The sequence below is a fragment of the uncultured Brachybacterium sp. genome (genome assembly GCF_947500705.1).
Taxonomy (GTDB): domain Bacteria; phylum Actinomycetota; class Actinomycetes; order Actinomycetales; family Dermabacteraceae; genus Brachybacterium.
In genome coordinates this window covers 285835-342718 of the sequence record NZ_CANMSY010000003.1, presented here as the reverse complement: position 1 = coordinate 342718, position 56884 = coordinate 285835, and the positions used below count along the sequence as shown (strand labels likewise).

The window sequence follows — 56884 nt, the reverse complement described above, 5'->3', positions numbered from 1 at the left end:
GCAGATGATCCACGCCGTGGCCGATGAGCTGCTCACCCCCGCCGAGGCCCGTCATCACCTCGCACTGCTGCGAGAGCATCTCGCCGGGCCCACCGGCCTGTACCTCTTCGACCGGCCCCTCAGCTATCACGGCGGGGAGATGCACATCTTCCAGCGCGCGGAGGCGGCGACCTTCTGGGGCCGGGAGGTGGGCCTGATGTACATGCACGCCCACCTGCGCTGGATCGAGGCGCTCACCCACCTCGGCGAGGCCGACCTCGCCTGGACCGAGCTGCTGAAGGCCGTCCCGATCGGTCTCGGCCAGCGGGTGCGCGGGGCGAGAGTGCGCCAGGCCAACTGCTACTACTCCAGCTCCGACGCAGTCTTCCCCGATCGATACACCGCTTCCGAGAACCCTGGTGCCCTGTTCGCGCAGTCCACGGGCTTCGAGGGCGGCTGGCGGGTCTACTCCTCCGGGCCGGGCCTGCTGCTGCGCATCATCGTCGAGGACCTGCTGGGCGTGCGCCGGCGCGGAGAGCGGCTGGAGATCGACCCCGTGCTCCCCGCCGCGCTGGACGGCATCGAAGCGGAGATCCCCTACGCCGGCGGCTTCCTCACCGTGCGCTTCCTCCGCGGGGTGGCCGGCTGCGGGGTGCGCGAGCTGAGCGTGGACGGGCAGGTCATCGTCGGCACACCCCTCACGGCCCGTTACCGGGAGGCCGGGATCTCGGTCCCCGTGGAGCAGGTGCGCGCCGGTGCGGTGCTGGATGTGCGGCTGGGCTGAGCCGCCCCTCCCGCCCCGCGCGGGGTCTGAACCGCATCGACCTTCTCCGGGATGCTCGACCAGCTCCGGGCATATTTCATAAAGGGGTTACATAATGCGTCTGCGCTGATAGCGTGCGGTAATGCACGCCATGACGACCGCTCGGCGGTCGCACCGTCCGGTGCTCTTCACCCCAGCGCCGACGCCCCTCTCTGAGGAAGGACCGCCCGCGCATGACCACCACCCCGCACCCCGAGGCTGATTCCGAAGTCGCTGTGCCGCCCGAGGCCCCGCGCCCCTTGCGCGTCGGCGTCGTCGGCACCGGTGGCATCTCCCGCGCCCACCTGCCGGGCTGGGTCGAGCTCGGCGTGGACCTGCACTGCTACAGCGACGCGGGAGCGCAGGAGTTCGCCACCGAGTCCGGCGCCACCGTGCACGACACTCTCGAGGAGCTGCTGGCCGCGGTGGACGTCGTGGACGTCTGCACCCCCACCCCGGCGCACCCCGAGATCGTGCGTGCGGCGTTGGACGCCGGCAAGGACGTAATCTGCGAGAAGCCGCTCGCCCTGGACCCCGCTGAGGCACGCGACCTCGTCGAGCATGCCGAGAAGGCAGGCCGCAGGCTGTTCCCGGCGCACGTGGTGCGGTACTTCCCGCAGTACGCCGCGGCGAAGCGAGCGATCGACACCGGCGCCGTAGGCACGCTCGCCGTGCTGCGCTTCGAACGCACCGGCTCCCTGCCGAGTCGTGAGTGGTACGCGGACGAGGAGCTCTCGGGCGGCATCGTGATGGACCGGATGATCCACGACATCGACCAGGCGCTCTGGATGGCCGGCCCCGTCTCGACGGTCTACGCCCAGCAAGCGGTCGCCCCCTCCTACTCCGCGGTGCGCACCGCACACGTGGTCCTGACCCACCGCTCCGGCGCGCTCAGTCACTGCCGCGGCTTCTGGGGCCCGGCCGGCACCGCCTTCCGCTACACCTTCGATCTCGCCGGTGACGCGGGCCGCCTGCAGTACGACAGCGCCGGCGATTCCGGGATCGTCTTCGATGCCGTTGCCTCCTCCCGTCAGTCCAGCGGCGACGGCTTCCTCCCCGACGTCTCGGTCCTGGCCGACCCCTACGCCGCCGAGATCGTCGAGTTCGTGACGGCGCTGAGCACCGGCGCCCCCACCCGGGTGGAGGCGGCCGACGGCGCGCTCGCCGTGGAGGTCTCCCACGCCGCCCTCGAGTCCCTGCGCACCGGACGGAGCATCACATGCTGACCGCACACCCCACTGACCCTGCCGGCCACGCCGCTCCCGAGCTGAAGATCGCGCTGATGAGCTGCGCGCACACCCACGCCGTGAGCTACGCGGCGCAGCTCGGGGCGCGCGCCGACGTGGACCTCGTGGTCGCCGACCCCGACGGCTACGGCGACGTGCGCGGCGTGCGCGTGGTCCCCTCCTACGCCGCGGCGTGGGACGCCTGGCCCGAGGGCCCTGACGCGATCGTGGTGACCAGTGCGAACGCCCATCACAAGGACCTGGTGCTCGAGGCTGCTCGCCGCGGCGTGCACGTGCTGTGCGAGAAGCCGCTGGCCACGAATGTCCCCGACGCCGAAGCGATGGTCGCGGCCTGCCGTGAGGCCGGCGTGGTGCTGATGACAGCGTTCCCGGTGCACTTCGCCCCCGCGGTACAGGCCCTGCGCACCGCGGTGGCCGACGGCACCCTCGGCGAGGTCGTCGGACTCACCGGCACCAACAACGGCAAGCTGCCCTCGGCCCGCGACTGGTTCACCGATGTGGAGCTCGCCGGCGGCGGCGCGATGGTGGACCACACGGTGCACCTGGCCGAGATCCTCGACTCGATCTTCGGACCGCCCGCGACGGTTCACGCGGTCACCAACCGCATCCTCTACGCCGACCGGGCTGGCGAGGGCGCCGAGACCGGCGGCCTGGTCACCCTCACCTACGATTCGGGTGTGGTCGCGACCATCGACTGCTCCTGGTCGATGCCGCCCGACGCCGCGACCTGGGGAGGCCTGAGCCTGCAGGCCCTCGGCACCGGCGGGCAGCTCCAGATCGACGCCTTCGCCCAGCACGTGGGCGGCCCGGGGCAGTGGCTCCCCTACGGGACGAACACCGACGCCCTGCTGCTGGACGCCTTCCTGGGCGCCGTGCGCGAGGGCCGCGCGGCGGATCCCACCGGTGACGTGGGGCTGCGCACCGTCGCGGTGGTCGCCGCCGCTCAGGAGTCGGTGCGCACCGGCCAGCCGGTGACGCTCGCTCGGGGCTGAGTCGCTGTACCCGTCTCGTCGGCACACCCGCCTCCGAGGCGTCGATCCCCTCTGAGCTGTCGCCGGGAATGCCCCCGAACGACAGTCCAGAGGGGATCGACGGGGTCGTGGGCAATCTGCCCAGGGTCGCCGCCCAGGCCCACCTCTCACCGCCCCAGGTCCCGCTCGAGCACCGGGGCGAGGCGGAAGGGGATCAGCTCGCCCATCGCGAGGGAGGTGTCGGTGCGGATCACGCCCTCGCAGCCGAGGATCAGCTTGTTGACCCGGTAGAGGTCGTCGGTGTCGCGGCACACGCAGCGCACCAGGATGTCGTTCAGGCCGCTGAGCCCGTGCACCTGAACCACCTCGGGAATCTCGCGCAGCTGCGCGATGACCTGCTCCAGCCGAGGCTGATCCACCTGCGTCTCCATGAACGCAGTCAGCGGATAGCCGAGCGAGGCCGCATGCAACCGCCGGTCGTAACCCTGAAGCGTCTGCCCCGCCTCGAGCGCGGCGAGGCGTGACTGGACGGTGTTGCGGGACAGGCCCAGCCGCTCCGCGAGGGAGACGATCGTCGAGCGGGGATTCTCCGTCATGGCCAGCAGGAGCCGACGGTCGGTGTCATCCACGATGCGCATAGTGCACTATTCTACGCCTCCGTAGCCTCGAGTGTTGAGCATTGTGCTGAAGTTCTCTGGTTTCCGTTGCACGTCCTGCACCCTCGGCGTAGCGTGCACGGTGACGATGACGTCACGCGCACCCACCCGGTGCGGACGTCCCATGCGCCTACCCGGCGCGGCGGATTCTGGAGGTCCGAATGTTGACGACCACGTCAGCTCCCGACCACGACCTGGTCGCTGGACTCGTGCAGCCCCTGTACGTCCTCGCCGAGGACGGCACCCGACACCCCGACCCCACCCTCGATCCCCTCCTGCGCGACGTGGACGAGGAACTGCTGACCGGCCTCTTCCTCGACATGGCCGTGATCCGTGCGCTCGACGACGAGGCCGTGGCCCTGCAGCGGCAGGGCGAGCTGGGGCTCTGGCCGCCGCTGCGCGGCCAGGAGGCCGCCCAGATCGGCCTGGCCCGCGCCCTGCCGAGCACGGACTTCTTCTTCACCTCGTACCGGGAGAACGGCCTGGCCTGGTGCCGGGGAGTGAGCCCGGGGGAGATGCTCTCCGTCTGGCGCGGGACCACCCTGTCCGGTTGGGACCCCTTCGCCCACCACATGGCCACCCCGCAGGTGATCATCGGGGCGCAGGCCCATCACGCCGTCGGCTACGCGATGGCCACGAAGGCGCAGGGCAAGGACGACATCGCCGTCGCCTGCTTCGGGGACGGCGCCCTCAGCCAGGGCGACCTCAACGAGGCGATGGTCTTCGCCGCCTCGTTCCGCGCCCCGGTGCTCTTCTTCTGCCAGAACAACCAGTACGCGATCTCCGAGCCGGTCGCCCTGCAGGCCACGGTCCCGATCGCGTTGCGCCCCACCGGCTTCGGGATCCCCTCCCTTCGCGTGGATGGCAATGACGTACTCGCGATGCGGGCGGTGAGCCTGTTCGCGGCTCGGCACATCCGTTCCGGGAAGGGGCCGATGTTCATCGAGGCGGTCACCTACCGCCTCGGCCCCCACACCACGAGCGACGACCCCACCCGCTACCGCGACGAGGAGGAGCTGGAGAGCTGGCGACGGCGCTGCCCGATCGCGCGTCTCGAGCGTCATCTCGAACAGCTGGGCACCGACGTCGAGCAGCTCCGTGCCGAGGCGAAGCGCCGCAGCCTGGAGGCCACCACTGCGCTGCGGGAGGCGGTGACCACGCTGCCCGAGCCTGCCCCGGAGAGCCTCTTCGAGAACGTGCTGTCCACCGAGCATCCGGGCCTCGTCCGGCAGCGGGAGCAGTTCCGGGCGTTCCGCAACTCCCTTGCTCCCGAGCAGGCCGACGGCCAGCAGACGGAGGGATCTTCGGCATGACCACCACACCGAACCCTGCGGTGACCACCGCACAGGCCACCACCCAGACCACGACGATGACCATGGCCGCGGCATTGAACGCCGCCCTGCGCGACGCACTCGAGGCAGATCCGGACGTGCTGCTGATCGGTGAGGACATCGGCACCCTCGGCGGCGTCTTCCGCATCACCGACGGGCTCAAGGACCGCTTCGGCGCCGACCGGGTGATCGACTCCCCGCTCGCGGAGTCGGGGATCATCGGCACCTCCGTCGGCATGGCCTACCGGGGCATGCGCCCGGTGTGCGAGATCCAGTTCGACGGCTTCGTCTACCCGGCCTTCGACCAGATCGTCGCCCAGGTCGCCCGCCTGCACTATCGCACCGGCGGGACGGTGCAGATGCCGCTGACCATCCGGATCCCCTTCGGCGGCGGCATCGGCGCCGTCGAGCACCACTCGGAATCGCCCGAGGCCTACTTCGCCCACACTCCGGGCCTCAGGGTGGTGACCGTCGCCGATCCCCAGGATGCCTACTCCACGATGCGTGCCGCGATCGAATGCTCCGATCCGGTGATGGTGTTCGAGCCGAAGCGCCGCTATTGGTCCAAGGGCGAGGTGGACACGACCGTGACTGCTGATCTCTCCTCCGCGCGGGTGCTCCGGACGGGGACCGACGCGACCCTCGTCGCCTACGGTCCGCTCGTGGTCACCGCGCTCGAGGCAGCGGTCGCCGCGGAGGACGACGGCATCAGCCTCGAGGTGATCGACCTGCGCTCTCTCTCCCCGCTGGACCGGCAGACGGTCGCCGCCAGCGTGCGCCGCACCGGCCGCCTGGTGGTCACCCACGAGGCACCGGGGAACGTCTCGCTCTCCTCGGAGGTGATCGCCTCGGCCGTCGAGGACTGCTTCGACCATCTGGAGGCCGCCCCCGAACGGGTCACCGGCTTCGACACCCCCTACCCGCCCGCCGCGGTGGAGGACCACTACCTGCCCGGTATCGACCGGATCCTGGACGCCGTGGACCGCACCCTGGGCCGCCGCAATTCGAGGGAGGCAGCCTGATGAGCGACTTCCGACTCCCCGATCTCGGGGAAGGACTCACCGAGGCGACGATCGTGGCCTGGCAGGTTGCCGTGGGTGACGAGGTCACCCTGAACCAGCCGCTCGTCGAGGTGGAGACCGCGAAGGCCCTGGTCGAGCTGCCGAGCCCCCGCGCCGGCCGGGTCAGCGTGCTGCACGCCGCCGAGGGGGAGACCCTCGCCGTCGGCTCGCCGCTGATCGGCTTCGAGGAGGTGGGTGCGGTGGGTGCGGATCCCGCGGGTGAGTCTCCGGCCGACGCCGGAGCGGCCGACGCAGAAGCGGCCGACGACTCTGCGACCGACACCACCCGCCGAGCCTCGTCGACGAAGTCCGCCGCTCCGCAGCGTCAGCAGGTGCTGGTCGGGTACGGGCCCGTGCTGCCCGGTACCGGACGGCCTCGCCGTCGGCCCCGCTCCTTCCAGACCGAGCCGTACATCGGCCGCGCGGCGCAGGCCGTGAGCGGCAGCGCGGAGGCTGCCGCGGGCGAGACCCCCAAGGCGCTGCCGCCGGTGCGACGACGTGCCCGTGACCTGGGCGTGGACCTCACTGCGGTGCACGGCTCGGGCCCGGGCGGCCGGATCCTGCGCACCGACGTCGAGGCCTGCGCACGGAGCACGACGAGTGCCGGCACGAGGCCTGGCGCCAGCACTCGCTCCTCCACCCGCGTCCCGGTCACCGGGCTGCGCCGCGAGACGGCCCGGGCGATGACTGACTCCGCCTTCACCGCCCCGCAGGCCTCGGTGCACACCACGATCGACGTCACCGACACCCTCGAACGGCTGCGTCACCCGGCGCGGAGGGGAAGGAAGACGTCCTTCCTCGCCGCGGTGTGCCAGGCGATCCTGCCGGCCGCCGCCCGCACCCCGTCGGCCAACGCGCGTTACGACACCGAGGCCGGGGAGATCGAGCACTTCGCCCGCGTCGCGCTCGGCATCGCCGTCGCCACCGAGCGCGGGCTGGTGGTCGCCACGGTGCCGGATGCCGAGGAGGCCGACGGCCTGACCCTCACCGAGCGGATCACCGCCCTGGTCGCCACGGCACGAGAAGGTGCGCTGACCCCGGCGGAGCTGACCGGCTCCACCCTCACCGTCACCAACGTCGGCGTGTTCGGCGTCGAGGGCGGCGTGCCGATCCTCAATCCCGGCCAGAGCACGATCCTCGCGATCGGGGCGCTGCGCACCCAGCCGTGGGAGCACCGCGGCGAGATCGCGCTGCGCACGGTCGTGACCCTCACCCTCTCCTTCGACCACCGCGTGCTCGACGGCGCGGAGGCCTCGCGCTTCCTCATGGATGTCGCCGATGTCCTGTCCGATCCCGCGATCCTGCTGACGAGGTAGTCCATGGATGTTCCGCACCGCGCCGTCGGCCCCGCCGGCTCAGCCCCCACCGGCACCGGGCCGGTGGGGAATCCCGAGCCCGTCGTCACCTCGCGCGCCCAGGCGATGGAGGCCCTGGTCGTCGAGCTGCGGGCCCGTCTCGCGAAGGCCGCGGAGGGGGGCTCCGCCGCGGCCCGGGAGAAGCATCGTGCCCGCGGCAAGCTGCTGGCCCGGGAACGGATCGATCGCCTCCTCGATGAGGGCTCGCCCTTTCTCGAGATCGCGCCGCTGGCCGCCGAGGGGATGTACGACGGGGCCGCCCCGAGCGCCGGGGTCGTCGCCGGGATCGGGATGATCCATGGCCGGCACTGCCTGATCCTCGCCAACGACGCCACCGTCAAGGGCGGCACCTACTTCCCGCTGACCGTGAAGAAGCACCTCCGCGCGCAGGAGATCGCGCAGGAGAACCGCCTGCCGTGCGTGTACCTCGTCGACTCCGGCGGCGCCTACCTGCCGATGCAGGACGAGGTGTTCCCCGACCGCGACCACTTCGGCCGGATCTTCTACCACCAGGCCCGGATGAGCGGCGAGGGCATCGCCCAGCTCTCCGCCGTGATGGGCTCCTCCACCGCGGGCGGCGCCTACGTGCCGGCGATGAGCGATCAGACCGTCATCGTGCGAGACCAGGGCACGATCTTCCTCGGCGGACCGCCGCTGGTGAAAGCAGCCACCGGCGAGGAGGTCAGCGCCGAGGACCTCGGCGGGGGGCTGATGCACACCGAGGTCTCCGGGGTCGCCGACCACCTCGCCGAGGACGACGAGCACGCCCTGTCGATCCTCCGCGACATCGTCGACACCCTCCCCGCCCCCGCACCGGTGCGGCCGCGCGGGGAACCCCGCGCGCCCGCCATCGACCCCGAGACCATGGGCGAGGTGGTGCCGGCGGACCTCTCGACCCCCTACGACGTGCACGAGGTCATCGCCCGGATCGTCGACGCCGGGGAGTTCTCCGAGTTCAAACCCACCTACGGAGCCACCCTGGTCACCGGCTTCGCGAGGATCCACGGGCACCGGGTGGGCATCGTCGCCAACAACGGGGTGCTGTTCAGCGAGTCCGCGCTCAAGGGCGCCCACTTCATCCAGCTCTGCGACCAGCGCGAGATCCCACTGGTGTTCCTGCAGAACATCGCGGGGTTCATGGTCGGCGCCGAGTACGAGCGCGGTGGCATCGCCAAGGACGGCGCGAAGATGGTCACCGCCGTCGCCTGCGCCCGGGTCCCGAAGCTCACCGTCGTGATCGGCGGGTCCTTCGGCGCCGGTACCTACTCGATGTGCGGGCGCGCATACTCCCCGCGCTTCCTCTGGCTGTGGCCGAACGCCCGTGTCTCCGTGATGGGCGGCGCCCAGGCCGCCGCGGTGCTCTCGACCGTCACGCGCGACCGCATCGAGGCCGGCGGCGGGACCTGGAGCGAGGCGGAGGAGGCCGAGTTCCGCCGGCCCATCATCGAGGACTACGACGCCCAGGGCAGCCCCTACTACTCCACCACCCGGCTCTGGGACGACGGGATCATCGAACCCGCTCAGACCCGCACCGTCCTCGGCCTCGCGCTGGACGTCGTCTCCCGTGCCCCGCTTCCCGCGCTCGCCCGCGGCGTCTTCCGGATGTGAGGCCGATGATGCTCAGAACTTCCGAGACCAGCACTTCCGTGACCAGCGGCCGGGTGGTCAGCGCCCGCCTGCTCGATACCGTTCTGATCGCCAACCGCGGCGAGATCGCGATGCGGATCCTGCGCACCGTCCACGGCCTGGGCCTCGCCGCGATCGCCGTCCACACCGACGAGGATGCGAGCGCCGCCCACGTCACCTCCGCCGACCGCGCCGTACGGATCAGCTCCTATCTCCAGGGCGAGGAGATCATCGCCGCGGCGCTGGCCACCGGTGCCCGGGCGATCCACCCGGGCTACGGCTTCCTCTCCGAACGGGCCGACTTCGCCCGCGCCTGCGAGCAGGCCGGGGTCGCGTTCGTCGGCCCGTCGGCCGCTGCGATCGAGACCATGGGCGACAAGATCTCCGCCCGCGCCGCGGTCACCGCCCGCGGGGTGCCGGTGGTGCCGGGCCTCGCCGCCCCGGGACTGGATGATGCCGCGCTGCTCGCCGGCGCTGCGGAGGTCGGCTTCCCGCTGCTGGTCAAGCCCGCCGCTGGCGGTGGTGGGAAGGGCATGCACCGGGTCGCCACCGCCCACGAGCTGCCCGCCGCGCTCGCCGCCGCCCGCCGCGAGGCCGCCGGCGCCTTCGGCGACGACACCCTCTTCCTCGAACGATGGATCACCGCACCGAAGCACATCGAGGTGCAGATCCTCGCCGACGCCCACGGGAACGTGATCCACCTGGGGGAGCGGGAATGCTCCCTGCAGCGCCGCCACCAGAAGGTCATCGAGGAGGCACCCAGCCCATCGCTGACCCCTGAGCAGCGCGATCAGTTCGGGCGGGTCGCGGTCGACGCCGCCCGCGCCGTGGACTACGTGGGCGCCGGCACCGTCGAGTTCATCGTCGACGGTACCGCCCCGGAGGTCCCGTTCTTCCTCGAGATGAACACCCGCCTCCAGGTCGAGCACGCCGTCACCGAGGCGATCACCGGGATCGACCTGGTCGCCGAGCAGCTCCGGATCGCGAGCGGTGAGCCGCTGTCGCTGTCCCAGGAGGACGTGCACCTCGAGGGCCACGCGATCGAGGCCCGGATCTACGCCGAGGACCCCGCTGCGGATTTCCTCCCCACCGGCGGGAGAGTGCTCGCGCTCGCCCTGCCGGAGGGCGCGCGGGTGGACCACGCCCTGAGCGTCGGCGCCACCATCTCCAGCAGCTACGACCCGATGCTCGCCAAGGTCATCACCCACGCCCCCACCCGCGACCGGGCGCTCGCCGCGCTCGACCGGGCGCTCGCCGACACCCACCTGCTCGGCGTCGTCACCAACACCGCCTTCCTGCGCGCGCTGCTGGCCCTGGACGAGGTGGTCAGCGGGGAGATGGACACCGGCCTCATCGAGCGCCGCCTCGCGGAGCTCACCCCGCCGCCGGCCACCGCCCGGGCGCTCGCCGTCGCGGCGCTCGTGCGCTGGGACCAGGTGGCCCGCTCCCGTCCGGGCGGCCTCTGGCATGCGCCCTCGGGATGGCGGCTCGGGGCTCCGGCGCCCTTCATAGTCCGCTTCGCGGGGGCCGGCGGGCCCGGTCACGACCCGATCGAGGTGGTGCTGACCGGCGCCCCGGCCCAGGCCCTCGCCCGGATCGGCGAGCAGGAGTTCGACCTCTCTCTGCACCAGGGAGCCATCGCCGTCGACGGCGTGCGCCTGCCGCTGCTCCACCACGTCACGGAGAGCGCGGTGTGGATCGGACTGCCGGGCGAGGATCGTGAGCTGCTCCTGCACCGTCCCACGCGCGGCACGTCAGGACGGGAGGCGGCACCGACGCTCGCCTCGCCGATGCCGGGCACGGTGACCATGGTGCTGGTGGCCGACGGGGACCACGTGGAGGCCGGCGACCCGGTGCTCGTGGTCGAGGCGATGAAGATGGAGCACACCCTCAGCGCACCGAGCGCCGGCACCGTGCGCCTGCGGGTCAGAGCCGGAGACCGGGTGGCTCGCGGCGAGAAGGTCGCGCAGGTGGACCTCGTCGCAGGGGGCTCCGGTATCGACGATCACGAGGAGGCCCGCCCATGAGCGATCCCTTGCCCGAGGGGCCGCGCATCATCCAGCGCGGTCTCTACGCCGACGAGCTGCAGATCGGCGCGATCTACGAGCACCGCCCCGGCCGCACCCTGACCGAGGCGGACAACGTCCTGTTCTCCACCATGACCATGAACCCGCAGGCCCTCCACCTCGACGCCGCCTGGAGCGAGACCACCGAATTCGGGCAGCGGCTGATCAACTCGATGCTCACCCTCGCCACCGTGGTCGGGGCATCCGTCGCCCAGCTCAGCCAGGGGACTCTGGTGGCGAACCTCGGCTTCGGCGAGATCAGCTTCCCCCGCCCCCTGCACCACGGCGACACCCTCTACAGCGAGACGCAGGTGCGCGCCGTGCGGCCCTCGACATCGCGGCCAGGCCAGGCAGTGGTCACCCTCGTCCACACCGGACGCAACCAGCACGGCGAGGCCGTGGTCCGCGCCGAGCGCACCACCCTCATGCACGCCGCCGCCTCGGAGCATCCCCCCGCATCGACGCGCCCCGCACCCCAGAAGCACGGCCAGGAGAACTCATGAGCAGGAACCACGATCACCTCTCCCCGCGCAGCCGCAGCACCTGCCGCGAACGGCACGGCGCGTCCGAGGGGCACGACGGCGACGGGCGCGAGCTGCTCCCGCTGGGACCCTCGCTGCTGTTCTGCCCCGGGGACCGGCCGGACCGCTTCCGCAAGGCCGCCGACCGCGCCGACGCCGTGATCCTCGACCTCGAGGACGCCGTCGCCCCCGAGAACAAGGCCGCGGCCCGTGCCGCCGTCGCCGCCCATGACCTGGATCCCTCCCGCACCATCATCCGGGTCAACGCTCCGGGGGAGGCGGACTTCGCGGCCGACGTCCTCGCCCTCGCACCGCTCCGTCCTCGCTGGGTCATGCTGCCCAAGGCCAGCAGCCTCGCCGAGGTGGATCGGCTCGTCGGCGCTCTGCCCGGGGCGCAGGTGCTGGTCCTGTGCGAGACCGCCCGCGGTGTGCTCGCCGCCCCCACGCTCGCCGCCCACCCGGATGTGGTCGCACTGATGTGGGGCGGGGAGGACCTGATCGCCTCTCTCGGCGGCACCTCCTCCCGCCGCCCCGACGGCGGCTACCGCGACGTGGTGCGCCACGCCCGCTCCAGCGTGCTCCTGGCAGCCCGGGCCAACGGCCGCAGCGCGATCGACGCGATCCACACCGACCTCGCCGACGAGGACGGCTGGCGCGCCGAGGCCGAGGACGCCGTGGCCAGCGGATTCACCGCGACCGCCTGCATCCACCCCGCCCAGGCCGCGATCATCCGCGAGGCCTACGCACCGACGCCCGAGCAGACCGCCTGGGCCCGCGGGGTGCTGGCCGCCGCCGAGCGCCGCGGCACCGGGGTGTTCGAGCACGAGGGTCGCATGATCGACGGCCCGATCCTGCGCCACGCCCGCTCGCTGGCCACCCGCGGCCTCGCCGGTGCCCTCGGACCGCAGGGCCCCGCCGACCCGCACGCCGCCGACCACTCATGAGCACCGCCGCTTCGCTGAAGGAGACCCCCGTGAGCACCACCCCCACACCCCCGCCCGGCACCGAGCTGCTGAGCGAGGAGCACCAGCGCCTGGCCGCTCTGGTGCGCGACTTCGCCGACGAGGTCGTCGCCCCGGCCAGCTACGAGTACGACACCCAGCGTGAGCTGCCGATGGGGATCATCGCCCAGATGGGGGAGCTGGGGCTGTTCGGCCTGCCGATCCCGCGCGAGTACGACGGGCAGGGCAGGGACTACATGTCGCTGTGTGTGGCCGTGGAGCAGCTGGCCCGCGTGGACCAGTCGATCGCGGTGACCCTCGAGGCGGGCCTCGGCCTCGGCGCGATGCCGATCCTCACCTTCGGCACCACCGCCCAGAAGGAGCGCTACCTGCCGGCGCTCGCCCGCGGCGAGGAGCTCGCCGCCTTCGGGCTCACTGAAGCGGAGGCGGGCTCCGACGCCGGCGGCACCCGCACCTCCGCGCGGCTCGAGGACGGCCAGTGGGTGATCGACGGGACCAAACAGTTCATCACCAACTCCGGCACCCCCATCACTTCGCTGGTCACCGTCACAGCCGTGACCGGACAGCGCCAGCGGGCCGATGGACGCGCCACCCCTGAGCTGACCAGCATCATTGTGCCTACCGACACCCCGGGATTCACCGCTCTGCCGGGCTACGACAAGATGGGTTGGCACACCTCTGACACGCATCCGCTGCTGCTCGAGGACGTGCGCGTGCCCGAGGAGAACCTGCTGGGGGAGCGGGGCCGCGGCTTCTCGAACTTCCTGGCGATCCTGGACCAGGGACGGGTCGCACTCGCGGCGCTGTGCGTCGGTGCCGCCCAGGGCTGTCTCGAGCAGGCGGTGGACTACGCGAAGCGGCGCGTGGTCTTCGACCGGCCGCTCGGCGACAACCAGCACATCGCCTTCACCATCGCCCGCATGCAGGCCCGGGTCGCCGGCGCCCGCGCCCTCATGCACGAGGCCGCCCGCCGCCTCGACGCCGGGATGCCCTTCAGCAAAGAGGCGTCGCTCGCGAAGCTCGTGAGCAGCGAAGCCGCAGTGGCCAACGCCCGCGACGCCTGCCAGATCTGGGGCGGCAACGGTTTCCTCAACGAGAACGTCGTGGCCCGTCACTACCGCGACTCCCGCGTGCTCGAGGTCGGCGAGGGCTCCACCGAGGTCCAGCTCGCGATCATCGCCAAGCATCTGGGGTTCTCCAAGGCGCTGACGGGCTGAGGCATCCGACGGGAACTGCCGTCCGGTGCGGCCAACTTCCTATAGGGTGACCCGGAAAGCGCGCCCGATCCTCTGACAGGACGAGGATCCGGGCCGCCGGGTAAGAGAGGGAGTGCCGAGATGGCCGTGCGACGACAGGTCCTCCGCGCCGAGGTCGAGGAGCTGATCCTCCAGCGCCTGCTCGAGTCGAGGTGGGCACCGGGCTCGCGGCTGAGCATCGACGGGCTCGCCCGCGACCTCGAGGTCTCGCCGACGCCCGTGCGAGAGGCGATGGTCTCACTCGAGCGCTCCGGTCTGGTGGAGTACGTGGCGCTGCGCGGGTACGTGGTGGCGCCGATGCTGGATGCCGCGCAGATGACCGAGCTGCTGGACGCCCGCAAAGTCGTCGAGTCCGCGGCCCTGGCCCGCGCCTTCGAGGACGTCGGCACGCTGCTGGCGGATCTTGAGGAGGCGTACGCCGAGCACGGTGACGTCATCGAGCGGATCGAGGCGGCGGGAGAGGTCACCTACGAGCTGCTGCAGGAGCACTTCCACGCCGACTGGCGCTTCCACCAGGTCCTGTTCGACCACGCCGGCAATCGGTACCTCTCGACCATGGTCGACACCGTCCGCGCACACACGCACCGCATGCGCCAGACCTGGGTGGGCGGCCCCCCCGCCCTCGACATCCACGAGGCGTACAGCGAGCACGGCCGGATCCTGGAGAAGGTGCGCCGGCACCACCACGACGGGGCGCTCCAGGCCCTGGTCGAGCATCTCGACGCCGTGCTCGAGCGCTCCACCACGCTCGCCGAGGAGTCCGCGGAGGGCGAGCGCGGGGGGTCGGAGGAACCAGCCGCCCAGAGCGTGACGGTCTGATCTCAGCGGTCGAGGAGCGGGTCGTCCGCGGAGTCGGCGAAGCGGGCTCTGAGGAACTCCGAATGGACATCCAGCGAGCGGGCGACGCCCGCGACGGTGTCGTTCTCCAGCCGGTCCAGGCGGCTCCCGAGAACGCTGAGCTGCTCATCGATGCTGTGGAGATTCGCGATCGCCCGTGAGCGGGCATCCTCCGTGGTCGTGGGGGCGAGGAAGCCGACGGAGTCCTCCAGCGCGTCCACCAGGTCCGGGACATAGCGATCCGCCATCCCCTCGAGCATCATCACGTCGGCGTCCGAGGCGCGACGGGACTGGATCGCCGGAGCGCCCAGCAGGGCGTCGATCCGCAGCAGCAGGGTCTCGGCACGCCTCAGAATCTGCGAGAGCGCCGGTCCGCGGGCCCTCCGCTGCATCTTCTGGAGACGGCGACGCTGCTGGCGGGAGTCCTTGACGATCTTCTCGAGCATCGCGCGGGTCCCGGCGGGGATCTCCACCGAGGCGCGCCCCAGCCGGACCGGCTGCGGAGAGCGGTTCCGCAGCAGGAATCCGCTGCCCCCGCCGACCAGGGCGGCGATGCCCAGCCCAGCCAGCAGCGGCGTCAGCAGACCTGCCCCGCCGATCAGGCTGCTGACACCGAGGATGACGAAGCCGCTGATCCCGAACGCGCCGGCGAGCACGACCGGCACGCCGACGGTGAGCCAGCGACCCCGCCGACGGGGTGCGGTGAGGCCCTTCGAGCGCGGGGAGTGGATCGTGCCCTCGAGCGGGCCCTGTCCGGGCGGCCACATCCCCGGCGGAGTCGTCGACCGCGGTGCCCCCGTGCCGCGGCGCACGCCGGAGCCGGGCCGCGGCGGGACGCTGCCCCGGCGGGCCGGCTGCTGGTGCCGCGGACGGTTCTGGGTGCTCATGGCTACCGCGGACCTCTCTGTGGTCGGAGCTGAGGTCAACGACGGGGAGGTCCGGACAGGGGGCCCACGGGATGCGGGGCCCCGCTCCGGGACCTCACCATCGACGGCCTCCAGGCTATCGCGACCGTCCGAGGATCGGCTGGGGGCTATCCCCCGAGCCGGCGGGGGAGCGACCGGCCCCGCCGAAGGTGAGGGTGACCCGCGCTCCCGATGGTCCGGGGTGGCCCGCGCTCCCACTGGTCCGGGGTGGTGACTGCGCGGCGACCTGGGGTCTGCTCTGACGTCGAACCGGCGCAGCAGCGCGGCCCGCTCGACGGAGAGGAACCATCATGTCCGAGAACTCTCCCGCCTCCGACCCGGCTGCCACCGACGGTGCGCAGAGCACTGCGGAGGGCGAGGCCGCGACGTCGTTCACCACCGGTCGCCCGGCGCACTTCGAGATCCAGGCCGCCGATCCGCAGCGCGCCGTCACCTTCTACTCCACAGTGTTCGGCTGGGGCTCCGAGGACTGGTCAGGGTTCGCGGGCTCACCGTACTTCGGCGTCACCACCGGCACCGGGCACGGCATCGACGGCGCCGTCATGAGCCGTCCCGGCGGAGCGAACCCTGAGGTCGGTGGCCCCGTGGCAGGCGCCGTCCTCACCATCGGAGTGGAGGACTACGACGCGACCGCGGCGATCCTCGCCGGCGGCGGCACCGAGGCGCTGCCGAAGTACGCCCTGGCCGGCATGGCCTGGCAGGGCTACTTCCACGACACCGAGAACAACGTCTTCGGCATCCACCAGCCGGATCCCGAGGCTGCCTGACGCTCCGCTCGTCCCCCGCGCGGGGTCAGTCGGCCGCGCGCGCCTACGCCACGCGCGGGATCAGCCGGCTGCGTGCGCCTCCGCGATCCGCAGCAGCTCGAGGTAGCCCCCGAGCTGCCAGGCGGTGCGCCCCACGAACAGCCCGGTCGCGTGCTCGATGCCGAGCAGATCCGCGGCGTTGTCGAGGTTCACGGAACCGCCGTAGAGCAGCCCGGTGACCCGCCCGGTGTACTCCGCGCCGAGAGCAGCGAAGGGCTCGATGAGCTCGTCGACCGTGGCGGGCCGGCCCTTCTCGCCGATCGCCCAGATCGGCTCGTAGGCGATCAGCACGCGGGAGAGCTCCTCGGCGGAGAGCCCCTCGAGGGCGCCGCGGGCCTGATCGAGGACGAACTCGCCCGAGCCGCCGGTCTCCTTCACCTCGTCGCTCTCCCCGATGCACAGCAGCGGGGTCAGCCCGTGGCGCAGGGCCGCGGCGACCTTGAGCCGGGTGGTCTCCACCGTCTCGCCGAAGTGCTCACGCCGCTCGGAGTGCCCGATCTCGACGATCCGGGCGCCGGCGTCCTTCGCCTGGGGCACGGAGACCTCCCCGGTCCAGGCGCCCGCATCCTCCCAATGGGCGTTCTGCACGCCGAGCAGGACGGGGGAGTCCTCGCCGAGGATCTCGGCCACGGTGGTGACGGCGGTGAAGGACGGGATCACGAAGGGCTGAACTCCCGCGGGGACCGTGCCGTCGGATGTGCCGCCACCGCCGAGGCTCTCGCGCAGGCCTGCGGCCCAGGCTCTTCCCTCGGCGAGGGTCTTGGTCATCTTCCAGCTGGTGCCGACCCACAGGGTGCTCATGCCGATCAGGCCTGCTCGAGCGAGCCGTCGTAGGCGCAGATCGCGTCGACCTTCGCGGCCGAGGAGGAGTTCGGGTCGAACTCGAGGTCCAGCCACACCTTGACCAGCTCCTTGGCCGCTTCCAGACCGATCACGCGCTGGCCCATGGTCAGCACCTGTGCGTTGTTCGAGAGCACGGAGCGCTGCACGGAGTAGAGGTCATGCGCAGTCACGGCGCGGACGCCGGAGACCTTGTTCGCCGCGATCGCGACGCCGAGGCCGGTGCCGCAGATCAGCAGGGCCCGGTCGGCCTCGCCCGCCGCGATCTTCTCGGCCGCGGCGACGGCGATGTTGGGGTAGTGGGTACCGTCGTCCGCGGAGCCGACGCCGACGTCGAAGACCGACTCGACGCGGTCGTCGCCCTCGAACAGGGCCTTGATCTCTTCCTTGTAGCTGAAGCCGGCGTTGTCGCCGCCGACGATGATCTTCAGTGCCATGGGGTTCTCCTTGGTGGGGGGTGTTGTGAGGGGTGTTGTCTCGAGGATTTCAGCCCGGATCGCCTGCGGGGAAGGGCGTTCGGGCGTCGACTTCCCCACGCCGTCCGGGGTCAGGACAAGTGCTGCCCGAGCTCCTTCATAAGGATCGAGAAGGAGATCGCGCCGGGATCGGGGGTGCCGATGGACTTCTCGCCGAGCACGCGTGAGCGGCCCAGCGAGGCGGTGATGTCCGCGGTGGCGTCGGCCGCCTCGCGGGCGACCTTCGCCGCCGCCAGGATCGCCTCGGCGGTGTTGTCGCCGGTGAACGTCTCCTCCAGCGTCTCCCGGAAGGGCGCGGCGGCGTCGACCATGGTCTTGTCGCCCACCTTCGCCCCGCCCAGTCGCTGGATCGCGTCGATCCCGGCCTCGACCGCGTCGACCACGGTGCGGGACTCGGCGCCGGCCTGATCGTCGAACACGCTGCCGGCGGCGATCAGCGCCGCGCCCCAGAGCGCGCCGGAGGTGCCACCGGCGGACTCCGACCAGGCCTCCCCGGCGCGGACCAGCAGGGTGCGGGCCCCGGCCCCGGCGTCGAGCGCCTCCTTCGCCGCGGCCGCGGCGCCCTTGGAGCCGTAGGCCATGCCCTGGCCGTGGTCGCCGTCCCCGGCGATCGCGTCGATCCGGCCGAGCTCGGCCTCCTCGCGCAGGCACACGGAGCCGAACAGCTCCAAGACGTCCGCGACCTTCGCGGCAGCGGCGCGGGACTCCTCGCTCGAGGCGGGGATCTCGTCGGCCCCGGCCTCCCAGAAGGAGGAGCGGCGGGGGCGGTCCACCTGCGGCATGGCGCCGCGGTGGAAGGCGGGGGTGTCGACGGGGGCGAGCCAGTGCTGCTCGAGCTCCTTGTCGAGGAAGACCAGGCTCAGGGACACCCCGGCCATGTCGAGGCTGGTGACCAGCTCGCCGACCTCGGGGCGCACCGGGGTGATGCCCGCGGCCTCGAGCAGCTCGGCGACCTTCGCGTAGACGACGAAGAGCTCCTCGTACTTCACGGTGCCGAGGCCGTTGACGAGCACCGCGGCGCGGCCCTGATAGCCGCCCTCGACGTGCTCGGGTTGCTCGGCGAGGACGCCCTCGACCAGCAGCGTCGCGATCTCGTTCGCGGTGCCGATCGGCTCGTCGCGCACGCCGGGCTCGCCGTGGATGCCGAGGCCCACGCCCATCTGGTCGTCCTCGACGTGGAACAGCGCCTCGGGCGCGCCGGGCAGTGTGGGGCCGTCGAAGGCGACGCCGAAGGAGCGGGTGGCGTCGTTCGCCTTCCAGGCGATCCGCTCGGCCTCGTCCAGACCTGCGCCGGCCTCGATCGCTGCACCCGCGATCTTGAACACGGGCAGATCCCCGGCGATGCCGCGACGGTCACGGTGGTTCTCGAGCGAGTTCGAGACGATGTCGTCGCTGACCTTGATGATCCGCACGTCGATGCCCTCGGCGCGCAGCTTCTCCGCCGCGGCGCCGAAGTGCAGCACGTCCCCGGCGTAGTTGCCGAAGCCCAGGATCACGCCGCCGCCGTTCTCGGCATTGCGAGCGACGGAGTAGACCTGCGAGGACGAGGGTGAGGAGAAGATGTTCCCGCAAGGTGCGCCATGGCCCATGCCCGGACCGACCCAGCCGGCGAAGGCGGGGTAGTGGCCGGAGCCGCCGCCGATCACCAGAGCGGGCTGTCCGGCAGGAGTCTCGGTCGCGCGGACCACACCGCCGTGGACCACTGCGACGTGGTCGGGGTGGGCCAGGGCCAGGCCTGCGACCGCCTCGGTCGCGAAGTCTGCCGGGTCATTGAAGAGATACGTCATCGTTGATTCCTCCGGAGGCTGCCGCGCTGAGGGCGCGGCGGCAAGGGTCTGAGGTGGATCGCGGCGGGTCGTTCCGCACGCTCCGGTTAGATCCTATAGGAATCGTAGGCCACAGGACAGGGGTCGGTGAGGGTCCCCATGCGGCGAACCGGGCGGGGAGGGGTCGTCGATACCTTCATCGTCGTGTCGTCCGTCCGGGCGTGTCGGAGAGGAACTCTGCTCCGTTTCGCCCGGGGCCTTCCCAATCCGTCCATCGATCCTATAGGATCAGTTCCGACGGTACCACTTTACGAAGGGACGACGATGTTCACTGCAGAGAACTGGCCGATCGGCGCCAACATGCTCTCGTTCGGCAGCACCACCTCGGACGGCACGCCCACCCTGGAGGCCTCCTCCACCGTCTGGGGTTCCCAGCTGCGCCAGGTCAAGGAGCTCGGAGTCGATCAGATCGACCCCACGGACGCGTGGCTGCCGCTGGCGAAGCTCAGCGATGAGCGCCTCGAGGAGTTCCGCACCGTGCTCGACGGCGAGGGCATGTCGCTCTCCTCGATCTCCATGACCCGCAACTCCGTCGTGGACGTCGAGAACGGGGAACGGAATCTCCGCGATGCGCACCGTTTCCTCGAGATCGCCCCGAGCTTCGGCGTGAGCGTGGTCAACACCGGCTTCATGCAGGCCACCACCGAGAAGCAGGCGAAGGCGATCTGGTTCTGGCTCGAGGACGGCCACGTCGACGATCCGGCCCTGCGCGACCTGGCCATCGAGCGGATCCGGGAGCTCGGCGACGCCGCGCAGGCCCAGGGCGTGCAGCTCAGCCTCGAGATGTACGAGGACACCTACGTCGGCACCGCCGACGAGGCCGTCGCCTTCGTCACCGATGTCGACCACGAGTCCGTCGGCCTCAACCCCGACATCGGCAACCTCGTGCGCCTGCACCGCGAGGTGGAGCCCTGGCCGGACATGTTCGAGAAGGTGCTGCCGCACTCGAACTTCTGGCATATCAAGAACTACACCCGGGACCTCGATCCGGCCACCGGAGCCTACTCGAGCGCTCCCATGCCGCTGAAGTACGGCTACATCAACTACCGCCAGGTGATCCGTCGCGCGATCGAGCTGGGCTACTCCGGACCGTTCTGCTGCGAGCACTACGGTTCCGATTCGCTCGGCGTCATCGCCGAGAACGTCCACTACATCCGCCAGGTGCTCGCCTCGGCCCTCGCCTGAGGCTCCCGGGGGCCGCACCGCCCCCATTCCTTTTCGGAGAACGAAGGAGTTCCCGTGGACCCCATACTGCTCATTGCACTCGTCGTCGGCATCGCGCTCATCGTGGTCATCGTCCTGAAGACCCGACTGGACGCCTTTGCCGGACTGCTGATCGCCTCCGTGGTGGTCGGCCTCATCGCCGGGCAGGACCTGCCGGGCATCGTCGGATCGATCAAGACCGGATTCGGTAACACGCTCGCCTCGATCGGCATCGTGATCGGACTGGGCGTCGCCATCGGCAAGATCCTCGAGGTGTCCGGCGCCGCCCAGGCCATCGCCGTGGCTTTCCTGCGCCTCTTCGGCAAGGGGCGCGAGCCCTGGGCGATGACCAGCATCGGCGCCCTGATCTCGATCCCCGTCTTCTGCGACTCGGGCTACGTGATCATGAACCCGCTGGCCCGCGCGATCGCCAGGGTCAAGAAGTACGGCTACGCCACGCTGGGCATCGCTCTGGCCGGTGGCATGGTCATCACCCATCACTTCGTCCCTCCCACACCGGGCCCGCTCGGTGTCGCCGGCATCCTCGGGGTCAGCGTCGGCTCGGTGATCATCACCGGGCTCGTGTTCACCGTCTTCATGATCCCCGTGGTCACCCTCTACGCGAAGTGGATCGGCCCCAAGGTCGAACCGCTCATCAACGCCGAGATCCAGGAGGCCGTCTACGGGGACGTCCGCAGCGATCGCCTGGCTACGGTCCGCGCTGCCGGCGGGGGTGGCGGCGTCGAGTCGGACGCCGCCACCGATCTCGAGGACCTCACCCGCGAGAGCACCGAGCTGGGCGAACGGCCCGAGGGTTCGAAGCCGCACCGGATCGGGCCTGTCGTCGGCCTGCTCCCGCTCGTGGTCCCGATCGTCCTCATCGTGATGAACACCGTGGTCTCGGCCGTCGACATGGCGGCCCAGGGAACGGCCCTCCCGGCCGAGTACGAACCCTCCACCTGGGCCGGTGTCTTCGTCTTCATCGGTGACCCCGTCATCGCGCTCCTCATCGGACTGGTGCTCGCCGTGTACCTGCTCCTGCCGCGCTGGACACCGAGGAAGAAGAGCCACAAGTGGCTGGGTGACGCCGCCGCGGACGCCGGTCTCATCCTGCTCATCACCGGGGCCGGCGGCGGCCTGGGCCAGGTCCTGCGCGACACCGGCATCGGCGATGCGCTCGCCGCCGCGATCGGAGGGCTCCCGCTGCCCTCGTTCCTGCTGCCCTTCCTCATCGCCTCGATCGTCCGCATCGCCCAGGGCTCCGGCACCGTCTCGATGATCACGGCAGCCTCCGTCACCGCCCCGGTGATGGCGACCATCGGCCTGGACCCGTTGGTCGCGGTCATGGCCTGTGTCGCGGGTGCCATGGTGTGCAGCTACTTCAACGACTCGTACTTCTGGGTCGTCACGCGCTTCATGGGCCTCGAGGGGACCGCCGCCCTGAAGGCCCACTCCGGCATGACCACCGTCATGTGGGCGGCATCCATCCCGATGCTGTTCGTGCTCAGCCTCGTGCTCGGCGCGTCCGGCTGACGCCCACCCCCGGGAGTCCGGCCGACGGAGCAGATCCCGTCGGCCGCCTCCCGCAGAATTCCGCCACCGACCACCCAGATTTCACCCCCGACGAACGGAGAACATCATGTCCCTCGAGATCAAGACCATCCAGCCCTTCCCCGCCCAGCGCACTGCGATCGTCACCGGCGCCGGAGCCGAGCGCGGTATCGGTCGCCGCGTCGTGCGCAAGCTCGTCTCCGAGGGCTGGAGCGTTGCCGCCGCCGACATCGACGGCGCCGCCACCGAGGCCTTCGCCGCCGAGATCACCGCCGAGCTGCCCGAGGGCAGCACGCAGAAGGTCGTCGGCGTCGGCGTCGACATCTCCGACCAGGCCGCGGTGGATGCCGCGTTCGCCCGCATCGATGCCGAGCTGCCCCCGGTCGTGGCGCTGGTCAACCTCGCCGGCATTCCCAGCCCTCATTCGATCTTCGAGATCACCTCGGAGATCTGGGACAAGGTCATGAACGTCAATGGCAAGGGCACGCTGCTGATGACGCAAGCCGCGGCGAAGCGCATGATCGACGGCGGCGTCGGCGGGCGCATCGTGAACACCTCCTCCATCACGGCCCTCGACGGAGGCGGCACCTTCTCCAAGACCGGCTACGCCGCGGCGAAGGCCGCCGTGCAGGGCCTGACCCGCGGCACCGCCCGCGAGCTCGGCAAGCACGGCATCACCGCGAACGTCATCCTCCCCGGCCCGATCGACACCGACATCATGGGCGGGACGCTCACCGACGAGCGCAAGGCGGGGATGTCCTCGAACATCCCGCTCGAGCGCGTGGGGCAGCCCGAGGAGGTTGCTGGCCTGATCTCCTTCCTGGTCAGCGAGGACTCGAGCTTCGTCAGCGGCACCTCGATCAATGTCGACGGCGGCAAGCACATGCACTGATCCTCCTCGTCGTCCCGCCGGGTCAGGACCCGGCGGGACGACGGAGGTCCCCGAGCGTCCCCGTCGCGAGGGACCTCCGACTGCCGGCACCAACCAATATCCAATAGGATCGCTACTCTCAGTACCAGAGCCATACGGCCGCCTCGTCACGAGTCGCCGACCGATGGCAGCGACGGCGCCCTCGTCCACGCGGGCGCCCCCTCGAACGAAGGAGTTCCCTCATGACCATCTCCACCGTGACCATCGTCGGCGCCGGCTACATGGGCGGCGGCATCGCCCAGGTCCTCGCCATGGCCGGCTTCGACGTGACCATCGCCGATGTCGACGTCGAGGTCGCCAACAAGTCCCTCGAGCGCCTCCAGAAGGAAGCCCGCGACTTCGAGGAGCAGGGTCTCTACGCCCCCGGCTCCGCCGATCTCGTCGCGAAGAACATCTCCGCTGGCAAGACCATCGAAGAAGCGGTCTCGGACGTCGACTTCATCGAGGAAGCCGTGTTCGAGCGGATCGACGTCAAGCGCGAAGTGCTCGGGAAGATCTCCGAGCACGCCCGCCCCGACGCGATCATCGGCACCAACACCTCGACCATCCCGGTCAAGGAGCTCGAGAGCGCCGTGAAGAACCCTGAGCGGTTCCTCACCGTCCACTTCTCCAACCCCGCCCCCTTCATCCCGGGCGTCGAGCTCGTCGCCGGACAGGCCACCACCCCCGAGGCCGTCGCCGCGGTCAAGGAGCTGCTCGAGAAGAGCGGCAACCAGGGCGCCCAGGTCGCGGACACCCCCGGCATGGTGCTGAACCGCCTGCAGTACGCGCTGCTGAAGGAGGCCACCTCCGTCGTCGAGGAGGGCGTCGCCACCGCAGAGGATGTCGACACCATCGTGCGCACCACCTTCGGCTTCCGCCTGGGCTTCTTCGGTCCCTTCGCGATCGCCGACCAGGCCGGGCTCGATGTCTACGCGAACTGCTTCGTGACCTTCGAGAACGCCTTCGGTGACCGCCTGGCCACCCCCTCGCTCCTCACCGACTCCGTCGCGGCGGATCGCAAGGGCGTCAAGAACGGCAAGGGCCTCCTCGGCGACTACGACGAGGACACCGCCGCAGAGCTGATCGCCTACCGCAACAAGGCATACGCCAAGATGTCCCAGCTCCTCGCGGAGCTCGGCCCGGCCCCCAAGGCCACCCCGAAGAACGCCTGACCCCCACCCCACCCCTCACCACCCCACGGGCATCGCCCGTCGACCGGGCACTGCTGCCCGGGACCTGAGCCGAACGCTCGGGGCCCGGCAGCTGCCGGGCCCCGAGCGTTCCGACGTCGGAGCTGTCGGTCGACCTGCCCCCACTCTCAGGAGACATCCCTCGTGGAAGAACTCGTCCTCGCGGATCGGCCGGTCTGGCTGCTCCTGACGATCGCGGTCGTCGCGATCGTCATACTGCTCGTCCTCATCATCAAGGCGCGCCTGCACGCCTTCTTCTCCCTGCTGATCGTCGCGGTCGGCACCGGCCTCGCCGCCGGCATCAGCGTCGGCGACGTCGTCACTGTGGTGATCTCCGGCTTCAGCACGACCGTCGGAACGGTCGCCCTCCTGGTCGGCTTCGGCGCCGTGCTGGGAAGACTCATCGAGATCACCGGCGGCGCCCAGGTGCTCGCCGACAAGATGCTCGACACCTTCGGGGAGGCGAGGGCACCGCTGGCGCTCTCCGTCGCCTCGCTGTTCTATGCGTTCCCGATCTTCCTGGACGCCGGCTTCATCGTGATGCTGCCGGTCATCTACACCGTGGCCCGTCGACTCGGCGGCTCCTTCATGCTCTACGTGCTCCCGTCGATCGCGTCGTTCATGATGATGCACGCCCTGCTGCCCCCGCACCCGGGCCCCACCGCCGCCGCCATCGTGATGGGCGCGGACGTCGGCCTCGTGATCGTCGTCGGCCTGCTGATCGGCCTTCCCACCTGGTACTTCGGTGGCTACCTGGTCGCTCGGGCGATCGCCAAGCGCTACCCGAACACTCCGGTGCCGGCCCTGCTCGGCGAGCCGCGTGACATCCCCGTCGAGGAGCGTCCCTCCTTCGGCGCGATCATCCTGGTGCTGCTGATGCCGCTGGTGCTGATCTTCTTCAACACCGGGATGTCCACCCTGGAGCAGCAGGAGACCGTCACTGCGGACAACATCTTCTTCCAGCTCTCCCGGCTGATCGGCGCGACCCCGGTCGCACTGTCGCTGTCGGCCCTGGCCGCGATGGTGCTGCTGTACGTGATCCCGCGGCGCCGCCGCGGTCAGAAGGTCGGCGGGCTGCTCGAGGAGCTGGTGGATGACGCCCTGGCCCCCGTCTGCTCGATCATCCTGATCACCGGTGCGGGCGGCGCCTTCGGCCGCGTCCTCACCGAGACCGGCATCGGCACCGAGGTCGCGAACGGCCTCGACGCCATGGGACTCCCGCTCATCGTCTCCGCCTACCTGGTGACCATGGCCATGCGCATCGCGCAGGGCTCGGCCACCGTCGCGGCCACCACGGGTGCTGCGATCATGGCTCCGGCGATCATGGGTGGCGACTTCAGCACGATCGCCGTGGCCGCCATGGTCATCGCGATCGGCGCCGCCTCGATCGGCTGGTCGCACGTGAACGACTCCGGCTTCTGGCTGATCGGCAAGTTCTGCGGCTTCGACACCGTGACCACCTTCAAGACCTGGTCGGTCGTGGGCACCACCATCTCGCTCGTCGGCTTCGCGCTGTCGGCGGTGGTGTTCGTCATCTTCGCCTGATCTGCGTCTGACAGAGTGAGGGCCGGTGCGAGATGTCGCAGCGGCCCTCGCCCGGTCCCGTTCCGCTCCTGCACCTCGGAAGAAGGCCCTTGTGACCGTCACCGCGTCCTCCCCCCGCCGCCTGCTGATCCTCGACGATGACCCCACCGGTTCGCAGTGCGTGGCCGGCATCGATGTCGCCTTCGACGAGGACCCCGCGATCCCGGTCCAGGTGCTCGCCGAGCCGGAGTCGGCCTGCTTCGTGCTGACCAACACGCGCGCTCTGGACGAGGCGGCGGCCACGGCGATGAACCGGCGGATCGTCGGGGGAGTGCTCGACGGCGGGATCCCCGCGAGCGGCCTGCATGTGGTCTCCCGCTCGGACTCGACCCTGCGCGGGCATGTGATCGCCGAACCCGTCGCGATCGCCGACGAGCTCGTCGCCCACGGGGTCCAGGTCGACGCCTTCGTGCTGTGCCCGGCGATGATCGAGGCCGGCCGCTTCACCGAGGGCGACATCCACTACGCCACGGTCGACGGTCAGGCGGTCGAGGTCGCCCGGACCGACTTCGCCCAGGACGCGACCTTCGGCTTCACCCACTCGAACCTGCGCGAGTTCCTCGCCGAGCGCTCCGGCGGCGCGATCGACGCCGCAGACGTCCTCAGCATCTCGCTGGAGGACATCCGCTCCGGCGGTCCCGCCCGGGTGCGGGAGATCCTCGCCGGCGCCCGCGACCGGGCCTGGGTGGTCGTCAACGCCACCGAGTACTCCGACATGGAGGTCGTCGCAGCCGCGATGGCCGAGCTCGAGGCCGAGGGGCGCACCTACGTCACCCGCTGCGCTCCCTCCTTCGTTCGCCCGCTGACCGGCCAGTCCGGCGCCCGGGTGGTCGACGCCGAGGCAATCACCATCCCTGCCGGGCGACTGGACCACGGCCTGGTCGTCGTCGGCTCGCACGTGGGCCTGACCACCACCCAGCTGCGGGCCGTGCAGGAGCGCGGCACCCTCACCGAGGTCAAGATCGACGTCCCCGCCGTCCTGGACGAACGCCGCGAGCAGCACCTCACCGAACTGGCCGACAGAGTGCGCGAGAGCCTCACCCGCAGCGACTGCGTGCTCTACACCAGCCGTGACCTGGTGCGCACCGACGATCCCGCCGCATCCCTCGCGATCGCACGCAGCGTCTCGGACGCGGTGGTGGAGATCGTCCAGCGGGTGCGCACCGCCCGGCCCGCCTGGGTGGTCGCCAAGGGCGGCATCACCTCCCATGAGGTCGCCGCGCATGGCCTCGGGATCCGCCGCGCCCGGGTCGAGGGCCAGTTCTGGGCCGGACAGGTCTCGCTGTTCGCCGCCGAGGAGGCCCCCGAGGAGGTCCTCGGCATGCCGTACGTCGTCTTCCCCGGCAACGTGGGCGGGGCGCAGGCCCTGGCCGACGTGGTCGACACCCTCACCGCCGCCGTCGCGGCCCGCTGACCGTCCGTCCCACCCCGCATCCCTGAGGAGCACGACATGAGCACCACGAGCACCGCTGCCACCACCTCCATCGCCTGGATCGGGCTCGGCGCCATCGGCACCCCGATGGCCCGCACGGCCGCCGCGGCCGGCTTCCCCGTCACCGCCTTCGACCTGAACCCCGCCGCCCGCGAGGCCGTGGCCGACGTCGCCACCCCTGCCACCTCCGCCCGCGAGGCGGCTCAGGGCGCCGACGTCGTGGTCGTCATGGTCGCGACCCCCGCGCAGCTGGACTCCGTGCTCGTGGGCGAGGGTGGCATCGCGGAGGTCCTCACCGACGCGACGACGCTGCTGATCATGTCGACCGTCGGTCCCGCCGCGATCGAGCAGACCCTCACGGCGCTCAAGGGCATCACCTCCCACCTGGTCGACGCCCCCGTCTCCGGCGGCGCCGCCCGCGCCGCGACCGGCGACCTGCTGGTCATGGTCGGCGGCGCCGAGTCCGACGTCGCCGCCGTGCGGCCGCTGCTGGACGCCCTCGCCGCGAACGCTCCGGTGGTGGGGCAGAAGCCCGGCGACGGCCAGCGCTTCAAGATCGTCAACCAGCTGCTGTGCGGGGTGCACATCGCCGCGGCGGGGGAGGCCCTCGCGCTCGCCGACTCGATGGGCCTGGACCTGAAGCAGGTCCACGAGGTCCTCGGCACCGGCGCCGCCGCGTCCTTCATGTTCGGCGACCGCGGCCAGCGCATGGTCGACGGCGCCTTCGACGACGTCCGCTCCGCGCTGACCATCTTCGTCAAGGACATGGGGCTGGTGGCCGAGGCCGCGCAGGAGGTCGACCAGGAAGTGCCGCTGGCGACCTCCGCCCAGCAGATCTACCGCCGCGGCAGCGAGCGCGGCTGGGACCGCCGCGACGACTCCATCGTCTTTCGCGTGCTGCGCGAGCAGGACGACCGACGAACGAGCTGAACCCCCGACCGTTGACCGCACGACCGACCTCATAGGAGAGACCCACCATGGCCGACTCACCCCTCTCGGGTGCCCTCGAATTCGCGAGGATGCTCGCCGCTGGCGGCTTCCGCCTCGACCCGGTCGAATCCGCCCCCTCGATCGAGGACCTCCGCCTCCTCGCCAGGAAGCGGCTCCCCACCATGGCGTTCGACATCGTCGACGGCGCCTCGAACCACGAGATCACCCTCGATGCGAACGCCCGCGACCTGCGCGAGGTGCGCTTCCGCCCGCGCTGGCTCACCGACATCTCGCGCATCGATGTCTCCACCACCGTCGACGGCCTCGCCCTGGACCGTCCCTACGTGCTGGGCCCTCTCGGACTGCAGCGCATGATCGGCGGCGAGGGGGAGCTGGGCGCCGTCCGCGCCGCCGGCCGGGCCCACATCCCCTTCACCATCTCCACCGCCTCGAACTGGACGATGGAGGAGCTGGCGGAGCACGCGACCGGACCGCTGTGGTACCAGCTGTACATGTACAAGAGCGAGAAGATCGTCGCGAACCTCATCGAGCGCGCCCGCGGCATCGATGCCGAGGTGCTGGTCGTGACCGTCGACGTGCCGCTGAACGGCAAGCGCTACCGCGACCATCGCAACGGCATGTCGATCCCGCCGAGGATCACCCCGCGCAACGCCGTCCAGGCTGTCCGGCACCTCGGCTGGACCCGGGCGATCATGCGCCCGCCGGCCATCGGCTTCCGCAACCTCAAGGACGAGATCCAGGGCAACAACGCCGTCTCCCACCAGGAGTTCGTCAAGAAGTACCTCTCGAACCTCACCCTCACCTGGGAGGACATCGCAGAGGTGCGACGGCAGTGGGACGGCCCGATCTACATCAAGGGCATCCTCACCCCCGAGGACGCCGTGCGCGCCCGGAAGGCCGGGGTCCAGGGGATCTACGTCTCGAATCACGGCGGGCGCCAGCTGGACTCCTCGCCGAGCACGATCAGCGTGCTGCCCTCGATCGTCGATGCCGTCGGCGAGGACATGACGGTCGTGTTCGACGGCGGTGTGCGCACCGGTGACGACATCGCCAAGGCCCTCGCCGTCGGCGCGGACCTGGTCTCCATCGGCCGCGCCTGGGGCTACGGCAACGCCGCCGCGGGGGAGAAGGGCGTGCGGCGGGTGCTCGAGATCCTCGACGAGGAGCTCGAGCTGGCCATGGGACAGCTGGGGGCGACCGGCATCCCCGCGCTCGACCGCAGCTTCGTCGACTACCCCGAGGCCTGGCACGGAGCCGGCCTGCACCGCGAACCCGAGCCCGCCGCCGTCACCGAGGAGTTCACCCCATGAGCAGCACCTGGAAGCTGGCGATCACCGCCGACTACGCCGAGCCCGACGGCTCGACCATCTACGGCGACATCGGACTGGCCTCCCTCGCCGAGCACGGGATCCACTGGTCCCTGGTCGGGGAGGAGGGCCGGGACCTGCGCGCGGAGGAGCTCGAGGGCTTCGACGCGCTCCTGCTGCTCAGCGGCACCCCCGTCGGCCGCGCCCAGCTCGAGGGGGTCACGACGCTGAAGCATGTGGCCCGCTTCGGTGCCGGCTTCGACGCCGTGGACCTCGAGGCCTGCGACGAACGGGGCATCACCGTCACCAACGCTCCCACCGGGCTGCGGGTGCCGATGGCCCATACGGCGCTCACCTTCCTGTTCGCCCTCGCGCACTCCCTGCTGCCCAAGGACCGCCTGGTGCGCGAGGCCGCGTGGGACCGCAAGGCCGAGCACCGCGGGCCCGGGCTCGCGGACGCCACCATCGGCATGATCGGGCTCGGCGGCATCGGCCGGGAGACGGTGAGCCACTTGCGCGCTCTCGATCTCGAGGTGATCGCGTGGAACCGCTCGCCGCGGCCGGAGTTCTGCGCCGAGGCCGGGATCGAGCAGCTCGACCTCGACGAGGTGATCGCCCGCTCCGACTACCTGATCCTCACCGTGGCCGCGAACGACGGGACCCGCCACCTGATCGGTGAGCGCGAGCTGGCGCTGATGAAGGACACGGCGTTCCTCATCAACATCGCCCGCGGCGCCGTGGTGGACGAGAGTGCGCTGATCGTGGCGCTGCAGGAGGGCACCATCGCGGGGGCCGGGCTCGACGTGTTCGAGGTCGAGCCGCTCCCGGCCGACAGCCCGCTGATCGCGCTGGAGAACGTCGTCCTCAGCCCGCACGCGCTGTGCTGGACGGCGGACTTCGCCGCCGCCACCGGCGCCGAAGCGCTCGGCGAGGTCATCGCCGTCGCCGAGGGCCGGACCCCGCGCAACGTGGTCAACGCCCCTCGCACGACCGTCCGGGACGCGGGCCGGTGAGCGAGCGCTCGGCGGCCGACGAAGCCCGGATCAGCAGCCTCACCTGCGTCGTCACCGGTGCCGCCGCCGCGCGCGGCATCGGCCGCGGGGTGGCCCTCACCCTCGCCCGGCAGGGCCGCCCGCTCGCCCTGCTGGACCGGGACGAGGCCGGCCTCGTCACCGCGGCGCACGCCGCCCGGGCGGCGGGCGCCCCGCACGTGGTCACCGCCCGGGTCGACATCGCCGACGAGGCTTCCGTGGACGCCGCGCTCGGCGCCATCGAGCAGGACCCCGCCGCGCCCTCGGTGGGAGCCCTGGTGAGCTGCGCCGGCATCGCGGATCCCACCCCGTTCCTGGAGATGACCGGCGAGGGCTTCCTGCGCACGCTGACGATCAACACGCTGGGCACCTTCCATCTCGCGCGTCGCGTGGTGCCCGGCATGGTCGAGCAGGGGCTCGGGCGGATCGTCGCGATGAGCTCGACGGCGGGCCAGGACGGAGGCGGGAACTTCTCGACCTCCGCGTACGCCGCCTCGAAGGCGGGCGTGGAGGGGATGCTCCGCGGCCTCGCGAAGGAGCTCGCGGGCACCGGCGTCACCACCGCCGCGATCGCCCCCGCCAACATCGACACCGACATCATGGGCGGGCGTCTGGAAGGGGAGCGACGGGCGCACTTCGTGGCGCGCACCCCCGTCGGCCGCCTCGGCACCACGGAGGAGCTGGGCGAGCTCGTGGCCTTCCTGGTCGGCCCGCACGGGGGCTTCACCACCGGTGCCACGTACAACCTCAACGGCGGTCTGCGGGTGGGCTGAGGAGTCCCGCCCACGGCGGCGGGTGGGCCACACCTCCCGCCGCCGCAGGCGGACACGGGCGGTCAGGACCTCCGGGTGGTCACGTAGAGCCCGAGCGCCGCCGCGCCCATCAGCACGCCCATCGAGGCGAGGGCCGCACGATAGTCGCCGAGCGTCGCGCCGCCCTCGGGGGCGAGGAGGTCGAGCACGACCCCGATGAGCAGGACGGCCAGCAGCGAGGTCGAGTACCCGCCGATGTTCACCATCCCGGTGGCGGTGCCGACCGCCCGGCCGGGGACGCCGGTGCGGGCGAGGTCGAAGCCGACCGAGCAGGTCGCGGACCCGATGGCGAGCGCCACGATGAGCGGCAGCAGCTGCCAGGCGCTGAGCGGCACCGGCACCAGGAGGGTGACGGTCCATGTCAGCGTGAGGATCCCGCCCGCGATCCAGCCGAGGCGTGCCCGGTGATGCGGGAAGCGGCCGGTCGCCACCCCGATCAGCGGTCCGAGTGCCACCATCACCACGACGTTGACCGTGAGCAGCGTCCCTACCTCGGCGGCACCGAGCCCGTGCCCCTCGGTCAGGTACGGCACGCCCCAGAGGAACATGAAGGAGTTCACCGTGGCGAGCGTGAGGGCATGGAGGAAGAAGCCCGACCACGCCTGCCGGGAGGTGAACACGTCGCGCAGGACCTGCCCGGCCCGGACGGGCTCGGGGACGTGATCGGTCGGGTCCCCGGGCGGCGCGTCCTGCACGACGGCGAGCACCAGGAGCACGCTGAGGACGAGCAGGAAGGCCAGGCCGGACCATGCCGCGGTCCAGCCCGCTCCGACCAGCAGCGCGAGGAAGGGGACCGCGGCCACCGCCTGGCCGAACTGTCCGATCATGGTCGCCAGCTGCGTGAACACGGGGACCTGATGGGTCGGGAACCAGACGGTGACCAGGCGCACCACGCTGATCAGGGTGGCCGCGTCACCGACTCCCGTGAGCAGCCGTGCGAGGAGGGCCGTCGGCACGTCGGTGGCGATCGCCAGCAGCAGTTGGCCGACGGCCATGGTCACCGCGCCGATCACCATCATCCGGCGCGGGCCCAGCCGGTCCAGCAGCAGCCCGGCCGGGATCTGCGCCGCCGCATAGGTGCCCAGCTGCACGACACCGAACAGGCTCAGCACCGCCCCGTCCACCCCGAACCGCTCCGAGGCCTCGACGCCGGCGACGCCGAAGGAGGCGCGTCCGGAGACCGCGCACAGATACGCGAACACGCCGACGGCCCAGACCAGGAGGGCCCGCGGGGGACGGCGGAAATGCCGCGCGGAGGGTGTCGTCACGGAGCTCGTCAGTGCGATCCGGGGGAGGGGCACAGGTCGTGGAGCGGGGAGCGCCGGGGCGCGAGACCCGGGGCGTGGTCGGGGGAGTGCACGGGAAGCTCCTTCTGGCCTCGGCGGCAGAGTCGACGGATAAGGCGCCTATAGGATCTATGATGCTTACTGGCCCGTCAACCTGCCCGCTGCGGGCGTCATCCCGGCAGGCGGTGGGGCGGCGACGATCGCGCGAAAGACGACGTCGAGGCTCGGTGAGGACGCCGTCCGCCGGTCCCGGGTCACGGCGACCTGCCGGCCCTCGGCGAGCGTCCCGACCGGGACCACGCTCATCCCCGTGGTGTCGCAGATGTCCGCGGCCAGCGCGTTCAGCACGCCGACCCCGAGCCCGGCGCGCGCCAGGTTCACGACCGTCTGCGGCTGCTCGGACTGCCAGGCCAGGGGGATGTCGAGCTCCCAGGCGCTCAGGGCGCTCCCGGTGTCCGGATCCGCGGCGGCCCCTGGCTGCGCGATCGCGATCAGCGGGTGCTCGGTGAGCCGTCGCGGGTCCAGCCCTTCCGGGGGCGTGACGGCTCCGAGGAGCGGGTGCCCCGGGGGCATCACCGCGACGAAGCGCTCCGTCCACAGGTGCACGCTCTGCAGATCCTCCGACGGCGGATCGGCGGCCAGCGAGTGGATCGCGATGTGGAAGCGGCCGGAGGCGATCCCCGAGACGAGGTCCGGGGTCGTGTGCTCGGTCAGCTGCACGCGCAGGAGCGGATGCTCGCGGTGTATCTCGGCGATCACACCGGGCAGGAACCCCGCGCTCACACTCGGGTGGCAGCCGATCACCACGCGTCCGCGCAGCGTCCCGGAGTGCTCCTCGACGGCCTCGACGCCCCGCTCGAGCGCGGCGAGGACCGCCCGGGCGTGCGGGAGGAAGGCGGTGCCGAGCTCCGTCGGCCGCACCGGGCGGTGACTGCGATCCAGGAGCAGGCCGCCGAGGGAGCGCTCGAGGGCGGCGACGTGCGTGCTGACGCGGGACTGCGCGCGATGCAGCGCGCGCGCCGCGGCGGAGAAGCTGCCGTGGTCGACGACGGCCACGAAGGTCTCCAACCAGTCCGTCTGCTCGATGCGGGGCACAGCGGTCCTCCTGGGGTCGGGGCGAGCGGGATGCAGTCGGGCAGGGCGGGACGGTGCCCGGACGGCACGGCCGCGGACGGGACGGCGTCCGGACGGCACAGCGCCCGGGGGCCGGGTCACGATCAGGTGTCGGGGCTGATCGCCCCGACGGCATCGGCGCTGGCCATCACCCTGTTGTGACGCATCTTACCAATATCGGATATAGGATTCCAGGATCGCGGATCGCAGGAGGCGTGCGCGGCCCGGAGCCCGTTGGTAGCTTTCGGTGCACCTCACCGGTGAGGAGTCTGCCGGATCGGCGGCCCGGAACCCGGATCGCCGCGCATCGGAGCGCGGACCGCCCCCCGGAGACCCTTCCCGACGAGCACGTCCCCGACCCGCACGACGAAGTGGAGTCCACCATGACGCACACCCCTCGCCCCCGTACCCGCAGCCTGCTCTCCGGCCTCGCCGGCGCCGCAGCCCTCGCGCTCGTCGCCGCCGGCTGCTCCGGCGGCGCGGGCGGCGGTGGTGCCGACGGAGCAGACGGCGATGCCGTCCAGGCCTGCAACGACATCAACGCCGACTACCCGAGCGGCCCCGTCGAGCTCATCGTCCCCTGGGCCGCCGGCGGCGGCACCGACGGCGTCGCCCGCCTCATCGGCGACCAGCTCTCCGGCCAGCTCGGCACCAACATCAACGTCGTCAACCGCACCGGCGGCTCGGGCGTCGTCGGTCATCAGGCGATCGTCGACGCGGAGCCCGACGGCCAGACGGTCGGTCTGGTCACCGTCGAGATCGGGATGATGCATCACCAGGGCCTGACCGACATCAGCGGGGAGGACCTCACCGCCATCTCGCAGATGAACGAGGATCCCGCCGGGATCACCGTCGCCGCCGACGCCGAGTGGGAGACCGCCGAGGACCTCCTCACCTACATCGAGGAGAACCCGGGGGAGGTGACGTCCTCCGGCACCGGCCAGGGCGGCATCTGGCACCTGGCGCTGCTGGGCATGCTGATCGATAACGATCTCCCCCTGGACTCCGTGAACTTCGTACCCTCCGAGGGGGCGGCCCCCGCGCTCCAGGAGATGGTCGCCGGCGGCATCGACATGACCACGAACTCGCTGGGGGAGTCCACCACCATGCTCGAGTCGGACCGGGCCAAGGCCCTCGCCGTGATGGGCACCGAGCCCGACCCGAACTTCCCCGACGTCCCGACCCTCGAGTCGCAGACCGGATCGGACTACTCCATGTCGGTGTGGCGCGGCATCGCCGGACCCAAGGACATGGACGCGACGATCGTCGAGGAGCTCGAGTGCCACCTCGGCCTGATCGCCGAGTCCGAGGAGTTCAACGACTTCATGTCGAAGTCCGGCCTCGGCGTGAAGTACCGCGGGGCCGAGGACTTCCAGACCCTGATGGCAGAGGACGACGAGGCCAAGGGTGCGGTCATGGAGGAAGCGGGGCTCGCGAAGTGACCTCGCCCGAGACCGCCCCGACGACCGGCCCGGTGCGGGGGAGCGTCCTCATCGGCGTCCTCAGCATCGCCGCCGGCGCCGGGGTGATCCCGTACGGCGCGTCGATGCCGTTCATCCGGGAGGGCATCCCCGGACCGGGGCTGTTCCCGATGATGATCGGAGGACTGCTCATCCTGTTCGGCGGGCTGCTGATCCTCACCAGCGTGCTCGGTGCCCGTCGTGAGCGGAGCCACGCGGCGCGGCTGGCCGCGATCGGTGCGCCCGTCGGACCCACCGCCGCACCGGCCGACGCGGCGGCCACCTCCTCGGAGGCGGCCGCCCCCGCCGACGCGGCCGCCGTGCCCTCGGAGGAGAGCGAGGACGCCCCGGCGACGGCGTCGGTGCTCGACACCGACATCGGGTCCGACGGGCCGCGGCGCTGGCTCAACGGTGCCGTGCTGCTGGGCAGCATCGTCTTCTTCGTGCTGGCCGCGGAACCGCTCGGCTTCCCGCTCACGATGGCGATCGTCGTGTTCGCCATCGTCTTCTCCCTCCGAGCGAAATGGTGGGTCGCGCTCGCCACCGGCGTGCTCACCTCATTCGGCCTGTGGGCCATGTTCGAGCTGGGACTGATGGTCCAGCTGCCCGACGGCATCATCCAGGGGTTCTGACATGATCGAAAACTTCTCCGGCGCCCTGGAGCTCATCGCCGACCCGATGACGATGCTCGTCGTGGTCCTTGCCGGACTGTTCGGCCTGGTCATCGGCTCGCTGCCGGGCATGACGGCGACCCTTGCCGCCGCTCTGCTGGTACCGTTCACCTTCTTCCTGGACCCGGTACCGGCCATCGCCGCGATCATCACCATGTCCGCGATGGCGATCTTCGCCGGCGACATCCCCAGCGCCCTGCTGCGCATCCCCGGGACTCCGTCCTCGGCCGCCTACACCGAGGACGCCTACGCCCTGACCCGCAACGGCAAGGGAGCCCTCGGGCTCGGGGTCTCGCTGGTCTCCTCCGTGCTCGGCGGGCTGTTCGGCTCCGTGGTGCTGATCTTCGTCTCCCCGATCCTCGGCGAGTTCGCTCTGCGGTTCACCAGCTTCGAGTACTTCTGGGTGGCCGTGCTGGGTCTGACGGCGGCGGTCATCGTCTCGAAGGGGGCCCAGCTCAAGGGGGCCATCGCGCTCATGACCGGGCTGCTGGTCTCGACTGTCGGCCTCGACGTGACGCTCGGCCACCCCAGGTTCACCTTCGGCAACGAGGAGCTCTACCGCGGAGTCGACTTCATCGCGGCCATGATCGGCCTGTTCGGTCTGTCCGAGGTGCTGCGCGCGGTCACCTCCCGCAAGGGCGAGTCCCTGCCGATCCCGAAGATCGAAGGGCAGGGCGCGATGCGCTCCACGCTCGCGGCGATCTTCCGGCACAAGGGACGAGTCGCCTCGGGCTCCACGATCGGCGGCGTGGTCGGTGCACTGCCCGGCGCCGGCGCCGACATCGCCGCGTGGATCTCCTACGCCTTCACCCGCTCGACCAGCCGGAAGAGGCCCGGGGACACGGCCGACGACAAGCGGCTCGAGGCGATCGCGGGGGCCTCGAGCGCCAACAATGCGGGCGTCGCCTCGGCGTACGTGCCGACCCTGGCCTTCGGCATCCCCGGCGACACCATCACCGCGATCCTGGTCGGCGTGCTGCTGGTCAAGGGCATCACCCCCGGTCCCGACCTGTTCCTCTACCAGACAGACACGCTGTACTCGATCTATCTCCTCTTCATCATCGCGAACCTGATGCTGCTGCCTCTCGGGTTCCTCCTGATCCGGGCCTCCGGGTTCGTGCTGCGGATCCCCCGCACCGTGCTGATGGGGCTGATCGTGGCGATCTCGATCTGCGGGGCGTTCGCCATCAACAACGGCTACCTCGAGGTGGGGCTGATGGTCGTGTTCGGCCTGCTCGGCTACCTCTTCGAGAAGGGCGGCATCCCACTGGCACCGGTGGTGCTGGGCATCGTGCTCGGCCCGATCGTCGAGGCCAACTTCATGCAGTCCGTGATCAAGACGAACTGGGACCTGACCCAGTTCTTCACCCGTCCGATCAGCGCGGTCCTCATCGTCCTGGTGTTCCTCGCGATCGCGGCGTCGCCGCTCATGAGCTGGCTCGGGCGGCGTGCAGAGCGTGCCACGGCCCTCCGGTCCGCACAGGACTCGGTGGACGTCGGCACCGGTCACTGACCGGGGCGACGGTGCCCGCGCGGCACGACATGCCCACCCATTCCCCCGATGACGCCCACCAGGGCACGGGATCGGGGGAACGGAACGGCGCGGCGCACTCGACGCGATGAGAACGGCACAGCACGGCGCCCCCGCCGGAGGATCCTCTCCGACGGGGGCGCCGTGTTCTCGTGCGTCGTGCGTCGTCCTGTGCGCGGGGCGGAGCCCGCGGGTCAGCTGCGCGTGCGCAGGCTCGTCATCCCGCCGTCGATCGGCAGCAGCACCCCGGTCGTGGAGCGGTTGCGCGGGGAGGCGAGGTAGCAGTGCGCCTCGGCGACCTCCTCGGGCTCCACCAGGCGGCCGTGCGGCTGGCGGGCGTTCAGCGCGGCGCGCTCGGCGTCGGGGTCGTCGGCCTTCTCGAGCAGGCGCCCGATCCACGGGGTGTTCGCGGTGCCCGGGACCACCGCGTTCACCCGGATCCCCTCGGCGACCCAGTCCGCCGCCATCGCGAGGGTCATCGACTGCACGGCACCCTTCGAGGCGGAGTAGAGGACGCGATCCGGCAGCCCCAGCATGGACGCGATCGAGGCGGTGTTGACCACGGCGGCGGCCTCGGAACGACGCAGGTGGGGGAGCGCGGCGGTGGTCACGCGCGCGACCGAGACGACGTTGACGTCCAGGACCCGCGCCCACTCGGCGTCGTCGTTGGCGTCGACCTCGCCCTGTGCGCCGATGCCGGCGTTGTTGATGACGATGTCGATCCCGCCGAGCTCCTCGGCGGCGCGGTCCACCGCGGCCTTCACCGCGGCGGAGTCGGTGACGTCGACTTGGATCTGCACGGCGCCGTCGGGAGCGCCCGAGGGATCGAGGTCCAGGGCGGCGGTCCTCGCCCCGCGTGCCTGGAGGGCACGGATCGTGGCGGCGCCGATGCCGGCACCGCCTCCGGTGACCAGGGCCTTGAGGCCAGCGAATTCGGAATCAGCAGGTGCAGTCATAGGGTCTTCTCCTCGTCGAGTCGTCTTCCGTACAGGATATGGGAAATGTGTGGGGTCCGGCCGGGCCGACCGGCGCTGCCGATCCGAAGGGTGCGACGTCGCTCCCGGACCTCACGCCAGCGCCGATAACGCCAGGTCACAGCGCCTTCCCGTGAAGTTCCGGGATTCGGATACGGGCTTCTCGGAACGCGGATCACGGCGGACGGCGGGAGCGGGCAGGACGCTGATAGCGTCGTCCGCACGAGCCCGACGTCCGTGTCGTGACAACGACGCACCCTCGGACATCCGATGTCTCGATCATCCGACGTCCCGTCACCGGGCAGGCGCATCGCCGCCCTCGCCCCGTCGGGACCCACCCCGACCGCGCAGGAGCCCTCGTGCGAGCACTCGTCCTCACCGACTTCCACCAGCTCGACCTCGTCGAGGTCGAGCGCCCCGACCCCGGCCCCGGCGAGGTGCTGCTGCGGATCAGCGCCACCGGCATCTGCGGCTCCGACTTCCACGGCTTCACCGGCGAGAACGGCCGCCGGGTCCCAGGGCAGATCATGGGGCACGAATCCTCCGGCACCATCGCCGGGCTCGGAGAGGGCGTCGACCCCGCCACGCTGCCCCTCGGGGCGCCGGCCACCTTCAACCCCGTCGTCGTGCCCGATGCGCTGGTCGAGGAGTACCGCGGCCGCGAGCACCACGCCCCGGGCAAGCAGGTGATCGGGGTCGCCCAGCACCTCCAGGCCTCCTTCGCCGACTACGTCGTGGTCCCGGCGCGCAACGTGCTGCTGCTGGACCCGGCCATGCCGCTCCACCTGGGCGCTCTCATCGAGCCGCTCGCGGTCGCCGTCCACGCCGCCGGCCTCGCCCATCCCCTTCCGGAGGAGCGGGCGCTGGTCGTGGGCGGCGGCCCGATCGGGCAGAGCCTCGTGCTCGCCCTGCAGCGGCTCGGCCTGTCCGAGATCGCGCTGTCCGAACCGGATCCCCAGCGCCGGGAGCTCGTCGCCGCCCTCGGCGTCACCGTGCTCGACCCCTCCGAGGGGCCGCTCGCGGAGCAGGTCCTCGAGGCGCTCGGCGGACCGGCGGACCTCGCGATCGACGCCGTCGGCCTCTCGCCGACCATGGCGGACGCGCTCGCCGCGACCCGGCTCGGGGGGCGCGTGGTGCTGGTCGGGATGGGCTCGCCCCGCCTCGAGCTGCCCGCCTTCGCGATCAGCACCGAGGAGCGCACCGTGATCGGCTCCTTCACCTACTCCGCGCAGGACTTCGCCGACGCCACCGCCTGGATCGGCGGGCATGTCGAGCAGGCGGCCACCCTGGTCAGCAGGGTCGTCGGCCCCGCCGGGGCGCAGGAGGCCTTCACCGCGCTGGCCACCGGCCGCGGCCCCGCCGGCAAGATCCTGGTCAGCTTCGACGAGGAGGAGGTCCCCGCATGAGCGCCCGTCAGCGGACGATCGCCCATGTCCGCGCCTTCACCGTCACCGGCGGCGGCGCCGACTACCACGACCAGGGCGCCGATCACTGGATCGACGACCACATCGCGACCCCCATGTCCGGGTACCCGGGCTACGCCGACTCCCGGCAGTCGTTCGGGATCAACGTGCTGGGAACGCTGATGGTCGAGATCGAGGCCGACGACGGGACCGTGGGCTTCGCGGTCTCCACCGGCGGTGAGATCGGCGCCTGGATCGTCGAGAAGCACCTGGCGCGCTTCCTCGAGGGCGCGAAGGTCACCGACATCGAGCGGATCTGGGACCAGATGTACCGCTCCACCCTGTTCTACGGCCGGCGCGGCATCGTGCTGAACACGATCAGCGCCGTCGACCTCGCCCTGTACGACCTGCTGGGGCGCCTGCGCCAGGAGCCCGTGTACGCCCTCCTCGGCGGTCCCGTCCGGGACGAGCTGACGATGTACGCGACCGGGGCGCGCCCCGACGTCGCGAAGCAGCTCGGCTTCATCGGCGGGAAGATGCCGCTGCACCACGGTCCCGCCGAGGGCGAGGAGGGGATGGAGAAGAACCTCGCCCTGCTCGCCGACATGCGAGAGAAGGTGGGCGACGACTTCTGGCTCATGTACGACTGCTGGATGTCGCTGGACCTCGACTACGCCACGCGTCTCGCCCACCGCGCGCACGAGCACGGGCTGCGCTGGCTCGAGGAGGCGCTCATCCCCGACGACTACTGGGGGTACCAGCAGCTGCGGAGGAACGCGCCGAAGGGCATGCTCATCACGACCGGCGAGCACGAGGCCACCCGCTGGGGCTTCCGCCAGCTGCTCGAGATGGGCTGCGCCGACATCATCCAGCCCGACGTCGGCTGGTGCGGAGGCATCACCGAGCTGCTGAAGATCTCCGCGCTCGCCGACGCCCACGGGGCGATGGTGGTCCCGCACGGCTCCTCGGTGTACTCGTACCACTTCGTCATCACCCGCACGAACAACCCGTTCAGCGAGTTCCTCATGATGCACCCCACCGCTGAGGAGATCGTCCCGATGTTCTCGCCGATGCTGCTGGGGGAGCCGGTTCCGGAGAACGGGCGGATCCGGGTCCCGGAGACCCCGGGGTTCGGCGTCGAGTTCAACCCCGAGATCCCGGTCCACCGTCCCCACACCCACTGACGCGCAGCGCCCGCCCGCCCAGACATCGGATGTATCAGGGCTCGGGCGGGTCGGCGGCGTGTCCGCCCCGCCTGGCACAGTGGACCCCACCGGACCTGGGCGGCGACCGCCGTCCCGTCCACGTCACCACCACTTCGAAGGAGAACCATGGAACTGCGACGACTCGGCCCCCTCGGCCAGGAGAAGCCCGCGCTCGTCAGCGACGGCGTCACCTACCGCCTCGACTCCCTCACCGAGGACCTCACCGGGGCGTTCCTCGCCGACGGCGGCATCGAGAAGGCCGCCGCGGCGCTCGCGGCGGGAGAGCTCCCGGTGTGGGAGGGCGCGGAGGGAGAGCGCGTCGGCGCCCCGATCGCGCGCCCCGAGGCCGTGATCTGCATCGGCCAGAACTACGCCGAGCACGCCGCGGAGTCCGGCGCCGAGCCGCCCACCACGCCCATCGTGTTCTTCAAGCACCCCAACACCGTCGTGGGCCCGCACGACGAGGTCCCGATCCCGCCGCACGCCACCAAGGTCGACTGGGAGGTCGAGCTCGGCGTGGTGATCGGTCGGCGCGCCTCGTACCTCAAGGACGAGCAGGAGGCGCTGGACGTCATCGCCGGCTACGTCACCAGCCATGACGTCTCCGAGCGCGACTTCCAGCTCGCCGAGTCCGGTGGCCAGTGGTCCAAGGGGAAGTGCGCTGAGAACTTCAACCCCGTGGGCCCGGCGCTGGTCCCCGCCGCCGACGTCGACCCGCAGGCGCTGCGCCTGTGGTCGCAGGTGAACGGGGAGTCGCGCCAGGACTCCACCACGGCGGACATGATCTTCTCGGTCGCCCAGCTCGTGCACCACCTCTCCCAGTACATGGTGCTCTCGCCCGGTGACCTCATCAACACCGGCACCCCGCAGGGCGTGGCCCTCTCGGGCCGGTTCCCCTACCTCGGCGACGGCGACGTGGTGGAGCTCGGGATCGAAGGGCTCGGGGAGCAGCGCCAGGTCTTCGTCCAGCGCCGCTGACCGGCAGGCCGCGCAGGGGCGGTGCACGAGGCCGCCCACGACCGGTCGCGCACAGGCGAGTGCCGCGCGATCGACCGTCCACGGTCGGCTGCGCGTGAACAGGGCCCTCGGAACTCCACGGAGCTCCCGAGGGCCCTTCGTCGTCCCCGGCGGCGCGCTCCCCGGCAGATTCCGGGCCACGGAGACGTTCAGGCGCCTGCGGCACTCAGAATCCCGCCTCCGCACAGCGGGCTCGGTCAGGTACTGGCGTGTGGGCGATGGCTGGGGCGAAATGTGCAGAGCCATCGCTCCTGGTCCAGTACCGGACCAGACCTGCCCTCGCCGGCGGCCGTGGCGACCGGGGACCGGGCCCGACCGGGTCCGGACGGCGGACGGCGCCGGCTCCCCTGTGCGGGGAGCCGGCGCCGTCAGGTGCTGGGCGGGAGCGGGCCCGGGTCAGCGAGCCTTCGTGAGACCCTCGTCGATCCGTCGCACGGCCCTGGAGTTCTTCCAGGACAGCAGCAGCGGCGGGATCGCGAAGAGCACCAGCGCGAGGGCGAAGGCCGGGTTCCAGCTCCAGGCGACCACGGCGAGACCCCCGACGACCACCGCGAGGAGCAGCAGCCCTCGACGATTGCGCTCGTAGGCGGCGCGCATCCCCCGCAGCTCCGACTTCAGCTGCTCCTGCTCCGCGGACGTGCGGGCGACAGGACCGCGGGCGGCCTCGGCCTGCGACTTCCGCTCGGCGCGGGTGACCATCACCAGCCGGACGGAGTAGGCGACCGCGCCGAGCAGGACGAGGACCATCCCGAGCCAGTTCTCCCGACTCGCGAAGAGCGCCGAGAGCACGAGGCACGAGGCGATCGCGATGAGGGTCACGGGGATGCGCATGGCACCTGATCCTCTCACGCTGCTCGGGGTGGTCATCATGCTCATCCGAAGAAGTCCATGAAGAACTGGACCAGGGCGAGCAGCCCCGCGACGGTGAGGAAGATCGAGCTGAGCAGCACTACGATCTGGAGCCACTTGTGCATCCGGAACGGAGCCGGCAGCACCTTGTGCTCGGTCCACAGCTGGGCGAAGCCCCAGATGCCGAGCGAGAGGACGCCGCCGAGCACGCCGGCGAAGGAGATCACCGTGGTGTAGCTGACCCCGGTGAACAGGAGGAAGACGGCGCCGCCGAAGGTGTAGACGTTCACCCAGATGCGGAGCTTCTTCCAGTTCGACGGGTTGTGCAGCGACCGGAACGACGGGGCGAAGGCCTCACGCACCGTGTAGGGGTAGATCACCGAGAGGGCCTGGAGGGAGCCGAAGAACGCCGCCCAGATCGCCAGCTGGTAGAAGTACACCAGCACCGGCGAGATCACCGCGAAGAACTGCGCCTGGTTGGTGAGGATGTTGTCGTTGTTGGGCACGTCCTGGACCCCGGCGGTCCCGAGGATCACGTCGCCGAGGATGACGAAGGTGATCGCGAGGATGGCGACCGAGACGAAGGACGCGAGCACGTCGAGCTTCGCGGCGCGCAGCCAGGCGTGACCGTTGGAGACGTTCTCCTCGTCCGTGGCCAGCGGGATCTGGGCCTGGTGGGTGTCGAGGCGGCCGAGCTTCTCCTCGAGCTCGGCGTGGTTCGGGACGCCGAGCATGCCCCATTTCTTGGCACGCAGGGTGCCCACGTAGCCGATGTAGTCGTACGTGCCGCCGCCGAGGGCGCCCAGGTAGGCGATGATCTCGAGCGGGATCGGGCGGGAGGCGACCTCGGGGAAGTCGGCCTGCACCCAGTCGGGGTAGCTGCTGGGGATGTTCGGGATCAGCCCGGCGAAGGCATCGACCCATGGCGGGTTCGACACGAACAGCGCCACGAACGCGAACAGGATCATCAGACCGACGACGGCCGTCTGGAAGTTCTCGACGATCTTGAAGCTGCCCAGGAACACCGTGGCGAAGGCGACGAGTCCCCAGGCCACGCCCCACAGCCGCGGGTCGACGTCGGTGCCGAAGGTCCAGTTGGACCACTGGCCCAGGCCCTGGAGGAAGGCGACCGCCCAGGACGGGAAGCAGATGACGGCCAGGACGCCGAGGGAGAGGGCGAGCCAGTTGCGGGGGCCGGGGATGATCTGTGCCCAGCGCTGGAACGGGTGCTCACCGGTGAGGGTGATGTACCGGGCGCCGGAGTAGACGATCGCGGCCTTCATGATCGCGCAGAGCACGAAGGTCCACAGGATCGTGACCCCGAAGACGGCGCCGCCGCGCGAGGCGGAGAACACCTCGCCGTTGCCGATGGTCACGGAGGCGAGGATCATGCCGGGGCCGGTGAAGGCCAGCAGGTTCCCGAAGCTCCATTTCTTCAGTCGTGGATCCGGTTCGGGGAAGCGGAGCTCTCCGATCTCGAGCTTGTCAGGCTGTGATGTGGTCATGTCAGCTGGTCCTCCCTTGGGCCGAGCGTGGGTGCCGAGCGACGGCGGTCGAGGTGATCGCCGGTGGTGGGACGGGGCTATGGGGGCTGAGGCCGGACGCGATGAGCCAGCGGTCGGCATCGCCATCATTGGTCGATCCCGTGCTCAAGTCGTCGCGGGCGACCCACGTCATGCACGATGGTGAACACTAAGCATGCGCCCACGAGAACGTCAAGTAATTCCTACAGGATCGTTGATCCCTCCGGGTGGAGGTTCTGCGGGGCCGACCGCTCCCTCCCTGCGCCGGGGAAGGTCATGCCCCCGTCGGGGCCGCCCGAAAGCGCTGGTGAACCTCCCTGTCAGGAGTCGGGACGGATCCCGCGGTGTGCTGACGGATCACGAAACATCTAGCCGAAATCCAATAGGATGCGTACGATGCGAGTCACCGGACCGATCGGCCCTCCCAGATCGCCGTGCGCCACCGCCGGCGGTGGCCCGGCCGCGACGGCCACCCCCGGTGCGCCTGATCCCGAGAGTCTCCGCCGCCTCCCGGGCATCGCCGCCCGGAGGTCCCTGAATGCTCTGTCCGGTGCAGCACCCCGACAACGAGAGGACACCGATGAGGATCGCGATCGTGGACTGCGACAACGAGAGCTTCGACGAGGAGGAGGAGGTCACCTCCCGGCTCGGCATCGCGCTCACCCGCGCGCACGCCGACGACGAAGAACAGGCCGTCGAGGCGGCGCGAGGGGCCGACGGGATCCTGGTCCAGTACGCGCCGATCACCGCCGCCGTCCTGGACGCCCTGCCGGACCTGCGGGCGATCGGGCGCTACGGCGTCGGGGTGGACACCCTCGACGTCGAGGCCGCCACCGCCCGCGGGATCGCGGTGTGCAACGTCCCGGATTACGGCGTGGAGGACGTCAGCGACCACGCCATTGCGCTGACGATGTCGGTGGTGCGCGGTACCGCGCAGCTGGACCGCCTGGTGCGCGCCGGCGACTACGGCCTGGTGCCCGTCAAGCCGCTGCACCGGGTCTCCTCGCTGCGCCTCGGCGTCGTGGGCTTGGGTCGGATCGGGGCGGCCACCGCGGTCAAGGCCCGCGCGCTGGGCTTCACCGTGATCGGCAGCGACCCGCAGCTCGAGATCGGCTCGCGCACGGCCGACGACATCGAGGTGGTCGACTTCGAGACCCTCCTCGCCACCTGCGACGTGATCAGCCTGCATGTCCCGCTGCTGCCCTCGACGCACCACCTCATCGACGAGGCCTCCCTCTCGCGCATGAAGCAGGGCGCGATGCTGGTCAACACCTGCCGCGGCGGGGTGGTCGACACCGACGCGGTCGCCGCGGCGCTGCAGGACGGCCGGCTCAAGGGCGCCGGTCTCGACGTGTTCGAGCAGGAGCCGCTGCCGCTCGACAGCCCCCTGATGGCCTGCCCGAACGCAGTGCTGACGCCGCATGCCTCCTGGTACAGCGAGGAGTCCTACTCGGAGCTCAAGCGCCGGGTCACCGAGGCGGTGGCTGCGGTGATCCGTGGTGAGCGGCCGCGCGACATCCTCAACCCCGAGGTGCTCGAGCGCGACTGAGGCTCGACGCCCGTTCCCGCGCCGGGGAGGCCCCCACCCTCCCCACAGCACCCTGAACCCGTGAGCGGGGCAGGCCCGCGGGCCGTCAGTGGATGTGCGAGCCCCCGTTGATGTCGAGGGTGACCCCGGTGAGGTAGCCGCCGTCGCGACCGAGCAGGTATGCGATGCCGCCGGCGACGTCCTCGACCGTGCCCACTCGGCCCACGGGCAGCTCCTGTAGCAGGAACTCCTTGCGCTCGTCGCTCAGGCGCCCGCCCATGATGTCGGTGTCGATCGAGCCCGGGGCCACGGAGTTCGCGGTGATGCCGTACTCGCCGAGCTCGCGGGCCCAGGTCTTCGCCATCCCGAGCAGCGCGGCCTTCGAACCGGAGTAGGCGGCGCGGCCGTACACACCGCCGCCGCGCTCGGCGGAGGCGGAGGAGACGTTGACGATGCGGCCCAGGCTGCGACGGCGGAAGATCTTCACCGCCTCCCGGGTGACGAAGAACGTGCCGTGCACGTTGACGTCGAACACGCGCTTCCACTCCTCGGTGCCGACCTCGGTGAACGGGGTCGGGGAGGAGATGCCGGCATTGTTCACCACGCCCACCAGCTGCGGCAGCTCCTCGTCGATCCGGCGCACGGCTGCGACCACCGCCTGCTCGTCGGCGATGTCCACGCCCAGACCCAGGGCGGGCACCCCGTGCTCGCGGGCGAGCTGCGCGGCGACCTCCTGGGAGGCGGCCTCGTCCAGGTCCACCACCGCCACGGCCCAGCCGTCGCGTGCGAGACGGTTCGCGGTGGCCCGGCCGATCCCCCGCTCCGAGGCGGCGCCGGTGACGATCGCGGTCGGCGTCGGGGGGAAGTCGCCGGCGGGGTACGGGGTGAGAGCCATGGGCGGGAGTCCTTCGCAGAGAGAGGAGGCATCGCGGGATGCGGGAGGCTGGGGTCGCGGGTCGACCCCCGGGCGACACCACGGACCGTGCGTCCCTGCGTCGCCGAAGAGTGCCGAGGAGCCCGGGAGGGACCTCCATGACATCGCACGAGCCCGCTGCCGCCGGATCCCACCGTACGCCGACGCGGCCCGGTCCCGTCGGGTCCGTCTCCGTGCTGGGACCGGGCCCGATGGGGATGTCGATCGCCCGCACCCTGCTCGCCTCCGGCAGGCCGACGACGGTCTGGAACCGCACCCGCTCCCGCGCGGAGTCGCTCGCCGCCGACGGCGCGAGGCTCGCCGACACGGTCGCCGACGCTGAGCATGATGGTGGGCGGGCCCAGGACGACGTGGCCGCCGCGCGCCCGGTGCTCGAGGTGATCGGCGGGACCCTCACCCATCTGGGACCGCTCGGGGCCGGCGCGCTCGCCAAGCTCTGCAACCAGACCGGGGTCGCCGAGACCCTGTCCTCCCTCGGCGAGGCGCTCGGCCTGGCCCGCGCCGGCGGCATCGATCCCGGGCAGCTGGTCCAGGTGCTCTCCGGCGGGCCGGCGTCGAGCGAGGTGCTCGCCCAGGCTGTCCCCACTGCTGCGCGAGATGTTCTCCGAGCTGGTCGAGCGCGACGGGGACAGGACGACCACGCCGCCGTCCAGGAGTTCTTCCTCGACGACTGAGGTCCGCTCCCACCACGGCGGACCGCTCCCACGACGTCCGATCGATCCTATAGGATGCGTTCTGTGGCGCCGGGCACCCGTGCGCCGGGAACCGCTCATCGACGAGCTGCGGCTCGCGGTCGAGCTCTCGACGAGGAGGGTCATGTCGGACCTGCGCAGCGCGGACTGGTACGTCGGCACCGGACGGAACGCCTACATCCATCGAGCCTGGATGCGACGGGGCCTGCCCGCCTCCGCGTTCGAGGGCGACCGCCCCCACATCGCCATCGCGAACACCGCCAGCGACCTGGTGCCCTGCAACATGCACCTGGGGGAGATCGCCCGCTCCGTCTCGAACGGGATCTACGAGGCCGGCGGCATCCCGCTCGAGCTGCCGGTGATGGGCCTGGGGGAGACCCTGGTGCGGCCGACCGCCATGCTCTGGCGGAACCTCGCCGCGATGCAGATGGAGGAGATGTTCCGCGCCAATCCGATCGACGCCGTGGTGCTCCTCGGCGGCTGCGACAAAACCGTCCCGGCGCTGCTGATGGCCGCGGCCTCCGTCGGCCTGCCCGCGATCGTCGTGCCGGGCGGTCCCATGGTCTCCGGCTCGTTCCGCGGCGCGCCGCTGGGCTGCGGGACGGACGTGTGGAAGCTCAGCGAGGACGTCCGCGGCGGGGACCTCTCCGCCAAGGAGTTCCTCAGCTCGGAATCCTCCATGATCCGCTCCAAGGGGCACTGCAACACAATGGGCACGGCCTCGACCATGGGACTGATCGCCGAGGCGCTCGGCATGGTTCTCCCCGGCCTGGCCGGGACCCCCGCCCCGGACTCCCGCCTCCTCGAGGGGGCCCATGCGAGCGGTCGGCGGATCGTCGAGATGGTCACGGAGCAGCTCACGCCGCAGAAGATCATCACCGAGGCGGCCTTCCGCAACGCCGTCGTCGCCCTCGCCGCGATCGGGGGGTCCACGAACGCCGTGGTCCATCTGCTGGCGATCGCCGGCCGGCTGGGGCTCGACGTCTCGGTCGACGACTTCGACCGGATCGGGGCGGACGTCCCCCTGCTGGTGAACCTCCAGCCCTCGGGCCGGCACCTCATGGACGATCTCTTCCGGGCCGGCGGGTTCCTGGCCGCGATGCGGGAGGTGCAGGACCTGCTGGACCCGACGCCGATCACCGTCTCGGGCCGGCCGCTGGTCGAGCACCTCGACGAGGCGAGGGTCTGGGACCGCGACGTCATCTTCACGCGCGACATCCCGGTGCAGGAGAAGGCCGGCATCGCCGTGCTGCGCGGGAACCTCGCCCCCGGCGGAGCGATCGTGAAGCCCGCGGCGGCCACGCCCGCCCTGCTGCAGCACCGCGGCCGGGCGCTGGTCTTCGACTCGATCGAGGACTTCCGCGACCGGATCGACGCGCCGGATCTCGACGTCGACGAGAACTCCGTCCTCGTCCTGCGCGGCTGCGGACCGAAGGGCTATCCGGGCATGCCGGAGGTCGCGAACATGCCCCTGCCCCGCAAGCTCCTCGAGCAGGGGGTGCGGGACATGGTGCGCATCTGCGACGGGCGCATGAGCGGTACGGCCTACGGGACCGTCGTGCTCCACGTGACGCCCGAGGCGGCCGACGGCGGGCCGCTCGCCCTGGTCCGGACCGGGGACGTGATCGTCCTGGACCTCGAGAACCGGCGCCTGGACGTCGAGGTCGACCCGGCGGAGTTCGCGCTCCGCACCCCGGACGAGGCGACGACCGCGGCCTTCGCCGCCCCGGAGCGGGGCTGGCAGAAGATCTACGTCGACCACGTCACCCCGGCGAGCACGGGAGCGGATCTCGACTTCCTGGTCGGGGCGAGCGGCGCGGAGGTGCACCGCGAGTCCCACTGAGCCCTGAGGAGGAGGGGCCGCTGCCGGGACGTGCTCGGCAGCGCCCCGGGGCTGCGCGCGGTGTGCCGTCGGCCGCCGCTTCTCCGATGATTCATCAGGTCTTCGGCAGAGAGAATCGCGTAGACCGTGCTTGACGTGACCTCATATGCACGCGCATGATAAGCCTCGACACCAAAGGTCCGATGTTTCTTCGGGGGCGCACCTCGCTCCATGCCGCGTCGAGCGGCAGCGTCGGGTCCGAGCTAAGAGAGGCTCTCCCGCATGAGCACCTTCACCTTCGTGGACGTCCAGGACGTCCGCTTCCCCACCAGCCGCAGCCTCGACGGTTCGGACGCGATGAACCCGGACCCGGACTACTCCGCGGCCTACCTCACGCTGCGCACCGACGCGCCCGACGAGGGCACCTCGCTGGTGTTCACCATCGGCCGCGGCAACGACGTGCAGAGCGCAGCGATCGCAGCCCTGGCCCCGCACCTCGTCGGCCGCGACGTCGAGGAGATCCTCGCCGATCTCGGCGGGATGCACCGCCAGCTCACCTACGACTCGCAGCTGCGCTGGCTGGGTCCGGAGAAGGGCGTGATGACCATGGCCATCGGCGCCGTGGTCAACGCCCTGTGGGACCTGCGCGCGCGGCGTGAGAATCGTCCCCTGTGGCTCACCCTCGCCTCGATGAGCCCCGAGGAGCTGTTGGACCTGGTGGACCTGCGCTACCTCGAGGACGCCCTCACCCGCGAGGAGGCGCTCGAGATCCTGCGCCGCGGTGCCGAGGGCAAGGCGGCGCGGATCGACGCGCTGCGCGAGCGGGGCGTGCCCGCCTACACCACCACCCCGGGCTGGCTCGGATACAGCGACGAGAAGCTCACCCGCCTGCTGCACGAGGCCCGCGACCAGGGCTTCGAGATGGTCAAGCTCAAGGTGGGCGCCGACGCCGCCGACGACGAGCGCCGGATGCGGATCGCCCGCGAGGTGATGGGCCCCGGCTTCCCGATCGCGATGGACGCGAACCAGCGCTGGGGCACCGCGGAGGCTATCGAGGCGGTCCGGGCCCTGGCTCCCCATGACCCGTACTGGATCGAGGAGCCCACCTACCCCGATGACGTCCTCGCCCACGCCGCGATCCGCGAGGCCGTCGAGCCGGTGCGGGTCGCCACCGGTGAGCAGGGGGCGAACCGAGTCCTGTTCAAGCAGCTCCTGCAGGCCGGGGCGATCGACGTGCTCCAGGCCGATGCCACCCGGGTCGCCGGGATCAACGAGAACCTCGCGATCCTGCTGCTCGCCGCCAAGTTCGACGTCCCCGTCTGCCCCCACGCGGGCGGGGTGGGGCTGTGCGAGATGGTCCAGCACATCTCCTTCTTCGACGCGGTCGCGGTCGCGGGGGACGACGAGCGCCGACGGATCGAGTTCGTGGACCACCTCCACGAGCACTTCGAGGTGCCGGTGCGGATCGAGCGCGGCGCGTACATGCCGCCCGAACAGCCCGGCGGCGGGTCCCGCATGCATGCGGTGTCCGTCGCCGACCACCTCTTCCCGGACGGTCCCGTCTGGGCGGGGGAGCAGGCCGCGCCAGACTCAGCTCCCGCTCCTGCCCTGCGCTGACCTCAGCCCAGCCCCTCACTCCAGCCCCCGCCCAGACCGTCGCGTATCGAGAGGCCCGACCGCCATGGAACACATCGCTCTGCACACCCGCATCGCCGAAGGGCATGAGGCGGACTACGACCGCGAGCACGCCCGCACCTCCGACGAGCTCGACGCCGCCCTGCGCTCGGCCGGGGTGCACGCCTGGCGGATCTGGCGCGACGGCCGCGACATCTTCCACCTGGTCGAGGTCGAGGACTACTCGGCGATGCGCCGGCAGCTTGCCGAGGATCCGGTGAATCTCCGCTGGCAGGAGCACATCAACCAGTTCCTCGAGGTGGCTGACGACTACGGCGGCGAGGACTCCGGGATCCGTCCCGTCTGGTCCCTGCCGTCGCAGGCCCCCGGGGTGGGGAGCGCATGAGCGACGACCCGGCGTCGCTGAGCGCGTCGTCAGAACGTCCGCGCCCGTCGTCTGACCGTCCAGAGCCGAGCATCCCACCGCTACAGCTGCCGCGGCTCGGCTTCGGTGCCGCGCAGCTCGGCAACCTCTTTCGCGTCACCTCCGACGAAGAGGCCGACGGCGCGGTCGCCGCCGCCTGGGATACCGGGATCCGGTACTTCGACACCGCACCCCACTACGGCGTCGGCACCAGCGAGCGGCGCCTCGGGCAGCGACTGGCCGGCTACCCGCGCGAGGAGTACCTGGTCTCCACCAAGGTGGGGCGCCTGCTGCTGCCCGGACCCGGCACCGGTGACGACATGGACAGCGCTTTCGCGGTGCCGGATGAGCACGTGCGGCAGTGGGACTTCTCCGAGGCCGGGGTGCGGCGCTCGCATGCCGAGTCCCTCGAGCGGCTCGGGATGGACCGGGTCGACATCCTGTTCGCCCACGACCCGGAGGAGGGGCCGACGGAGCCGGCCTTCGCGGAAGGACTGCCGGCCCTGGCCAGGATGCGGGAGGAGGGACTGGTGCGCGCCGTGGGCGTCGGCTCCAAGGACGTGGCGGTGCTGCTGCGCGCCGTCCGCACCGGACTGATCGACCTGGTAATGCTCTCGGGCCGGTACACCCTGCTCGAGCAGGTCGGCGCCGAAGAGCTCCTGGCCGCATGCGTGAAGCATGGCGTGGGGATCGTGGCGGTCTCCGTGTTCAACTCCGGTCTGCTCGCCCAGCACCAGGTCCCCGAGAACGCCACCTACGAGTACGCCCAGGCGCCCGCGCCGCTGCTCACCCGCGCCCGTGAGCTCGCGAGCATCGCCGAGCATCATGGCGTCACCCTCCCGGACCTCGCCGTGCAGTACCCGCTGCGCCACCCGGCCGTGCGCTCGGTGGTGCTGGGGATGCGCACCGCCGCCCAGGTGCGCTCCAACGCCCAGCGGATGAGCACCGACATCCCGGCCGCGGCCTGGGAGGACGTGGAGCGGACGGCGGAGCCACGATGAGCACCGCCCTCCCGGCAGCCCCCGCGCTCCCGGTCACCGACACCCATCTGCACCTGTGGGACCTCGCCGCGAGCCCCTACGTCTGGCTCGCCGGCGCCGCCCCCGAGCTGCGCCACACGGTCGAGATCGGCCAGGTGCGCCCCGGGCTGCGCGAGCTCGGCGTCACTCGGGTGGTCCTGGTCCAGGCCGACGACACCCCCGAGGACACCGCCCACCTCCAACGCACCGCCCGCGCGATCGAGGCACATGCAGCGGAGACCGGGCAGATCGGGGAGGGCATCACTCGTGCAGACGTCGTCGGCTGGCTGCCGCTGCGGGATCCTGCTGCGGTGCGAGAGGCGCTCGCCGATCCGCGCCGCACCGACCACCTCGTCGGGCTGCGCCACCTGGTCCATGACGAGCCCGATCCGGGGTTCCTGGACCTCCCCGAGGTCGCGCAGTCGCTCGAGCTGCTGGCCGCGGCCGGCCTCCCGCTCGATGTTCCCGACGCATTCGAGCGTCACATGGCGCAGGTGGTCCGCGTCGCGCAGCGTCATCCCGGGCTCACCGTGGTGCTCGACCACCTGGGCAAGCCCCCGCTCGGTGACGCTCCGGCGATGGAGCGCTGGCAGGCGCAGCTGGTGGAGATCGCCGCCAGCCTGAACGTCGTCGCGAAGATCTCCGGGCTCGCCACCAGCGGGAACGGTGACTTCGCCGCCGCGACAGATCTCGCGCTGTCGCTGTTCGGTGCTGAGCGGCTGATGGTCGGCTCGGACTGGCCGATCGCGCCCCGTCCGCTGGACCTCGGCAGCGGTTTCGCCCGCGTGCTCGAGCACGTGCGCAGCTGGTCGGAGGCCGACGTCCGTGCCGTCACGCACGGGACTGCTGCGCGGGTCTACCGCCGCCTCGATGAGGCGCCGTCCGTCTGATCGCGCCCGCCAGATGCCCGCGGTGCGCGCAGCATCCGCGGCGCGCTGCCACGTGCTGCGCGTCCCACCGCACCGTCGGCTGGGGGGTATCAAGATTGCGCGATTCCGAACCAGATCCGCGCCGAAAACGGCTCAGATCCTGCCAATCCTCGCGTCACACCTCATCGCGTCGCTGAGCTCAACTGAGCGCTTCGGGGTCTCCGGGCTCGGCCTCGCTCACCCCGTCGGCGGTTCCCCTTGGACGAGCAGCCACGACTCGACGCCGGCCACATGCGCCGCCGCATAGGTGCGGGCGAGGTCCGGCCGACGGGCCAGCAGCGCGTCCAGGATCCGCCGGTGCTCGGCGAGGGTGCGTTCCACGGAGGAGTCGTCGGTCAGGCCGCGCCACACCCGGGCCCGGGCGGTAGAGCCGGCCAGGCTGTCCAGCAGCGAGCGGAGGTAGTCGTTGGGGCAGCGCTGGTTGATCAGCCGGTGGAACGTGATATCTGCGGCGACCAGCTCCTGGATGCTCGAGCTGTCGTCGAGGTCCTCCATCGTCTGCTCGAGCTGGGCGAAGTCCTCGTCCCTCAGGTGCGGGCAGGCCTGCTCGACCGCGGCCGGTTCGAGCAGTCGTCGGATCTCCAGGATCTCCACGTAGCTGGAGTCCTGGTGGAGGTCGAGCACGAAGGCGAGGGATTCCAGCAGCTGCTCGGGCTCGAGCGCGGTCACGTAGGTGCCATCGCCCTGGCGCACGTCGAGCACCCGGATCACGGACAGTGCCTTGACTGCCTCGCGCAGCGAGTTGCGGGAGACGCCGATCGTCTCGGACAGCTCGGCCTCGGTGGGCAGGCGGTCGCCGGGCTTCAGCGTCCCGTCGACCACCATCTGCTTGATGGCGGAGATCGCGCGGTCGGTGACGGTGGAGGCCATCAGTGCCGACCCCCGAGAGGCTGGAGCGTGGCGGGGACAGTGGTGGCCGGGTGTGCATTCAGCATGGCGATCCTCTCAGAGGGATGAGACGGCGCGATCCTCGGAGCCTAGTGCAGACATCCGATGAACGGCTGGGCTATGGGGCGGGCCACGCCGCGCGTGACGGTTCCCTGGCGGGGGTCATGGGCTCGGGGCCTGGTCGATCTTCTCGAGCAGAGCGGCGATGCTGCGGCCGAGCAGCCCGATGGCGAGGTCCAGTGCTCCCGCGGCTCCGACCAGCAGCGCCACGGGTGGGATCAGCCCGCACAGCAGGATCCAGAGCGTCAGGCCCCCGATGAGGGCGACCGCGCGCATCGGCAGTGCGCCGGGGACGAGCAGAGCGATGCGCCAGGTGACGGTCAGCTCCTGTCGGCGCAGACGCGGCGAGGCGAGGATCGCCGCCACGGTGGTGGTCGCCCAGGGCAGGCTGATCGCGGCGACGGCCACCAGGGCCACCATCAACGCGGCGGAGGTGACGGCGCCGGAGAAGGCGATCACCAGCATCGCCAGTGCACCGGCCTGCACCGCGAACAGGGGCAGCATCTGGAGGTTGGCGCGTACCAGCCCCGCGCGGAACCTCCGCCACATCAGCGGCAGCACGCGCACGCGAGCCTGCTCGCGGGAGGCCAGGAGGGCGTCGACCGCGGCGGCGGTCGCTGGAGCCAGCCCCAGCACGACCGCTCCCAGCAGGGTCAGGATCCACCAGACGGCGTTGATCCTGAGCAGCAGGAAAAGGCGCTCGATCAGCTCATTGGCGGACATCACCCAACCCGGGACCTGCTGAGGGCCTTCCGATCCGCCGGGCCTGCTCATGCGGCACTCCTCGTTCGTGCGACGGATGGATTCTTTCTGGGGTATCGCGCTGGTGCTTGCTCGGCGAAATGGTGTTCCTCGACGATCGACAGTACCCGAGGAAGCTGCCAACGATGGGAGAACCATCGTTCAGAGAGCCGATGTCTTGCACGTCTTTGCGGGAAAACGTCTCGATCTTCGCAAGCGACCTTCAAAGCCTAGCGCGATAGACCCGATGTTTGGTTGACTGGACTCATGACAGCATCCTCGACAGAGATCCTCGTGCCCACTCCCGAGCAGCTCACCTGGCAACGGGACGGCTTCGGCGTCTTCTTCCACTTCGGAGTGAACACGTTCGCCGGCAAGGAGTGGAGCGACGGCACGCTGGCCCCGCAGATCTTCGACCCCAGCGATCTCGACGCCGACGAGTGGGTGCGCCTGGCCCGCGACATCGGTGCCAAGTACGTCATCCTGACGGCCAAGCACCATGACGGCTTCTGCCTCTGGCCCACGGCGACCACGGACTACTCCGTGGCGTCCTCACCGTGGAAGGGCGGCGAGGGCGATGTGGTGCGTGAGGTTGCTGAGGCATGTCGGCGCCAGGGGATGAAGCTCGGGCTCTACCTCTCGCCATGGGACCGGAACGCACCGCAGTACCAGGATCCCGCCGCCTACGACGAGTTCTACCTCGCCCAGCTCCGCGAGCTGTGCACCGACTACGGGCAGCTGTACGAGCTGTGGTTCGACGGCGCCGGCTCCGCCGGGCGCGAATACGCCTGGGATCGCATCGGGGCGCTGATCGATGAGCTGCAGCCCGGCGCGATGGTGTTCAACATGGGTCCGTCCACCATCCGATGGGTGGGCAACGAGGACGGCCTCGCGGCCGATCCCGTCGAGTACGTGACCACGTCGGCGGATCTGAACAACTACGACGACGACGTCGTCGAGACCGAGAGGGCCCGGTATCTCCCGCCCGAGTGCGACGTCTCGCTGCGCAAGGGCTGGTTCTGGCAGCCCGGGGAGGAGCCCAAGTCCGTCGCGCACCTGCTGGCCATCCACGACCGCTCCATCGGCCTGGGTGCCAGCCTGCTGCTGAACATCCCGCCGGACCGCCGCGGACGCATCGACCCGGCAGATGCGGCGCGCGCCGCCGAATTCGGGACGGCGCTGCGCGACCGGTTCGGCGCGCCGGTCGAGGGCACTCTCACGGCGTCCACCGACGGCGTCGACGCAGATCTGGGCGGGTCGGTGCGGCTGGACCACGTCGAGCTCGCCGAGAGGCTCGAGGACGGCCAGCGGGTCACCGCGCACCGGATCCTCGACTCCGCCGGGCGGGTCCTGGCCGAGGGCGGCACCATCGGGGTGCGCCGCCTCCACCGCCTGGCCGAGCCGGTGCAGGCCTCGTCGCTGCGCATCGAGGTCGAAGGAGAGGGGGCGGTGATCGAGCGAGTCGCCGTGCACGATGCCGTCGGCGCCCCCGTGCCGGACCTCGCCGGCGCGTACCGGGCCCCCACGGAGCGGCCGGACGACTGAGCGAGCCGCGTCCCCGCTGGGACGGCGCTGACAAAGGGGGGCCGGACGCTTCTGCGTCCGGCCCCCCTTCCCGGCTGTCGAAGCTGCCGGCTCAGCCGAACTGGCGGTCGTAGGCCGTCTGCTGGATCTCGAGGAAGG

General features: G+C 71.1%; 51 protein-coding genes (2 of these 51 running past the window's edge). 37 read left to right on the top strand and 14 right to left on the bottom strand.

Going from position 1 to position 56884, the window contains the following annotated elements:
- The 3 genes from Q0937_RS07615 to Q0937_RS07605 form a co-directional block, all read left to right on the top strand.
- Positions 1–763, top strand: partial view of a GH36-type glycosyl hydrolase domain-containing protein gene (locus Q0937_RS07615; protein WP_299301847.1) — the 3' portion only. It extends 2660 nt beyond the left edge of the window; 763 of the gene's 3423 nt are visible here — the last part of the coding sequence; the start codon falls outside the window, past its left edge; its stop codon occupies positions 761–763.
- Positions 764–975: 212 nt separating this feature from the next.
- Positions 976–2007 carry a Gfo/Idh/MocA family protein gene (locus Q0937_RS07610; protein ID WP_299301844.1) on the top strand — a complete coding sequence of 344 codons (1032 nt, stop codon included), beginning with the start codon at positions 976–978 and terminating at the stop codon, positions 2005–2007.
- Positions 2001–3020: a Gfo/Idh/MocA family protein gene (locus tag Q0937_RS07605; protein WP_299301841.1), complete on the top strand. Its 1020-nt coding sequence runs from the start codon at positions 2001–2003 to the stop codon at positions 3018–3020. Before Q0937_RS07610 ends, Q0937_RS07605 begins: the two co-directional genes overlap by 7 nt.
- A gap of 146 nt (positions 3021–3166) precedes the next feature.
- Here Q0937_RS07605 and Q0937_RS07600 read toward each other — a convergent pair whose 3' ends face one another.
- A complete protein-coding gene (locus tag Q0937_RS07600) occupies positions 3167–3637 on the bottom strand; it encodes an Lrp/AsnC family transcriptional regulator (RefSeq protein WP_299301838.1) in 471 nt (156 codons plus the stop codon).
- A 179-nt stretch (positions 3638–3816) separates the two neighbouring features.
- Between Q0937_RS07600 and Q0937_RS07595 the strand changes: the two genes are divergently transcribed.
- The 9 genes from Q0937_RS07595 (at position 3817) to Q0937_RS07555 (ending at position 14652) form a co-directional block, all read left to right on the top strand.
- Positions 3817–4968 carry a thiamine pyrophosphate-dependent enzyme gene (locus Q0937_RS07595; RefSeq protein ID WP_299301835.1) on the top strand — a complete coding sequence of 384 codons (1152 nt, stop codon included), beginning with the start codon at positions 3817–3819 and terminating at the stop codon, positions 4966–4968.
- Positions 4965–6008, top strand: coding sequence for an alpha-ketoacid dehydrogenase subunit beta (locus Q0937_RS07590; protein ID WP_299301832.1), 1044 nt, complete (start codon positions 4965–4967; stop codon positions 6006–6008). Before Q0937_RS07595 ends, Q0937_RS07590 begins: the two co-directional genes overlap by 4 nt.
- A complete protein-coding gene (locus Q0937_RS07585) occupies positions 6008–7363 on the top strand; it encodes a dihydrolipoamide acetyltransferase family protein (protein WP_299301829.1) in 1356 nt (451 codons plus the stop codon). The genes Q0937_RS07590 and Q0937_RS07585 overlap by 1 nt, the downstream gene beginning before the upstream one ends.
- Before the next feature lie 105 nt (positions 7364–7468).
- Positions 7469–9010 carry a carboxyl transferase domain-containing protein gene (locus Q0937_RS07580; RefSeq protein ID WP_299302485.1) on the top strand — a complete coding sequence of 514 codons (1542 nt, stop codon included), beginning with the start codon at positions 7469–7471 and terminating at the stop codon, positions 9008–9010.
- Between the two features lie 8 nt (positions 9011–9018).
- Complete coding sequence (locus Q0937_RS07575) at positions 9019–11055, top strand: biotin carboxylase N-terminal domain-containing protein (RefSeq protein WP_299302479.1); 2037 nt, start codon at positions 9019–9021, stop codon at positions 11053–11055.
- Positions 11052–11597, top strand: a complete 546-nt coding sequence (locus Q0937_RS07570) for a MaoC family dehydratase (protein WP_299301826.1) — start codon at positions 11052–11054, stop codon at positions 11595–11597. Before Q0937_RS07575 ends, Q0937_RS07570 begins: the two co-directional genes overlap by 4 nt.
- Positions 11594–12559, top strand: coding sequence for a CoA ester lyase (locus tag Q0937_RS07565; protein ID WP_299301824.1), 966 nt, complete (start codon positions 11594–11596; stop codon positions 12557–12559). The genes Q0937_RS07570 and Q0937_RS07565 overlap by 4 nt, the downstream gene beginning before the upstream one ends.
- Entirely contained in the window at positions 12556–13794 is a 1239-nt protein-coding gene (locus Q0937_RS07560; protein WP_299301821.1) for an acyl-CoA dehydrogenase family protein, read from the top strand. Before Q0937_RS07565 ends, Q0937_RS07560 begins: the two co-directional genes overlap by 4 nt.
- A gap of 120 nt (positions 13795–13914) precedes the next feature.
- On the top strand, positions 13915–14652 hold the full coding sequence (locus Q0937_RS07555; protein WP_299301818.1) for a GntR family transcriptional regulator: 738 nt from the start codon (positions 13915–13917) through the stop codon (positions 14650–14652).
- 2 nt (positions 14653–14654) lie between these two features.
- Here Q0937_RS07555 and Q0937_RS07550 read toward each other — a convergent pair whose 3' ends face one another.
- Positions 14655–15557, bottom strand: coding sequence for a hypothetical protein (locus tag Q0937_RS07550; RefSeq protein ID WP_299301815.1), 903 nt, complete (start codon positions 15555–15557; stop codon positions 14655–14657).
- A gap of 329 nt (positions 15558–15886) precedes the next feature.
- On the opposite strand from Q0937_RS07550, the gene Q0937_RS07545 reads away from it, so the two are divergent.
- Positions 15887–16363, top strand: a complete 477-nt coding sequence (locus Q0937_RS07545; protein ID WP_299301812.1) for a VOC family protein — start codon at positions 15887–15889, stop codon at positions 16361–16363.
- Between the two features lie 60 nt (positions 16364–16423).
- On the opposite strand, the gene Q0937_RS07540 is transcribed toward Q0937_RS07545, so the two are convergent.
- The 3 genes from Q0937_RS07540 to Q0937_RS07530 all read right to left on the bottom strand — a co-directional run bounded on the left by Q0937_RS07540 (position 16424) and on the right by Q0937_RS07530 (position 19505).
- On the bottom strand, positions 16424–17203 hold the full coding sequence (locus Q0937_RS07540) for a triose-phosphate isomerase (protein WP_299301809.1): 780 nt from the start codon (positions 17201–17203) through the stop codon (positions 16424–16426).
- Between the two features lie 5 nt (positions 17204–17208).
- On the bottom strand, positions 17209–17679 hold the full coding sequence (locus tag Q0937_RS07535) for a ribose-5-phosphate isomerase (RefSeq protein ID WP_299301806.1): 471 nt from the start codon (positions 17677–17679) through the stop codon (positions 17209–17211).
- 110 nt (positions 17680–17789) lie between these two features.
- The gene (locus Q0937_RS07530; RefSeq protein ID WP_299301803.1) at positions 17790–19505 is read right to left on the bottom strand and encodes a dihydroxyacetone kinase family protein; all 1716 of its coding nucleotides are present in this window, start codon (positions 19503–19505) and stop codon (positions 17790–17792) included.
- A 303-nt stretch (positions 19506–19808) separates the two neighbouring features.
- Between Q0937_RS07530 and Q0937_RS07525 the strand changes: the two genes are divergently transcribed.
- From Q0937_RS07525 to Q0937_RS07480, 10 genes are all read left to right on the top strand, one after another.
- Positions 19809–20729, top strand: a complete 921-nt coding sequence (locus tag Q0937_RS07525; protein ID WP_299301800.1) for a sugar phosphate isomerase/epimerase — start codon at positions 19809–19811, stop codon at positions 20727–20729.
- A gap of 54 nt (positions 20730–20783) precedes the next feature.
- Complete coding sequence (locus Q0937_RS07520) at positions 20784–22280, top strand: GntP family permease (protein WP_299301797.1); 1497 nt, start codon at positions 20784–20786, stop codon at positions 22278–22280.
- A gap of 106 nt (positions 22281–22386) precedes the next feature.
- Positions 22387–23190, top strand: a complete 804-nt coding sequence (locus Q0937_RS07515; protein WP_299301794.1) for an SDR family NAD(P)-dependent oxidoreductase — start codon at positions 22387–22389, stop codon at positions 23188–23190.
- A gap of 221 nt (positions 23191–23411) precedes the next feature.
- A complete protein-coding gene (locus Q0937_RS07510) occupies positions 23412–24383 on the top strand; it encodes a 3-hydroxyacyl-CoA dehydrogenase family protein (RefSeq protein ID WP_299301791.1) in 972 nt (323 codons plus the stop codon).
- Between the two features lie 162 nt (positions 24384–24545).
- The gene (locus Q0937_RS07505; protein WP_299301788.1) at positions 24546–25946 is read left to right on the top strand and encodes a GntP family permease; all 1401 of its coding nucleotides are present in this window, start codon (positions 24546–24548) and stop codon (positions 25944–25946) included.
- Between the two features lie 91 nt (positions 25947–26037).
- Positions 26038–27399 carry a four-carbon acid sugar kinase family protein gene (locus Q0937_RS07500; RefSeq protein ID WP_299301786.1) on the top strand — a complete coding sequence of 454 codons (1362 nt, stop codon included), beginning with the start codon at positions 26038–26040 and terminating at the stop codon, positions 27397–27399.
- A 36-nt stretch (positions 27400–27435) separates the two neighbouring features.
- The gene (locus tag Q0937_RS07495) at positions 27436–28347 is read left to right on the top strand and encodes an NAD(P)-dependent oxidoreductase (RefSeq protein WP_299301783.1); all 912 of its coding nucleotides are present in this window, start codon (positions 27436–27438) and stop codon (positions 28345–28347) included.
- Positions 28348–28394: 47 nt separating this feature from the next.
- Positions 28395–29678, top strand: coding sequence for an alpha-hydroxy acid oxidase (locus Q0937_RS07490; protein WP_299301781.1), 1284 nt, complete (start codon positions 28395–28397; stop codon positions 29676–29678).
- On the top strand, positions 29675–30688 hold the full coding sequence (locus Q0937_RS07485; protein WP_299301778.1) for a 2-hydroxyacid dehydrogenase: 1014 nt from the start codon (positions 29675–29677) through the stop codon (positions 30686–30688). The genes Q0937_RS07490 and Q0937_RS07485 overlap by 4 nt, the downstream gene beginning before the upstream one ends.
- On the top strand, positions 30685–31479 hold the full coding sequence (locus Q0937_RS07480; protein ID WP_299301775.1) for an SDR family NAD(P)-dependent oxidoreductase: 795 nt from the start codon (positions 30685–30687) through the stop codon (positions 31477–31479). The genes Q0937_RS07485 and Q0937_RS07480 overlap by 4 nt, the downstream gene beginning before the upstream one ends.
- A gap of 62 nt (positions 31480–31541) precedes the next feature.
- Here Q0937_RS07480 and Q0937_RS07475 read toward each other — a convergent pair whose 3' ends face one another.
- Together Q0937_RS07475 and Q0937_RS07470 are read right to left on the bottom strand one after the other, a co-directional pair.
- Positions 31542–32786 carry a nitrate/nitrite transporter gene (locus Q0937_RS07475; protein ID WP_299301772.1) on the bottom strand — a complete coding sequence of 415 codons (1245 nt, stop codon included), beginning with the start codon at positions 32784–32786 and terminating at the stop codon, positions 31542–31544.
- 156 nt (positions 32787–32942) lie between these two features.
- Positions 32943–33899 carry a LysR family transcriptional regulator gene (locus Q0937_RS07470; RefSeq protein ID WP_299301770.1) on the bottom strand — a complete coding sequence of 319 codons (957 nt, stop codon included), beginning with the start codon at positions 33897–33899 and terminating at the stop codon, positions 32943–32945.
- Positions 33900–34300: 401 nt separating this feature from the next.
- On the opposite strand from Q0937_RS07470, the gene Q0937_RS07465 reads away from it, so the two are divergent.
- The 3 genes from Q0937_RS07465 to Q0937_RS07455 are packed head-to-tail and all read left to right on the top strand — an operon-like array spanning position 34301 to position 37561.
- Complete coding sequence (locus tag Q0937_RS07465; protein WP_299301768.1) at positions 34301–35359, top strand: tripartite tricarboxylate transporter substrate binding protein; 1059 nt, start codon at positions 34301–34303, stop codon at positions 35357–35359.
- The gene (locus Q0937_RS07460) at positions 35356–36009 is read left to right on the top strand and encodes a tripartite tricarboxylate transporter TctB family protein (protein WP_299301766.1); all 654 of its coding nucleotides are present in this window, start codon (positions 35356–35358) and stop codon (positions 36007–36009) included. Before Q0937_RS07465 ends, Q0937_RS07460 begins: the two co-directional genes overlap by 4 nt.
- 1 nt (position 36010) lies before the next feature.
- Positions 36011–37561, top strand: coding sequence for a tripartite tricarboxylate transporter permease (locus Q0937_RS07455; RefSeq protein WP_299301763.1), 1551 nt, complete (start codon positions 36011–36013; stop codon positions 37559–37561).
- A 212-nt stretch (positions 37562–37773) separates the two neighbouring features.
- Here Q0937_RS07455 and Q0937_RS07450 read toward each other — a convergent pair whose 3' ends face one another.
- Complete coding sequence (locus tag Q0937_RS07450; RefSeq protein ID WP_299301761.1) at positions 37774–38535, bottom strand: SDR family NAD(P)-dependent oxidoreductase; 762 nt, start codon at positions 38533–38535, stop codon at positions 37774–37776.
- Positions 38536–38912: 377 nt separating this feature from the next.
- Between Q0937_RS07450 and Q0937_RS07445 the strand changes: the two genes are divergently transcribed.
- The 3 genes from Q0937_RS07445 to Q0937_RS07435 all read left to right on the top strand — a co-directional run bounded on the left by Q0937_RS07445 (position 38913) and on the right by Q0937_RS07435 (position 42139).
- On the top strand, positions 38913–39959 hold the full coding sequence (locus Q0937_RS07445; RefSeq protein ID WP_299301758.1) for a zinc-binding dehydrogenase: 1047 nt from the start codon (positions 38913–38915) through the stop codon (positions 39957–39959).
- The gene (gene rhmD, locus Q0937_RS07440) at positions 39956–41140 is read left to right on the top strand and encodes an L-rhamnonate dehydratase (protein WP_299301755.1); all 1185 of its coding nucleotides are present in this window, start codon (positions 39956–39958) and stop codon (positions 41138–41140) included. Before Q0937_RS07445 ends, rhmD begins: the two co-directional genes overlap by 4 nt.
- A 147-nt stretch (positions 41141–41287) precedes the next feature.
- Positions 41288–42139, top strand: coding sequence for a fumarylacetoacetate hydrolase family protein (locus tag Q0937_RS07435; protein ID WP_299301752.1), 852 nt, complete (start codon positions 41288–41290; stop codon positions 42137–42139).
- Between the two features lie 435 nt (positions 42140–42574).
- On the opposite strand, the gene Q0937_RS07430 is transcribed toward Q0937_RS07435, so the two are convergent.
- Both Q0937_RS07430 and Q0937_RS07425 read right to left on the bottom strand, forming a co-directional pair.
- Positions 42575–43009: a hypothetical protein gene (locus Q0937_RS07430; protein ID WP_299301749.1), complete on the bottom strand. Its 435-nt coding sequence runs from the start codon at positions 43007–43009 to the stop codon at positions 42575–42577.
- Between the two features lie 41 nt (positions 43010–43050).
- Positions 43051–44532 (bottom strand): Nramp family divalent metal transporter, encoded by a 1482-nt coding sequence (locus tag Q0937_RS07425; RefSeq protein ID WP_299301746.1) that lies wholly within the window; start codon positions 44530–44532, stop codon positions 43051–43053.
- A gap of 598 nt (positions 44533–45130) precedes the next feature.
- On the opposite strand from Q0937_RS07425, the gene Q0937_RS07420 reads away from it, so the two are divergent.
- Positions 45131–46099, top strand: coding sequence for a C-terminal binding protein (locus Q0937_RS07420; RefSeq protein WP_299301743.1), 969 nt, complete (start codon positions 45131–45133; stop codon positions 46097–46099).
- An 85-nt stretch (positions 46100–46184) separates the two neighbouring features.
- Here Q0937_RS07420 and Q0937_RS07415 read toward each other — a convergent pair whose 3' ends face one another.
- Positions 46185–46973, bottom strand: coding sequence for an SDR family NAD(P)-dependent oxidoreductase (locus Q0937_RS07415; RefSeq protein ID WP_299301740.1), 789 nt, complete (start codon positions 46971–46973; stop codon positions 46185–46187).
- 137 nt (positions 46974–47110) lie between these two features.
- Between Q0937_RS07415 and Q0937_RS07410 the strand changes: the two genes are divergently transcribed.
- The 6 genes from Q0937_RS07410 to Q0937_RS07385 all read left to right on the top strand — a co-directional run bounded on the left by Q0937_RS07410 (position 47111) and on the right by Q0937_RS07385 (position 53473).
- A complete protein-coding gene (locus Q0937_RS07410) occupies positions 47111–47686 on the top strand; it encodes an NAD-binding protein (RefSeq protein ID WP_299301737.1) in 576 nt (191 codons plus the stop codon).
- A gap of 142 nt (positions 47687–47828) precedes the next feature.
- Positions 47829–49547 carry an IlvD/Edd family dehydratase gene (locus Q0937_RS07405; protein WP_299301734.1) on the top strand — a complete coding sequence of 573 codons (1719 nt, stop codon included), beginning with the start codon at positions 47829–47831 and terminating at the stop codon, positions 49545–49547.
- Positions 49548–49808: 261 nt separating this feature from the next.
- On the top strand, positions 49809–51143 hold the full coding sequence (locus Q0937_RS07400) for an enolase C-terminal domain-like protein (RefSeq protein ID WP_299301731.1): 1335 nt from the start codon (positions 49809–49811) through the stop codon (positions 51141–51143).
- A gap of 64 nt (positions 51144–51207) precedes the next feature.
- A complete protein-coding gene (locus tag Q0937_RS07395; RefSeq protein ID WP_299301728.1) occupies positions 51208–51546 on the top strand; it encodes an L-rhamnose mutarotase in 339 nt (112 codons plus the stop codon).
- Complete coding sequence (locus tag Q0937_RS07390; RefSeq protein ID WP_299301726.1) at positions 51543–52565, top strand: aldo/keto reductase; 1023 nt, start codon at positions 51543–51545, stop codon at positions 52563–52565. The genes Q0937_RS07395 and Q0937_RS07390 overlap by 4 nt, the downstream gene beginning before the upstream one ends.
- Positions 52562–53473, top strand: coding sequence for an amidohydrolase (locus Q0937_RS07385; protein WP_299301723.1), 912 nt, complete (start codon positions 52562–52564; stop codon positions 53471–53473). Before Q0937_RS07390 ends, Q0937_RS07385 begins: the two co-directional genes overlap by 4 nt.
- 216 nt (positions 53474–53689) lie before the next feature.
- Here Q0937_RS07385 and Q0937_RS07380 read toward each other — a convergent pair whose 3' ends face one another.
- Together Q0937_RS07380 and Q0937_RS07375 are read right to left on the bottom strand one after the other, a co-directional pair.
- Complete coding sequence (locus tag Q0937_RS07380; RefSeq protein WP_299301720.1) at positions 53690–54382, bottom strand: FadR/GntR family transcriptional regulator; 693 nt, start codon at positions 54380–54382, stop codon at positions 53690–53692.
- Positions 54383–54562: 180 nt separating this feature from the next.
- On the bottom strand, positions 54563–55234 hold the full coding sequence (locus Q0937_RS07375) for a DUF624 domain-containing protein (RefSeq protein ID WP_299301717.1): 672 nt from the start codon (positions 55232–55234) through the stop codon (positions 54563–54565).
- Between the two features lie 234 nt (positions 55235–55468).
- Between Q0937_RS07375 and Q0937_RS07370 the strand changes: the two genes are divergently transcribed.
- Positions 55469–56746: an alpha-L-fucosidase gene (locus Q0937_RS07370; protein ID WP_299301715.1), complete on the top strand. Its 1278-nt coding sequence runs from the start codon at positions 55469–55471 to the stop codon at positions 56744–56746.
- Between the two features lie 91 nt (positions 56747–56837).
- On the opposite strand, the gene Q0937_RS07365 is transcribed toward Q0937_RS07370, so the two are convergent.
- Positions 56838–56884 carry the 3' end of a hypothetical protein gene (locus Q0937_RS07365; protein WP_299301712.1) on the bottom strand. 1696 nt of this gene lie beyond the right edge of the window, so the window shows 47 of its 1743 coding nt (coding positions 1697–1743); its start codon lies beyond the right edge, outside the window; the stop codon is at positions 56838–56840.

What these genes read in the sequence shown, in the direction of transcription:
- Q0937_RS07610 (WP_299301844.1), top strand. Translation starts at nt 976, where the DNA reads ATGACCACCACCCCGCACCCCGAGGCTGATTCCGAAGTCGCTGTGCCG.
- Q0937_RS07605 (WP_299301841.1), top strand. Translation starts at nt 2,001, where the DNA reads ATGCTGACCGCACACCCCACTGACCCTGCCGGCCACGCCGCTCCCGAG.
- Q0937_RS07600 (WP_299301838.1), bottom strand. Translation starts at nt 3,637, where the DNA reads ATGCGCATCGTGGATGACACCGACCGTCGGCTCCTGCTGGCCATGACG.
- Q0937_RS07595 (WP_299301835.1), top strand. Translation starts at nt 3,817, where the DNA reads ATGTTGACGACCACGTCAGCTCCCGACCACGACCTGGTCGCTGGACTC.
- Q0937_RS07590 (WP_299301832.1), top strand. Translation starts at nt 4,965, where the DNA reads ATGACCACCACACCGAACCCTGCGGTGACCACCGCACAGGCCACCACC.
- Q0937_RS07585 (WP_299301829.1), top strand. Translation starts at nt 6,008, where the DNA reads ATGAGCGACTTCCGACTCCCCGATCTCGGGGAAGGACTCACCGAGGCG.
- Q0937_RS07580 (WP_299302485.1), top strand. Translation starts at nt 7,469, where the DNA reads ATGGAGGCCCTGGTCGTCGAGCTGCGGGCCCGTCTCGCGAAGGCCGCG.
- Q0937_RS07575 (WP_299302479.1), top strand. Translation starts at nt 9,019, where the DNA reads ATGCTCAGAACTTCCGAGACCAGCACTTCCGTGACCAGCGGCCGGGTG.
- Q0937_RS07570 (WP_299301826.1), top strand. Translation starts at nt 11,052, where the DNA reads ATGAGCGATCCCTTGCCCGAGGGGCCGCGCATCATCCAGCGCGGTCTC.
- Q0937_RS07565 (WP_299301824.1), top strand. Translation starts at nt 11,594, where the DNA reads ATGAGCAGGAACCACGATCACCTCTCCCCGCGCAGCCGCAGCACCTGC.
- Q0937_RS07560 (WP_299301821.1), top strand. Translation starts at nt 12,556, where the DNA reads ATGAGCACCGCCGCTTCGCTGAAGGAGACCCCCGTGAGCACCACCCCC.
- Q0937_RS07555 (WP_299301818.1), top strand. Translation starts at nt 13,915, where the DNA reads ATGGCCGTGCGACGACAGGTCCTCCGCGCCGAGGTCGAGGAGCTGATC.
- Q0937_RS07550 (WP_299301815.1), bottom strand. Translation starts at nt 15,557, where the DNA reads ATGAGCACCCAGAACCGTCCGCGGCACCAGCAGCCGGCCCGCCGGGGC.
- Q0937_RS07545 (WP_299301812.1), top strand. Translation starts at nt 15,887, where the DNA reads ATGTCCGAGAACTCTCCCGCCTCCGACCCGGCTGCCACCGACGGTGCG.
- Q0937_RS07540 (WP_299301809.1), bottom strand. Translation starts at nt 17,203, where the DNA reads ATGAGCACCCTGTGGGTCGGCACCAGCTGGAAGATGACCAAGACCCTC.
- Q0937_RS07535 (WP_299301806.1), bottom strand. Translation starts at nt 17,679, where the DNA reads ATGGCACTGAAGATCATCGTCGGCGGCGACAACGCCGGCTTCAGCTAC.
- Q0937_RS07530 (WP_299301803.1), bottom strand. Translation starts at nt 19,505, where the DNA reads ATGACGTATCTCTTCAATGACCCGGCAGACTTCGCGACCGAGGCGGTC.
- Q0937_RS07525 (WP_299301800.1), top strand. Translation starts at nt 19,809, where the DNA reads ATGTTCACTGCAGAGAACTGGCCGATCGGCGCCAACATGCTCTCGTTC.
- Q0937_RS07515 (WP_299301794.1), top strand. Translation starts at nt 22,387, where the DNA reads ATGTCCCTCGAGATCAAGACCATCCAGCCCTTCCCCGCCCAGCGCACT.
- Q0937_RS07510 (WP_299301791.1), top strand. Translation starts at nt 23,412, where the DNA reads ATGACCATCTCCACCGTGACCATCGTCGGCGCCGGCTACATGGGCGGC.
- Q0937_RS07495 (WP_299301783.1), top strand. Translation starts at nt 27,436, where the DNA reads ATGAGCACCACGAGCACCGCTGCCACCACCTCCATCGCCTGGATCGGG.
- Q0937_RS07490 (WP_299301781.1), top strand. Translation starts at nt 28,395, where the DNA reads ATGGCCGACTCACCCCTCTCGGGTGCCCTCGAATTCGCGAGGATGCTC.
- Q0937_RS07485 (WP_299301778.1), top strand. Translation starts at nt 29,675, where the DNA reads ATGAGCAGCACCTGGAAGCTGGCGATCACCGCCGACTACGCCGAGCCC.
- Q0937_RS07465 (WP_299301768.1), top strand. Translation starts at nt 34,301, where the DNA reads ATGACGCACACCCCTCGCCCCCGTACCCGCAGCCTGCTCTCCGGCCTC.
- Q0937_RS07455 (WP_299301763.1), top strand. Translation starts at nt 36,011, where the DNA reads ATGATCGAAAACTTCTCCGGCGCCCTGGAGCTCATCGCCGACCCGATG.
- Q0937_RS07450 (WP_299301761.1), bottom strand. Translation starts at nt 38,535, where the DNA reads ATGACTGCACCTGCTGATTCCGAATTCGCTGGCCTCAAGGCCCTGGTC.
- rhmD (WP_299301755.1), top strand. Translation starts at nt 39,956, where the DNA reads ATGAGCGCCCGTCAGCGGACGATCGCCCATGTCCGCGCCTTCACCGTC.
- Q0937_RS07435 (WP_299301752.1), top strand. Translation starts at nt 41,288, where the DNA reads ATGGAACTGCGACGACTCGGCCCCCTCGGCCAGGAGAAGCCCGCGCTC.
- Q0937_RS07430 (WP_299301749.1), bottom strand. Translation starts at nt 43,009, where the DNA reads ATGCGCATCCCCGTGACCCTCATCGCGATCGCCTCGTGCCTCGTGCTC.
- Q0937_RS07425 (WP_299301746.1), bottom strand. Translation starts at nt 44,532, where the DNA reads ATGACCACATCACAGCCTGACAAGCTCGAGATCGGAGAGCTCCGCTTC.
- Q0937_RS07420 (WP_299301743.1), top strand. Translation starts at nt 45,131, where the DNA reads ATGAGGATCGCGATCGTGGACTGCGACAACGAGAGCTTCGACGAGGAG.
- Q0937_RS07415 (WP_299301740.1), bottom strand. Translation starts at nt 46,973, where the DNA reads ATGGCTCTCACCCCGTACCCCGCCGGCGACTTCCCCCCGACGCCGACC.
- Q0937_RS07410 (WP_299301737.1), top strand. Translation starts at nt 47,111, where the DNA reads ATGACATCGCACGAGCCCGCTGCCGCCGGATCCCACCGTACGCCGACG.
- Q0937_RS07405 (WP_299301734.1), top strand. Translation starts at nt 47,829, where the DNA reads ATGTCGGACCTGCGCAGCGCGGACTGGTACGTCGGCACCGGACGGAAC.
- Q0937_RS07400 (WP_299301731.1), top strand. Translation starts at nt 49,809, where the DNA reads ATGAGCACCTTCACCTTCGTGGACGTCCAGGACGTCCGCTTCCCCACC.
- Q0937_RS07395 (WP_299301728.1), top strand. Translation starts at nt 51,208, where the DNA reads ATGGAACACATCGCTCTGCACACCCGCATCGCCGAAGGGCATGAGGCG.
- Q0937_RS07390 (WP_299301726.1), top strand. Translation starts at nt 51,543, where the DNA reads ATGAGCGACGACCCGGCGTCGCTGAGCGCGTCGTCAGAACGTCCGCGC.
- Q0937_RS07385 (WP_299301723.1), top strand. Translation starts at nt 52,562, where the DNA reads ATGAGCACCGCCCTCCCGGCAGCCCCCGCGCTCCCGGTCACCGACACC.
- Q0937_RS07380 (WP_299301720.1), bottom strand. Translation starts at nt 54,382, where the DNA reads ATGGCCTCCACCGTCACCGACCGCGCGATCTCCGCCATCAAGCAGATG.
- Q0937_RS07375 (WP_299301717.1), bottom strand. Translation starts at nt 55,234, where the DNA reads ATGAGCAGGCCCGGCGGATCGGAAGGCCCTCAGCAGGTCCCGGGTTGG.
- Q0937_RS07370 (WP_299301715.1), top strand. Translation starts at nt 55,469, where the DNA reads ATGACAGCATCCTCGACAGAGATCCTCGTGCCCACTCCCGAGCAGCTC.